The sequence below is a fragment of the Serratia sp. J2 genome (genome assembly GCF_046269175.1).
GTDB lineage: Bacteria > Pseudomonadota > Gammaproteobacteria > Enterobacterales > Enterobacteriaceae > Chania > Chania fonticola_C.
In genome coordinates this window covers 114,129-171,799 of sequence record NZ_JBKABN010000009.1, presented here as the reverse complement: position 1 = coordinate 171,799, position 57,671 = coordinate 114,129, and the positions used below count along the sequence as shown (strand labels likewise).

General features: G+C 55.0%; 53 protein-coding genes (2 of these 53 cut by a window edge). 19 read left to right on the top strand and 34 right to left on the bottom strand.

The features are described from left to right. Positions 1-688, bottom strand: partial view of a LacI family DNA-binding transcriptional regulator gene (locus ACKWMY_RS12135; RefSeq protein WP_409486351.1) — the 5' portion only. 404 nt of this gene lie to the left of the window's left edge; only the first 688 of its 1,092 coding nucleotides appear in the window; the start codon lies at positions 686-688; its stop codon lies beyond the left edge, outside the window. Positions 689-943: 255 nt separating this feature from the next. On the opposite strand from ACKWMY_RS12135, the gene ebgR reads away from it, so the two are divergent. From ebgR to ACKWMY_RS12115, 4 genes are all read left to right on the top strand, one after another. Continuing rightward, on the top strand, positions 944-1,927 hold the full coding sequence (ebgR, locus tag ACKWMY_RS12130) for a transcriptional regulator EbgR (RefSeq protein WP_024529947.1): 984 nt from the start codon (positions 944-946) through the stop codon (positions 1,925-1,927). 346 nt (positions 1,928-2,273) lie between these two features. Next, positions 2,274-5,345, top strand: a complete 3,072-nt coding sequence (gene ebgA, locus ACKWMY_RS12125; protein WP_409486350.1) for a beta-galactosidase subunit alpha — start codon at positions 2,274-2,276, stop codon at positions 5,343-5,345. 3 nt (positions 5,346-5,348) lie between these two features. Continuing rightward, entirely contained in the window at positions 5,349-5,801 is a 453-nt protein-coding gene (locus ACKWMY_RS12120; RefSeq protein WP_409486349.1) for a beta-galactosidase subunit beta, read from the top strand. Between the two features lie 90 nt (positions 5,802-5,891). Further along, the gene (locus tag ACKWMY_RS12115; protein WP_024529944.1) at positions 5,892-7,307 is read left to right on the top strand and encodes an amino acid permease; all 1,416 of its coding nucleotides are present in this window, start codon (positions 5,892-5,894) and stop codon (positions 7,305-7,307) included. Between the two features lie 42 nt (positions 7,308-7,349). Here the strand turns inward: ACKWMY_RS12115 and ACKWMY_RS12110 are convergent, their stop codons facing one another. Beyond that, positions 7,350-8,051 carry a GNAT family N-acetyltransferase gene (locus ACKWMY_RS12110; protein ID WP_074032130.1) on the bottom strand — a complete coding sequence of 234 codons (702 nt, stop codon included), beginning with the start codon at positions 8,049-8,051 and terminating at the stop codon, positions 7,350-7,352. A 373-nt stretch (positions 8,052-8,424) separates the two neighbouring features. Here ACKWMY_RS12110 and ACKWMY_RS12105 point away from each other — a divergent pair, with 373 nt between their 5' ends. From ACKWMY_RS12105 to ACKWMY_RS12095, 3 genes are read left to right on the top strand one after another with little or no spacing between them, the layout of a single operon-like run. After that, positions 8,425-9,144: a gluconate 2-dehydrogenase subunit 3 family protein gene (locus ACKWMY_RS12105; protein WP_024529942.1), complete on the top strand. Its 720-nt coding sequence runs from the start codon at positions 8,425-8,427 to the stop codon at positions 9,142-9,144. Continuing rightward, positions 9,145-10,923 carry a GMC family oxidoreductase gene (locus ACKWMY_RS12100; RefSeq protein ID WP_065685938.1) on the top strand — a complete coding sequence of 593 codons (1,779 nt, stop codon included), beginning with the start codon at positions 9,145-9,147 and terminating at the stop codon, positions 10,921-10,923. 17 nt (positions 10,924-10,940) lie between these two features. Further along, a complete protein-coding gene (locus ACKWMY_RS12095) occupies positions 10,941-12,212 on the top strand; it encodes a c-type cytochrome (protein WP_409486348.1) in 1,272 nt (423 codons plus the stop codon). A gap of 351 nt (positions 12,213-12,563) precedes the next feature. On the opposite strand, the gene ACKWMY_RS12090 is transcribed toward ACKWMY_RS12095, so the two are convergent. Further along, positions 12,564-13,694: an RNA-guided endonuclease InsQ/TnpB family protein gene (locus tag ACKWMY_RS12090; RefSeq protein WP_409486347.1), complete on the bottom strand. Its 1,131-nt coding sequence runs from the start codon at positions 13,692-13,694 to the stop codon at positions 12,564-12,566. Between the two features lie 107 nt (positions 13,695-13,801). On the opposite strand from ACKWMY_RS12090, the gene ACKWMY_RS12085 reads away from it, so the two are divergent. Next, positions 13,802-14,566, top strand: coding sequence for a GntR family transcriptional regulator (locus ACKWMY_RS12085; RefSeq protein WP_409486346.1), 765 nt, complete (start codon positions 13,802-13,804; stop codon positions 14,564-14,566). On the opposite strand, the gene ACKWMY_RS12080 is transcribed toward ACKWMY_RS12085, so the two are convergent. The 3 genes from ACKWMY_RS12080 to ACKWMY_RS12070 are packed head-to-tail and all read right to left on the bottom strand — an operon-like array spanning position 14,553 to position 17,845. After that, positions 14,553-15,527, bottom strand: coding sequence for a PfkB family carbohydrate kinase (locus ACKWMY_RS12080; protein WP_409486345.1), 975 nt, complete (start codon positions 15,525-15,527; stop codon positions 14,553-14,555). The two genes, ACKWMY_RS12085 and ACKWMY_RS12080, sit on opposite strands and share 14 nt — an antisense overlap. Beyond that, complete coding sequence (locus ACKWMY_RS12075; protein ID WP_186529305.1) at positions 15,524-16,543, bottom strand: ADP-ribosylglycohydrolase family protein; 1,020 nt, start codon at positions 16,541-16,543, stop codon at positions 15,524-15,526. The genes ACKWMY_RS12080 and ACKWMY_RS12075 overlap by 4 nt, the downstream gene beginning before the upstream one ends. Before the next feature lie 51 nt (positions 16,544-16,594). Next, positions 16,595-17,845: a nucleoside permease gene (locus ACKWMY_RS12070; protein WP_409486344.1), complete on the bottom strand. Its 1,251-nt coding sequence runs from the start codon at positions 17,843-17,845 to the stop codon at positions 16,595-16,597. A 351-nt stretch (positions 17,846-18,196) separates the two neighbouring features. On the opposite strand from ACKWMY_RS12070, the gene phoP reads away from it, so the two are divergent. The 3 genes from phoP to ACKWMY_RS12055 all read left to right on the top strand — a co-directional run bounded on the left by phoP (position 18,197) and on the right by ACKWMY_RS12055 (position 21,533). Next, complete coding sequence (phoP, locus tag ACKWMY_RS12065; RefSeq protein ID WP_021804688.1) at positions 18,197-18,868, top strand: two-component system response regulator PhoP; 672 nt, start codon at positions 18,197-18,199, stop codon at positions 18,866-18,868. 5 nt (positions 18,869-18,873) lie between these two features. Continuing rightward, positions 18,874-20,331 (top strand): two-component system sensor histidine kinase PhoQ, encoded by a 1,458-nt coding sequence (phoQ, locus tag ACKWMY_RS12060; protein ID WP_024531316.1) that lies wholly within the window; start codon positions 18,874-18,876, stop codon positions 20,329-20,331. An 80-nt stretch (positions 20,332-20,411) separates the two neighbouring features. Then, positions 20,412-21,533, top strand: a complete 1,122-nt coding sequence (locus tag ACKWMY_RS12055; protein ID WP_409486343.1) for a JmjC domain-containing protein — start codon at positions 20,412-20,414, stop codon at positions 21,531-21,533. Positions 21,534-21,835: 302 nt separating this feature from the next. Here the strand turns inward: ACKWMY_RS12055 and pepT are convergent, their stop codons facing one another. Further along, the gene (gene pepT, locus ACKWMY_RS12050) at positions 21,836-23,068 is read right to left on the bottom strand and encodes a peptidase T (RefSeq protein WP_409486342.1); all 1,233 of its coding nucleotides are present in this window, start codon (positions 23,066-23,068) and stop codon (positions 21,836-21,838) included. A 333-nt stretch (positions 23,069-23,401) separates the two neighbouring features. Between pepT and potA the strand changes: the two genes are divergently transcribed. The 4 genes from potA to potD all read left to right on the top strand — a co-directional run bounded on the left by potA (position 23,402) and on the right by potD (position 27,290). Then, positions 23,402-24,508 carry a spermidine/putrescine ABC transporter ATP-binding protein PotA gene (potA, locus tag ACKWMY_RS12045; protein ID WP_024531134.1) on the top strand — a complete coding sequence of 369 codons (1,107 nt, stop codon included), beginning with the start codon at positions 23,402-23,404 and terminating at the stop codon, positions 24,506-24,508. Continuing rightward, positions 24,492-25,352 carry a spermidine/putrescine ABC transporter permease PotB gene (gene potB / locus ACKWMY_RS12040; RefSeq protein ID WP_024531135.1) on the top strand — a complete coding sequence of 287 codons (861 nt, stop codon included), beginning with the start codon at positions 24,492-24,494 and terminating at the stop codon, positions 25,350-25,352. The genes potA and potB overlap by 17 nt, the downstream gene beginning before the upstream one ends. After that, positions 25,349-26,125 carry a spermidine/putrescine ABC transporter permease PotC gene (gene potC / locus ACKWMY_RS12035; RefSeq protein ID WP_074031335.1) on the top strand — a complete coding sequence of 259 codons (777 nt, stop codon included), beginning with the start codon at positions 25,349-25,351 and terminating at the stop codon, positions 26,123-26,125. The genes potB and potC overlap by 4 nt, the downstream gene beginning before the upstream one ends. 118 nt (positions 26,126-26,243) lie before the next feature. Continuing rightward, on the top strand, positions 26,244-27,290 hold the full coding sequence (gene potD, locus ACKWMY_RS12030) for a spermidine/putrescine ABC transporter substrate-binding protein PotD (protein ID WP_024531137.1): 1,047 nt from the start codon (positions 26,244-26,246) through the stop codon (positions 27,288-27,290). Between the two features lie 196 nt (positions 27,291-27,486). On the opposite strand, the gene cobB is transcribed toward potD, so the two are convergent. Genes cobB through lolC form a run of 5 tightly spaced genes read right to left on the bottom strand, consistent with a single transcriptional unit; the run spans position 27,487 to position 32,452 of the window. Next, positions 27,487-28,326, bottom strand: coding sequence for a Sir2 family NAD+-dependent deacetylase (gene cobB, locus ACKWMY_RS12025; protein ID WP_024485240.1), 840 nt, complete (start codon positions 28,324-28,326; stop codon positions 27,487-27,489). A 9-nt stretch (positions 28,327-28,335) separates the two neighbouring features. Next, complete coding sequence (nagK, locus tag ACKWMY_RS12020; RefSeq protein ID WP_024531138.1) at positions 28,336-29,253, bottom strand: N-acetylglucosamine kinase; 918 nt, start codon at positions 29,251-29,253, stop codon at positions 28,336-28,338. Between the two features lie 52 nt (positions 29,254-29,305). Continuing rightward, positions 29,306-30,553, bottom strand: a complete 1,248-nt coding sequence (lolE, locus tag ACKWMY_RS12015; protein ID WP_024531139.1) for a lipoprotein-releasing ABC transporter permease subunit LolE — start codon at positions 30,551-30,553, stop codon at positions 29,306-29,308. Then, positions 30,553-31,257 (bottom strand): lipoprotein-releasing ABC transporter ATP-binding protein LolD, encoded by a 705-nt coding sequence (gene lolD / locus ACKWMY_RS12010; RefSeq protein WP_024485237.1) that lies wholly within the window; start codon positions 31,255-31,257, stop codon positions 30,553-30,555. The genes lolE and lolD overlap by 1 nt, the downstream gene beginning before the upstream one ends. Then, the gene (lolC, locus tag ACKWMY_RS12005) at positions 31,250-32,452 is read right to left on the bottom strand and encodes a lipoprotein-releasing ABC transporter permease subunit LolC (protein ID WP_074031332.1); all 1,203 of its coding nucleotides are present in this window, start codon (positions 32,450-32,452) and stop codon (positions 31,250-31,252) included. Before lolC ends, lolD begins: the two co-directional genes overlap by 8 nt. A gap of 244 nt (positions 32,453-32,696) precedes the next feature. On the opposite strand from lolC, the gene ACKWMY_RS12000 reads away from it, so the two are divergent. Both ACKWMY_RS12000 and mfd read left to right on the top strand, forming a co-directional pair. After that, positions 32,697-33,677, top strand: a complete 981-nt coding sequence (locus tag ACKWMY_RS12000; RefSeq protein WP_409486341.1) for a threo-3-hydroxy-L-aspartate ammonia-lyase — start codon at positions 32,697-32,699, stop codon at positions 33,675-33,677. Between the two features lie 348 nt (positions 33,678-34,025). Next, entirely contained in the window at positions 34,026-37,502 is a 3,477-nt protein-coding gene (gene mfd / locus ACKWMY_RS11995; protein ID WP_409486340.1) for a transcription-repair coupling factor, read from the top strand. Between the two features lie 64 nt (positions 37,503-37,566). On the opposite strand, the gene ACKWMY_RS11990 is transcribed toward mfd, so the two are convergent. The 10 genes from ACKWMY_RS11990 to ACKWMY_RS11945 all read right to left on the bottom strand — a co-directional run bounded on the left by ACKWMY_RS11990 (position 37,567) and on the right by ACKWMY_RS11945 (position 45,412). Continuing rightward, a complete protein-coding gene (locus ACKWMY_RS11990; RefSeq protein WP_024531143.1) occupies positions 37,567-38,103 on the bottom strand; it encodes a glycine zipper 2TM domain-containing protein in 537 nt (178 codons plus the stop codon). A gap of 321 nt (positions 38,104-38,424) precedes the next feature. Then, a complete protein-coding gene (locus ACKWMY_RS11985; protein ID WP_409486339.1) occupies positions 38,425-39,105 on the bottom strand; it encodes a hypothetical protein in 681 nt (226 codons plus the stop codon). Between the two features lie 350 nt (positions 39,106-39,455). Then, complete coding sequence (locus ACKWMY_RS11980) at positions 39,456-40,760, bottom strand: NAD(P)/FAD-dependent oxidoreductase (RefSeq protein WP_024485958.1); 1,305 nt, start codon at positions 40,758-40,760, stop codon at positions 39,456-39,458. 332 nt (positions 40,761-41,092) lie between these two features. Beyond that, positions 41,093-41,635: an alpha/beta hydrolase YcfP gene (gene ycfP, locus ACKWMY_RS11975; RefSeq protein WP_024531145.1), complete on the bottom strand. Its 543-nt coding sequence runs from the start codon at positions 41,633-41,635 to the stop codon at positions 41,093-41,095. 76 nt (positions 41,636-41,711) lie between these two features. Then, complete coding sequence (gene nagZ / locus ACKWMY_RS11970) at positions 41,712-42,731, bottom strand: beta-N-acetylhexosaminidase (protein WP_029712059.1); 1,020 nt, start codon at positions 42,729-42,731, stop codon at positions 41,712-41,714. 37 nt (positions 42,732-42,768) lie between these two features. Continuing rightward, complete coding sequence (locus ACKWMY_RS11965) at positions 42,769-43,632, bottom strand: phosphotransferase (RefSeq protein WP_409486338.1); 864 nt, start codon at positions 43,630-43,632, stop codon at positions 42,769-42,771. Next, positions 43,613-44,194: a penicillin-binding protein activator LpoB gene (gene lpoB / locus ACKWMY_RS11960; protein WP_024531148.1), complete on the bottom strand. Its 582-nt coding sequence runs from the start codon at positions 44,192-44,194 to the stop codon at positions 43,613-43,615. The genes ACKWMY_RS11965 and lpoB overlap by 20 nt, the downstream gene beginning before the upstream one ends. 25 nt (positions 44,195-44,219) lie before the next feature. Continuing rightward, positions 44,220-44,609 carry a YcfL family protein gene (locus ACKWMY_RS11955; protein WP_024531149.1) on the bottom strand — a complete coding sequence of 130 codons (390 nt, stop codon included), beginning with the start codon at positions 44,607-44,609 and terminating at the stop codon, positions 44,220-44,222. 12 nt (positions 44,610-44,621) lie between these two features. After that, a complete protein-coding gene (hinT, locus tag ACKWMY_RS11950) occupies positions 44,622-44,972 on the bottom strand; it encodes a purine nucleoside phosphoramidase (RefSeq protein ID WP_021178295.1) in 351 nt (116 codons plus the stop codon). Between the two features lie 134 nt (positions 44,973-45,106). Beyond that, positions 45,107-45,412: a winged helix-turn-helix transcriptional regulator gene (locus ACKWMY_RS11945; RefSeq protein WP_024531150.1), complete on the bottom strand. Its 306-nt coding sequence runs from the start codon at positions 45,410-45,412 to the stop codon at positions 45,107-45,109. Positions 45,413-45,579: 167 nt separating this feature from the next. Between ACKWMY_RS11945 and ACKWMY_RS11940 the strand changes: the two genes are divergently transcribed. Beyond that, positions 45,580-46,335, top strand: a complete 756-nt coding sequence (locus tag ACKWMY_RS11940; protein ID WP_074031326.1) for an SDR family oxidoreductase — start codon at positions 45,580-45,582, stop codon at positions 46,333-46,335. Positions 46,336-46,747: 412 nt separating this feature from the next. Beyond that, complete coding sequence (locus ACKWMY_RS11935) at positions 46,748-46,900, top strand: type I toxin-antitoxin system Hok family toxin (protein ID WP_021178298.1); 153 nt, start codon at positions 46,748-46,750, stop codon at positions 46,898-46,900. Positions 46,901-47,033: 133 nt separating this feature from the next. On the opposite strand, the gene ptsG is transcribed toward ACKWMY_RS11935, so the two are convergent. From ptsG to plsX, 12 genes are all read right to left on the bottom strand, one after another. Continuing rightward, positions 47,034-48,467 (bottom strand): PTS glucose transporter subunit IIBC, encoded by a 1,434-nt coding sequence (ptsG, locus tag ACKWMY_RS11930; RefSeq protein ID WP_024528551.1) that lies wholly within the window; start codon positions 48,465-48,467, stop codon positions 47,034-47,036. 339 nt (positions 48,468-48,806) lie between these two features. Continuing rightward, positions 48,807-49,583, bottom strand: coding sequence for a metal-dependent hydrolase (locus tag ACKWMY_RS11925; protein ID WP_074031323.1), 777 nt, complete (start codon positions 49,581-49,583; stop codon positions 48,807-48,809). Between the two features lie 14 nt (positions 49,584-49,597). After that, entirely contained in the window at positions 49,598-50,605 is a 1,008-nt protein-coding gene (gene holB / locus ACKWMY_RS11920; RefSeq protein ID WP_074031322.1) for a DNA polymerase III subunit delta', read from the bottom strand. Then, positions 50,605-51,243, bottom strand: coding sequence for a dTMP kinase (gene tmk, locus ACKWMY_RS11915; protein WP_409486337.1), 639 nt, complete (start codon positions 51,241-51,243; stop codon positions 50,605-50,607). The genes holB and tmk overlap by 1 nt, the downstream gene beginning before the upstream one ends. Next, complete coding sequence (gene mltG / locus ACKWMY_RS11910) at positions 51,233-52,258, bottom strand: endolytic transglycosylase MltG (protein WP_024528547.1); 1,026 nt, start codon at positions 52,256-52,258, stop codon at positions 51,233-51,235. The genes tmk and mltG overlap by 11 nt, the downstream gene beginning before the upstream one ends. Positions 52,259-52,271: 13 nt before the next feature. After that, positions 52,272-53,069, bottom strand: coding sequence for an aminodeoxychorismate lyase (gene pabC, locus ACKWMY_RS11905; protein ID WP_409486336.1), 798 nt, complete (start codon positions 53,067-53,069; stop codon positions 52,272-52,274). A gap of 124 nt (positions 53,070-53,193) precedes the next feature. Beyond that, a complete protein-coding gene (gene fabF, locus ACKWMY_RS11900; RefSeq protein ID WP_024528545.1) occupies positions 53,194-54,435 on the bottom strand; it encodes a beta-ketoacyl-ACP synthase II in 1,242 nt (413 codons plus the stop codon). Between the two features lie 81 nt (positions 54,436-54,516). Beyond that, positions 54,517-54,753, bottom strand: coding sequence for an acyl carrier protein (acpP, locus tag ACKWMY_RS11895; RefSeq protein ID WP_004719003.1), 237 nt, complete (start codon positions 54,751-54,753; stop codon positions 54,517-54,519). A gap of 154 nt (positions 54,754-54,907) precedes the next feature. Further along, a complete protein-coding gene (gene fabG, locus ACKWMY_RS11890; RefSeq protein WP_024528544.1) occupies positions 54,908-55,642 on the bottom strand; it encodes a 3-oxoacyl-ACP reductase FabG in 735 nt (244 codons plus the stop codon). A gap of 12 nt (positions 55,643-55,654) precedes the next feature. Further along, positions 55,655-56,584: an ACP S-malonyltransferase gene (gene fabD, locus ACKWMY_RS11885; RefSeq protein WP_024528543.1), complete on the bottom strand. Its 930-nt coding sequence runs from the start codon at positions 56,582-56,584 to the stop codon at positions 55,655-55,657. Positions 56,585-56,602: 18 nt separating this feature from the next. Then, positions 56,603-57,556, bottom strand: coding sequence for a beta-ketoacyl-ACP synthase III (locus ACKWMY_RS11880; protein ID WP_024528542.1), 954 nt, complete (start codon positions 57,554-57,556; stop codon positions 56,603-56,605). 6 nt (positions 57,557-57,562) lie between these two features. Then, positions 57,563-57,671: the 3' portion of a phosphate acyltransferase PlsX gene (plsX, locus tag ACKWMY_RS11875; protein WP_409486335.1), read on the bottom strand. Its footprint extends 926 nt past the window's final position; 109 of the gene's 1,035 nt are visible here — the last part of the coding sequence; its start codon lies off the right edge, out of view; it ends in the stop codon at positions 57,563-57,565.

The following is a 57,671-nucleotide window of genomic DNA, read 5'->3' as shown; positions in this document are numbered from 1 at the left end:
GCTGATAACCGGAAGCCGCACTCCAATCGCCATGGAGCACCGAACAAGGCTTCAACTGACACTCCGTTAACGTAGTCAGCCACCCCTGATAGCGCAAACGCGCCGAAATCGAGACCAGCGGCCCGGTAATCAGTGCTATATCACGATGCCCAAGAGCAACGACATGTTCTACCCCTTGACGAGCCCCCTCATAGGGATCAAAAAGAATGCTGGAGACATCAGAATCAGGGTCGACGTCCAAAAACAGCGCAGGCACCTTGCCACAAACTTGTTCAATAGCGTGAGAATCTTCAGCGCAGAGAGAAACATTAATCAGCAATCCATCCACCCGTTGCGACAACAGCTCATTTATCGCAGTGCGACAGGCCTGAACGCTAAGATCTTCCACCATGGAAATCACCACGTTAAATCCCATCTGGTTCGCCTGCGTTTTAATTGCCGAAGCGATTTGGGAAGGTGCGTGCAGCGCTAGTTCGGTGGTCGCCAGCCCTAGCGTAAAACTCTGTTTACCTGCAAGTTGCTGTGCGACACGGTTTGGTACGTAATTCAACGCAGCCATTGCTTGCTCGACCTTCGCGCGGGTTTTACCCGAAACGTGTTCAGCACGATTTAATACCCGCGACACGGTTTGATACGACACTCCGGAATAGTCGGCGACGTCATTCAGCGTGACAGATTTAGGCTTCATACAGTTTCTCGCGTCGATTAATTCAAAGAAATCAAGCTAATGAGTGTTAATCATAGCAGCTTAAGAAGCTATTCAACCAGGCATTATTGGCGGCACGGCCTGAAGGTATTGATTTCAGGCCTTCGGGCACATAAAACGTGAACCCGTAAATCCCGCAACCCTTATTTTTTACTAAAAACTAATGAAAGTTCGCCGACATCACTTACAATGCCAGATAACGAAGTTTGCCGTTCAGGCTGTGAGATAAGGATAGATATGGCAACGCTGAAAGACATCGCGGCCGAAGCAGGAGTTTCATTGGCGACGGTCTCCCGGGTTTTGAATGACGATCCCACGCTCAACGTCAAAGAAGAGACCAAGCATCGCATTCTGGAAATTGCCGAAAAGCTGGAATACAAGACCAGCAGTGCCAAAAAGCATCTGACTAACGCGGTGGTACAGCATCACGTGCTAGCGCTGTACAGCTATAAGCAAGAGATGGAAATCAACGATCCTTACTACCTTTCCATCCGTCACGGCATCGAAACCCAGTGCGAGAGGTTGGGAATTGAACTCACCAACTGCTACAAAAACAACCAACTGCCGGATCTGAAAAAGATCACCGGTGTGCTGATCGTCAGTAAACCTGCGCCTGAGATCCTGCGTAAGGCAGCGGCGTTAACCGACAACATCTGCTTTATTGATTTTAATGAGCCCGGTTCCGAATACGACTCGGTGGATATCGACCTGACAAAAATCAGCAAAGAGATCATCGACTTCTTTATTGAGCACGGGGCCAAACGCATCGGTTTTATCGGCGGTGCCGATGAGCCGAATAAAGCGGATATCCGCGAAGCGGCCTTTGTAGAATATGGGCGGCTGAAAGGCGTAGTCCGCGAGCAAGATATCTACCGTGGCGATTTCTCTAGCGCCTCCGGCTATGAGCTGGCGAAAAAGATGCTGGCAACCAAGGATTACCCTTCCGCACTGTTTGTCGCCTCAGACTCCATTGCCATTGGGGTGTTACGCAGCATTCATGAGCTGGGGTTGAAAATCCCACAGGACATCGCCCTGATCAGCGTCAACGATATCCCGACCGCGCGTTTTACCTTCCCACCGCTTTCTACCGTGCGTATCCACTCGGAAATGATGGGGATCCAAGGGGTCAACCTGCTGCTGGAGAAATTCCGTGATGGCCGCGCCCTGCCGCTGCAGGTCTACGTACCCAGCAAGTTAAAACTGCGTGAAACCACCAAGTAACCTGACGACTCAATTCTCGCCATGTAGGGGCGCCGTATGTGCGCCCGCTAAAGCACCTATCTCGCATCCAAACGCCTAATTATTAGTAAAAAACACTAATAATTACGAGGTTTTTTACTTCGGAATCTGTCAATTTCTGCCACTATTCCTCGCCTACCACGCCAATTTGCCATTCCTTTAACCCGATCACAGATCCACCAGCGCATCGGGCATAAAGCGTGATCGAGTTAAAGTAAAACAAATCATCGGCTATATTTTAGTAAATGTTTTACTAAAATCCATTCCAAGCATTGACGCATTCCATGCCAAGACTGCGACCTACAGCATTCAGACCAGGAGAGATGACGTGAATAATTGGGAAAACTTTCAACACCTGCATGAGAACCGAATGGCCCCCCGCGCCTACTTCTTCTCATATGACTCGCTTAAGCGTGCCCAAACCTTTCAGCGCGCCCTCAGCAGCCACTTTATGGCACTCAGCGGCCAATGGAGCTTTAACTACTTCACCAACCCGCTGCTGGTGCCCGAAGACTTTTATTCACAAAGGATGACTGACTGGGGCCAGATCACGGTACCCAACATGTGGCAAATGGAAGGCCACGGCATCCTGCAATACACCGATGAAGGCTTCCCCTTCCCGATCGATGTCCCTTTCGTGCCGACAGACAACCCGACCGGTGCTTACCAGCGTAGCTTTACACTTGGTGAACAGTGGAGTGGAAAACAGACCATCATCAAATTCGATGGGGTCGAGACCTATTTTGAAGTGTACGTCAACGGCCAGTATGTCGGCTTCAGCAAGGGCAGCCGCCTGACCGCCGAATTTGATATATCCGGTTACGTGCACTCCGGGGAAAACCTGCTCGCCGTGCGCGTTATGCAGTGGGCGGACTCGACCTATATTGAAGATCAGGATATGTGGTGGACAGCTGGCATCTTTCGCGATGTCTATCTGGTGGGCAAAGAGCCGGTTCACGTGCAGGATCTGACCGTTCGCACCGATTTTGCCGATGACTACCAAAGCGCGACCCTGTCTTGCGCACTGGAGATCGAAAACCTGTCCGGCGCACCGCTAGCAGACTACGTGGTCGAGTATGCCCTGTTTGATAACGATAACCTCCTGGCACAGCAGTGCCTAGGCGCACAAACGCAGACCCATTTTGCTATCAATCTGGCCAATCCAATCCAGTGGTCAGCGGAAAACCCTTATCTCTATCAGCTGTTTATCACGCTTAAAGACCAAAGCGGTACCGTATTGGAAGTGATCCCTCAGCGCGTCGGGTTCCGCGATATCAAGGTGCGTGACGGACTGTTCTACATCAACAACCAGTATGTGATGCTGCACGGCGTCAACCGCCATGATAACGACCATTTGAAAGGCCGTGCGGTAGGCATGGATCGCGTCGAAAAAGATCTGATCCTGATGAAACAGCACAATATCAACTCGGTACGTACCGCCCATTATCCTAACGACCCGCGCTTTTATGAGCTGTGCGACATTTACGGGCTGTTCGTGATGGCCGAAACCGACGTCGAAACCCACGGTTTTGCCAACGTGGGCGATCTGAGCCGCATCACCAACGATCCGGCCTGGGAAACGGTATTCGTCGATCGCATCGTGCGCCACGTTCACGCGCAGAAGAACCATCCGTCGATCGTGATGTGGTCGCTGGGCAATGAGTCCGGTTACGGTTGCAACATCCATGCGATGTACCATGCCACCAAGGCCATCGACGATACCCGCCTGGTGCACTACGAAGAAGACCGCGACGCCGAGGTGGTGGATATCATTTCCACCATGTATACCCGTGCGCCGTTGATGAACGAGTTTGGTGAACACCCGCATGCCAAACCACGCATCATCTGTGAATACGCGCACGCCATGGGCAATGGCCCCGGCGGCCTGACGGAATATCAGAACGTGTTTTACCAGCACGATCATATTCAGGGCCACTACGTTTGGGAGTGGTGCGATCACGGCATCCTGGCGCACGATGAGCAAGGCCAGGCGTTTTACAAATACGGCGGCGACTTCGGCGACTATCCGAACAACTACAACTTCTGCATGGACGGGCTGATCTTCCCGGATCAAACCCCAGGGCCGGGCCTGAAGGAGTACAAGCAGGTTATTGCGCCGGTGAAGATCCGTGCGCTTGAGCCTCACCTTGGCACCTTCCTGGTCGAGAACAAGTTGTGGTTCACCAATCTGGATGATTACACCCTCACCGCCGAAATCCGCGCAGAAGGGGAAACGCTGGCAACGCTGCCTCTGCGGCTGAAAGATTTGGCAGCCAACTCTTCACGGGAAATCCGCCTTGAACTGCCTGAACTGGATGAGCGCGAAGCCTTTGTGAACTTCACCGTGCGCAAGAACTCCAGCACGCTGTACAGCCCGGCAAATCATGATATCGCGGTGTACCAGTTCCAGCTCAAAGAGAACACTGCGCAAACGGAAGCCTATACCAACCTCAACGCCTTGCCTCTCCGGGTAGCGGAAAGCCGCCTGGCATACTGCATCAGCGGCCAGGACTTTACGCTGACCTTCTCCAAGGTGAACGGCAAGCTAACCTCCTGGATGAGCTACGGGGAAGAAATCATCGCCTCTGCTCCGGCGTTAAGCTTCTTCAAACCGATGATCGATAACCATAAACAGGAGTATCAGGGCCTGTGGGAACCCGCTCATCTGCAAATCATGCAAGAGCACTTCCGCACATTGGACGTCGTTCAGGCCGATGGCCGCGTTGAAATCACCGTGACCAGCATCATCGCCCCGCCGGTCTTCGACTTCGGCATGCGCTGCTGCTACCGCTACCAGATCAATGCCGAAGGCCAGCTCAACGTGGAACTCAGCGGCGAGCGTTACGGCGATTACCCGTACGTGATCCCGGCCATCGGGCTGGATATCGGCATTAACGGCGGCTTTGATCGGGTGAACTACTATGGCCGCGGCCCGGAAGAAAACTATCAGGACAGCCAGCAAGCCAACCTGATCGATATTTACCAGACCACGGTGGCCGAGATGTTCGAGCACTATCCGTTCCCACAAAACAACGGTAACCGCCAGCATGTGCGCTGGGCCGCGCTCACCAATCGTCACGGTACCGGTCTGCTGGTCAAACCGCAGCAACCGATCAATTTCAGCACCTGGGAGTACACCAGCCAGAACCTGCATCAGGCGCAGCATACCAATGAGCTGCAACCAAGTGGATATATCACCCTCAACCTTGACCACCAAGTGATGGGGCTGGGTTCCAACTCATGGGGCAGCGAAGTCCTCGACTCCTACCGGGTTTACATGGCGCCATTCCGCTATGGCCTGACCCTGCTACCGCTGCAAGCCGGTGACGTCAGCGCCCAGGCGCTGGCCAACCATGACTTTGCCAATGACTTCTTCACTCCAACCACCAATGAGGCCTGATCCATGCACGTATTAGACAACCTGGAACAATTCAAAGTGGTTTACCGGGACGGCCGCAAATGGAACCGTTGTGTGGAAGCCATTGACAACATTGCCAATATCAAAGACGGCGTGATGCACTCCATCGGCGATACGCTGGTCTATATGATTGAAGACGGCGTCACCTGTAATCGCTCGACCTTTGAAGGCAACCGTCGCTATTTCACCATCCAATACTACCTCGAGGGCGGCGAAACGGTGGAGTTCGCGCAGAAATCAGCCCTCACCCCCGTTGAGGCCTACCGCGATGAAACCGACCGCGAATATCTGCAAGGCACCGGGCAAACCTGCGAATTACGTGCCGGGCAACTGGCGATTTTTGACAATCGGGAGGCCTACCGCTTCCACGGCGATAACCGGGTGAGAAAAGTGGTGCTGCGGGTCACCATTGAGGATGGCTACATGTTGAACAAGTGATCCTGCTGATTATGAAGCGAACCGGGCGGGAAATCACTCCCGCTCAATCCAGATTGAGTTCATCATTCATGTTGTTCATCGGAGGACGCTATGTCCGATTCTTTACGTGGCACGATTGGCAAGTTTGCCCTGTTGTCGATGACCTTTGCGGCGGTGTTCAACGTACGCAATATCGTCAACAACAACATTGAACTGGGCTTGAGTTCAGCCCCGGTATTTTTGTTTGCAACCCTGGTCTACTTCATTCCCTTTGTGTTTATTATCGCGGAGTTTGTGTCCGCCAATAAGAACTCGGAATCGGGGATGTACGATTGGTTAAAACAGCCTCTGGGCACCCGTGCAGCCTATATGGGGTCGTTCCTGTATTGGTTCGTCAACCTTTTCTGGTTTGTATCACTGTTGCCTAACGTGATTGCCTATGCGTCGTACGCCATTATGGGCCGCGAATACGCCTTTTCCCCGGTGATGGTATCGATCATCTCGATCGTACTGTTTGCCGCCACCACCCATATTTCCACCAAGGGTGCCAGTTGGCTGGGCAAGATTGCCGAAGTCGTCGCCTATGGGGTATTCGCCCTGTTTGCGATTTACGTGCTGGGCGCGTTGATGGCGCTGAGTGGCGATCACGTCCCGGCGCAGCCTATTACGCTGGAGGCGATGACGCCGACGGTGAACTGGGCAACGTTAGGCATCATGTGTTGGATTTTCCAGGCGGCTGGCGGTGCAGAAACGGCGGCGGCCTACCTCAATGACGTCAAAGGGGGCCAGAAGTCGTTTATCAAGGTGATTATCATTGCCGGTGCGGTGATCGGCGGGATGTATGCCGTCGGTTCCCTGCTGGTTAACGTGTTTGTTGCGCGTGAAAACCTGACCTACGCAGGCGGCATGGTGGAAATCTTCACCGGAATGGCCAAGTACTTCGGCATTTCCGAAACGCTGGTGGGCCGTCTGGTGGGCATCGTGCTGTTTATCGCCATTTTTGGTTCGATGATGATGTGGACCTCCGCGCCGGTGAAGATCCACTTCTCCGAGATCCCGAAAGGCGTTTACGGCCAGAAAACGACCGAGCTGAACAAACATGGCGTTCCGGTACGTGCTGCATGGTGGCAATTTGCCTTCGTGTTCGTGATGTTGGTGGTTAACGGCTTTGGTTCCGAATCGGTACAGCAGATGATGAACACCGCGATCAACCTGACGGCTGGTACGGCGATGCTGCCGCCGATCTTTATCATGGTGGCCTACTTCGTGTTCCGCTGGAAGCATGACGATACGCCGCGCGAGTTCCGCATGGGGTCGCGCAAGTTCGGAATGGGCGTGGTTTCGGTGCTGATCACCATCTTTGTGGTCAGCATGACGGCATCGGCATTCCCGCCGGGGGTCGATCTGATGAAAGCCTTCTTTATCAACGTCTGTATGACCGCGGTGTTCTCGGCTCTGGCCTGGTGGTGGATTTCACGCTTCGAGGCCAAGCAGGTAAGAAATAAAGCGGCGCTGAGCGAGCAGTAAGCTACATAGGGGCGAACATCCACATGTTCGCCCCCCTACATATCAAGGCATAAACGCCTGCAAACGCTGTATCTGCTGGCCGTCGGTACCAAAATTCTCGTCAGCCAGCCAACCTTCGAACGCACTACGCATCTGGGGCCAGTTTTGGTCGATCATGGCGAACCAGTCGGTATCCCGGTTGCGGCCCTTGGTGACCAATGCCTGCAAGAAGCGCCCTTCGTATTGGAACCCAAAGCGTTGCGCTGCCTGCCTCGAAGGCGCATTCAGGCTATCGCATTTCCATTCGCAGCGGCGGTAACCCAGCTCGTCAAAGGTATGGCGCAGCATCAGGTAAATCGCCTCGGTGGCGCAGGAGCGCTGCTTCATCAGCGGTGACCAGCAGACGTGGCCAATTTCCAACACGCCGCTAGCCTCTTCAATCCGCATAAAGGCCACCGTGCCGACGGGCATATCGGTGGCTAAATCGAACACCACCAGATTGACCAGCGCCGGGTTGGCCTGCAGGTTTTCCAGATGCGCACGCAGTTCCTGCGGGCTATCCGGTCGCTCCCTCATCAGGTAAGTCCAGTCACGGCCGTCTGGCGCTAGCTGGTAAGCCGCAAACAACGCGGCAAAGTCCCGCTCGGCATCCAACATCGCGAGGCGGCAAAATTTGCCCGTCAGCGTCACCGCCTGCGGCCGTGGCAAGGCATGCCATTGCGCCAAGGGTTCGCCCACCGGCTGACCATATTGATTTATCGCCATAAAAGTATTCCGTCTGGTTGCTGCAAAAGCAGGTTCTCCACAGCAGCATATACCGATGCCAGATCGCATCATACAGACCAATTCAATCCAGCGAATAGACCAATCAGCCGAAGCTCGTTAGGGGCAATAGTCAAGGCAAATTGTTAATGAAATGATCTAAATCAAAAACAATGTGAAGAAAATGTTTTGAAACAGATGCTTTATTGTTTGTTTTAGCTGCCAAGACTTAAACTTGAATCACCATACCAGTAGCTTGCTAATTTTTATTGGTCATGGGATAGCAACTCCCTCTGCCCGTTACTGCCCAAGACAGCGGCAGTGCGTACCTGATCCGCACGCGGGCATTTCTGTGAAACATATTCAAGGTGGAACTATGTCGCAACAGCACCCTTCTATACCGCCCAGGCGGAGCTTTCTTAAAAAGACTTTGGCGTTAATCCCATTGGCCGCAGCCGGAGGTACCGGCGTTCTGACGATGACGCCTCTGCCAGCCTCGGCGGCGGGTATCTCTTCTCACTATGTTCCCGCTTATTTCAATAACGAAGAATGGCGTTTTCTGCTGGCGGCCTGCGATCGACTGATCCCCAGCGATAGCAATGGCCCCGGAGCCGTCGAAGAAGGCGTGCCGATCTTTATCGATAAGCAGATGGAAACGCCTTATGGTCACGGCGGCCTGTGGTATATGCACCCGCCGTTTGTTCCCTCTGCCCCTGAATTAGGCTATCAGTCCAAACTGACTCCGCGTGATACCTATCGCATTGGCATTCGCGGCCTCAATGCGCACTGCCAGCAGCAGTACCAGAAAGCCTTTGCGGATCTGGATCATGCCCAGCAAGAGCAGATTCTGACGGCGCTGGAGAAAGGTGGGCTGGACTCCGAAACCCTGCCCGGCAAAGCCTTTTTCAGCCAACTGCTGCAAAACACCAAAGAGGGTTATCTGGCCGATCCACAGCACGGCGGTAACCAGTCGATGGCCTCATGGAAGCTGATCGGTTTCCCTGGTGCGCGGGCAGATTACACCGACTGGGTCGATCATCCCAATCAGGCTTATCCCCTTGGCCCGGTAAGTATCTCCAGCAAAAGGAATGCATAAATGAGCACGATAAAAAAGCCACCGGTAGACGTGGTCATTGTCGGATTTGGCTGGACCGGTGCCATTATGGGCATGGAACTGACCGAAACCGGCCTGAGCGTATTGGCACTGGAGCGCGGTGAGCAGCGCGATACCTACCCTGATTTTGCCTATCCACGGATTGCGGACGAATTGACCTATGGCATCCGCCTGAAACTCGAGCAGGAGATGGCACATGAAACCGTCACCGTGCGCCACACGCCAGCGGATTTTGCCGTGCCTTATCGTCAGCTTGGATCCTTTTTGCCCGGCAACGGCGTTGGCGGTGCTGGCGTCCACTGGAACGGCATGCACTGGCGCGCCCTGCCCGCCGATCTGAAAATGCGTACCACAGTGACGGAAAAGTATGGCGACAAATGGGTGCCAGAAGGCATGTTGTTGCAGGATTACCCTCTCAGTTACACCGAGCTGGAGCCTTACTTCGATAAGTTCGAGAAGGTCTGTGGCACCGCAGGCAAAGCCGGTAACCTGCAAGGCAACATCGTCAAAGGCGGCAACCCGTTCGAAGGGCCACGCACTAGCGAATATCCCACGGCCCCCCTCAAGCAGCTCTATTCTGGTTCGCTGTTTGGCAAGGCGGCCGAGTCGCTTGGCTATCACCCGTTCAGCATTCCAGCAGCCAACTGCTCGGAGCCTTACACCAATCCCTACGGTGTGCAACTCGGTCCCTGTAACTACTGCGGTTACTGTGAGCGCTTCGGCTGCTTTATGTACTCCAAGGCCTCACCGCAAACCACCATTCTGCCGGTGCTGATGAAGCGGAAAAACTTCGAATTGCGCACCCAGTCGCAGGTTATCAAGGTCAATCTGGACAGCAGCGGCAAAAAGGCCACCGGTGTCACCTATGTCGACGCCCAGGGCCAGCAGATTGAACAACCGGCGGACCTGGTGATCCTCAGCGCCTTTCAGCTGCATAACGTGCGTCTGCTGCTGCTCTCCGGCATCGGTAAACCTTATGATCCCGTCACTGGCGAAGGGGTCGTTGGCAAGAACTACGCCTATCAGATGAACAGCGGCATTTCGCTATTTTACGATAAGGACACCCACTTCAACCCGTTCATCGGAGCCGGAGCCGCAGGCACGGTGATCGACGACCTCAACTCGGAAAACTTCGACCACGGCGAGTTGGGCTTTATCGGTGGTGCCTATATTTCCGCCACCCGCACCGGTGGCCGCCCGATCCAACAGATGTCATTACCGCCAGGAACGCCCACCTGGGGCAGTGGCTGGAAGCAAGGCATCAAAGATAATTATCCGCACTCGATGAGCATTGGCTCTGAAGGCTCGGTGATGCCCTATCGCGACTGCTATCTCGATCTCGATCCCACCTATCGGGATGCCTATGGGCTACCGCTGCTGCGCATGACCTTCGACTGGAAGGCTAACGAGATCAAGATGACCCAACACATTACCAGCAAGATGGCGAACATCGCCAAGGCCATGGAGCCGAAGCAGATGGCAATTTCGGTGATGGGCAGCGGTTCGCACTATGACGTGCGCCCGTACCAATCCACCCACACTACCGGCGGGGCAATCACCGGCGACAACCCAAAAACCAGCGTGGTGAACAAGTACCTGCAATGCTGGGACGTGCCCAACGTGTTTGTCACCGGTGCCTGCGCCTTCCCGCAGAACCTGGCTTATAACCCCACCGGGATCGTCGGTGCGCTGGCCTATTATTCAGCGGAAGCGATCCGTAATCAGTATCTGAACAACCCCGGCCCGTTGGTTCAGGCCTGATACGCAAGGAGAAGACGATGAAAGGATTAACCCCCTCGCTGCTGGCCTTGCTGGTATTAAGCGCCAGCGCTCAGGCCGCCGAGGATACCCACCAGGTTGGGCAAATCGCTCATGGCGAATATCTGGCCCGCGTTGGTGACTGTGCCGCCTGCCATACCGCACCAGGTGGCATGGCGTTCGCCGGTGGGCTGAAGATGACCACCCCGGTTGGCGCGATCTATTCCACCAATATCACCCCAGACAAAACCACCGGGATCGGTGCCTACGACCTTCAAGCGTTTGCCGACGCCCTGCGTAAAGGCATTAGGCGCGATGGTACTCGGCTCTACCCGGCCATGCCCTATCCCTCTTTCGCCAAAATCAATGATGAGGATTTACGCGATCTGTATCTCTACTTCACCCAACGGGTAACGCCGGTGGTGCAGCAGAACAAGGCTAGCGATATCCCCTGGCCGCTGAATATGCGCTGGCCGTTGGCGATGTGGGACGGCATTTTCCGCGAGGATGGCGCCTATCAGCCAGACGCTAACCAAAGCGCACAATGGAACCGTGGGGCTTATCTGGTACAAGGATTGGGCCACTGCGGCAGTTGCCATACGCCACGCGGCATTGGCTTCCAGGAGAAGGCGTTGAACCAGACTGATGACGCTTATCTGAGCGGTGGGACACTAGAAGGTTGGCATGCCGCCAGCCTGCGTGGTGATGCGCTCAGCGGGCTGGGTAGTTGGAACGCGGAAGATCTGACCCGCTTCCTAAAAACCGGCCACAGCGACAGATTTGCCGCCTTTGGCTCCATGGTGGACGTGGTACAAGACAGCACTCAGCACCTGAGCGACGAGGATTTGCAGGCGATCGCCGCTTATCTGAAATCGCTACCTGCGGGGGATGAGCAAATAACGCCAACGGCCAACCAGCCGCTGGCACTCTACAGCACCGGCCAAGGCAACCCAGGCGGTCAGGCTTATCTGGACAACTGCGCCGCCTGCCACCGCAGCGATGGTCAGGGCTATCGCAATACCTTCCCACAGTTGGCCCATAATCCGGCGTTGCTGGCGGAAGATCCTGCTTCGGTGATCAGCATCATTCTGAATGGTTCACGTACGCCGATGACTATAGACGCCCCTACCGGACTCACCATGCCGGACTTTGGCTGGCGTCTGAGCGACCAGCAGGTGGCCCAGATTGCCACTTTTGTGCGCTCCAGTTGGGGGAATAACGCCGCTCCGGTCACTGCCGATCAGGTCAAAGAAATACGGGAGAACAGCGCCGCCAAACCTTCCCAGCAGTAAACACTACAACGGGCGCAGCATGCAGCGCCCCTACGTTTTGACTTGATCGTTGGTGTTACAGATTGTCTCTCATACCTGACTATAGCGCCGTACCGGCCCCCTCTCCTTTTTGGGGAGAGGGTTGGGGTGAGGGGAAACAGTGGACACCGGCTCACCATTGATTATCCAAACAGTCGCAGCATGCAGCGCTCCTACGTAGCGAGTTTGATCTCCACAGATCTTGCTCCACACGGTTGCACAGCCCGGCGAAATCACCTTAAATAAGCTATCGCATTGAGGCTACAGGATTTCGGTCGTCTTTGACTGCTCCCCGCCCTAAAGGGCGAAGACTCCCACTTCACAGAGCCGAACCTAAGCCGCGTGCTGCGATTCAGGATTTACAGGCTCTCCGTGGGCTAACACTGCCAGCCCGGCAGCTTTGATATTACGCGCCGCGTTGATATCTCGATCATGGTCAGCTCCGCACTCAGGGCAGTGCCAGTGACGAACATCAAGTGGCATTTTTTCCATGGTGAAGCCGCAACAGCTACAGCGTTTTGAGGACGGGAAAAACTGAACTATGGCAACGACAGAGCGTCCAGACCCTTTCGCCTTGTACTGTAGCTGCCGCACAAATTCACCCCATCCGGCATCGGATATCGCTTTCGATAGTTTGGGATTACGGAGCATGTTTTTCACTTTCAGGGATTCAACGCAAACAACTTGGTTCTCGTTTATCAGTTTGCGGGACAACTTATGCAGGCTGTCCATTCGGCAATCAGCAATTTTAGCGTGGAGCTTTGCGACTTTTAATCTTGCTTTAGCACGGTTCCTTGAACCTTTTTTCTTCTTGCTCAATCGGCGCTGTAACAACGCTAAACGTTTCGCGTACTTCGCCGTATGGCGGGGATTGCCGGTTTTAAATCCGCTATCGGTGACGAACAAATCTTTTAAACCCATATCAATGCCCGTCATTTTTGCGGTAACAGGCAGTGATTTTGATTCAAATTCGCACAAGCAGGACACGAAATATCGACCTGATGCGTCTTTGGAAATTGTGACGGTTGAAGGTGTCGAGGGGAGTTCACGACTCCAGCGAACAGAGAGTGGCGTTGTGTTTTTAGCCATGTACAGCTTGCCGTTACGGTATTTAAAGGCACTCGCCGTAAATTCAGCAGATTGTTTGTGGTGTTTGCTTTTGAATGTCGGGTACTTGGCACGCCCCGCAAAGAAGTTAGAAAAGGCGGCCTGTTGGTGGCGAAGAGTCTGCTGTAACGGGACGCAGGAAACATCATTCAGCCAGGTAAATTCAGGCTCTTTTTTTAGGGCGGTTAGTCGGGCATTGGCCTGAATGTAGCCGATCTTCTCCTGTCGTTCGCGGTACGCATCAGTTCGCCAGCGAAGAACTGAATTGTAGACAAAACGCACGCAGCCGAAGGTTTGAGCTAAAAACTCAATCTGATCCTGTGTTGGATAAAACCGATATTTGTAGGCGCGTTTCATATGTACAAAATTACAGGGGTTATAGTGAAAAGACAAAAAGAAGTTAGCTTGAAAACCGCCTCCTTTCCTCCCCGGTCTAAAGGCCCAGGTTTCCCGGAGGCAATCTGATGATCACGGATCCCAACCAGCGCCTGCTGGACAAACTGCAACAAGATCTGACCAGCGCTGGCGCTATGCCGCTCTACCTGCGCTTTAACGAATCGGTACGACAGGCCATTGAGCTTGGCATATTGAGCCAGGGGGATTTTCTGCCCAGTGAGCGCCATTTCACCGAGCGGCTGGGGATCTCGCGCATTACGGTACGCAAAGCCCTGGCCTGCCTGGAGCAGGACGGCATTATCGGCCGCTCGCGGGGCTATGGCACCTTCATTCAAAATACCGTGGCTCAACCTAAACTGGCCTATTCGCTGGCGGATGTGAAAGGCTTTTCACGCGAAGTGATGCTGCAAGGCCGTAAGCCGGACACCATGTGGATCAGCCGTGAGCAAATCCCGGCGGATAGCGCACTGGCCGAGAAGCTATCGCTGGCCGAGCATACGCCGGTGTACAAACTCAAACGTATTCACTTTATCGATCAGCGCCCCATGTCGGTGGCGGTGTCTTATGTGGTGGCGGAGGCGATAGCCAACGTTGATGATATTGGCGTTTCTCTGTATGACTACTTCCGTTTGAACAACGTGGAGCTGGGATCGCTACGTAGCCAGGTCAGCGCCGCCATGAGCGACGGTGAAACCCTGCAAGCGCTACAGTTGAAAGACCCCATGCCGCTGCTGATCATCAAGCAAACGCTGTTCGACAGCCGGAAAAAGCCCATCGAATACAGCGAAAGCTTCTGCCGCAGCGACATGTACGAGTTTATCAGCGAGGATTGAGCTCCTCACTGGCCAGGAGCTGAGCCAGGGTTGGCGCACAATCTCCACCAGCCTGCGATACCACGTAACCGGCGATGCTATTGGCTAACATCATGCTTTGGCGGGCGGTCAGGCCCAATGCGAGCCCGGCGAGCAAACCGGCGCTGTGGCTATCGCCAGCACCGATGCTGTCAACCACGTTGACCTGGCGAGCGGCAATCCAACCATGATCCTCCGGCCCGGCAAAGTAATAGCCGCCTTCCCCCCCGCAGCGCACAATCACCAGTTGCCCGGTGGTTGACCATAAATGCTGGCAAAAACCGGCAATATCTTCCTGCATGCCAAGGTGCTGGGCTTCTCGCTGGTTTAGCGTCAGGATCACACCAGGGCGGATTAGGCGTTGCAGCAGGCTCTGCGCCATCACGTCAATGCGCGGGCCAATATCCAGCACGACGCGAACCTGTTTGGGCAGGCGTAACAGCCAGTCCACCAGCACGTGGCCCTGCCTGGCACCCAGTTGATAACCGGAAAGATAAACCAGCCCGCTTTGTGGCGTCACGTCTGCCAACCACTCCGGCTGCCACTGGTTCTCTATGCCATCGATAGAGATAAAGGTGCGCTCTCCGTCCGGCTCGACCAGCGCCAGACACCAGCCGTTATCCTCACCCCTCACTTGCAGATCGGAATTCACGCCGCGCTGCGCCATCTCGCTACGCAAACGCTCTGCCCACACGCCTTCGCCCACCGGCAGCAGATTGTGGCTGGTAATGCCCAACTGGCGCAGGGCCACGGCAATATTCAGCGCGCAGCCCCCTAAATGCAGCCCCTGCATCTGGGCCGACACGTCGCCACCGCGCACCGGCAACGCATCGGCGCTCACCACCATATCCATCACCGCTGCGCCAATCACCGTCACCGGGCACTGCTGATGCCAGCCGCCCTGGGTCAGCGTCTGCAATAACTCGCGTCTTTCGTTACTCATTCAGCCTCCTGCCAGCGCTGGCGGAAACGGAGAAAGGCCTGCGCGTAGTGATTGATATCCAGCGGATTCACCCGCTTCAATTCTGCCAACATAGCCGCGTCGAACGCGTCGATACCGTTCAAGGCACCGCAGATCGCCGTGGCCATCGCGCCGATGGTGTCGGTATCACCGCCCAGGTTGGCGCACAGGATCGCACAGCGGGTAGGGTCGGTTTGCGCCAGTTCGACCATCGCCAACGCGGCCGGTACGGATTCTATGGTGCTGACCCCTGCGCCAACCAGTTGGTAGACCCGTTCGGAGGCCTGCTCGGTACCGCCAGCCTGTTCGACTACCTGGAAGGCCAGTTCGATACGCGCCGCTAAAGACGCGCTGAAGGTGGTGCTCTGGCGGCGCTGAGCGTAATCTGCCACCCCCGGTAACGCCAGGCGGATCTCTGCCCAACTGGCCCCTTCGACCGCCTTGGCAACCGCCCAGGCAATCACCACCGCACCGGCTACCGCGATATCGGATTTATGCGTCGGGCTGGAGGCCAGCCAGACCTGCTGGCAAAACTGCTCCAACGGCGCAGAAGGCAGCACACAACCCAACGGGGAAACCCGCATTGCCGCGCCGTTGGTCACCCCGTTGTTTTCCAAATTGCTAATCGGCGTGCCCTTCTTCTGCTCCCCCAGCGCCAGTTTGGAACTTGGGCCAAGGATGTTTTTGTTGAAGGCGTCAAAACTATCGACCCAGCGGATCACGTTGCGGGCAATCAGCTCCGGAACCACTTCACCGTCGGCCTCGATCAGCGCGTCGGCGAGTGCCAGAGCCATCGAGGTATCATCGGTATACTGCGCTGCCGTGAAATAGCAGGCGGCGCTGTTTTCCGCCGGGCCGTCGAGGAAGCGGTCGATCCAGCCAAAGTGGCGCTTAACCCGCTCACGCGGCCACAGCTCGGAAGGCATGCCAAGCGCATCTCCCAGCATTTGACCATAAAGTGCGCCCACCACGCGTTGTTCCTGGGTTAACTGCTTCATCTGTTTCTCCTGAATTTTTACCTTGCCGGGCAACAGGCCCGGCGCAACGAATTAAGACCGTGCTACGTCAATCGGGGTGATGTTGTCGCTGCGTTCACGGAAGAACAGCAGGAACAGCAGCATGACGCCCACCACCATCACCGCACCCACGCCCCACACGGCGAACCAGTCAAACGTCATACCGTCTCGCGGTTGTTCAAGGGCAAAAGTGGTCATCGCACGGCCCCCAAGCCAGTTACCGATAAAGCTGCCCAACCCTTGGCAAATCAGGGTGATCAGGCCCTGAGCGGCGGTACGCATATGCGGTGGCGCTTTTTTGTCGACGTAGATATAGCCGGTCACGAAATAGAAATCGTAGCTGACGCCATGCAGCAAAATGCCCAGGAACAGCATGCTGTAGGCCCAGACGTCGGCGGTGCCGCCGTAGATAAAGAACACATAGCGGATCGCTGCGGTCACAAAGCCCAGCAGCAGCACCTTCTTGATGCCGTACCGCTTGAGCAGCAACGGCAGCGCCAACATGGCAAAGATTTCCGAGACCTGCCCCAGTGTCATCCAGCCTGTGGCATTCGGCAGCCCAACCTGCGTCAGATAGCCATTGGCAAACTGGTAGTAAAACGCCAATGGCATACAGAACAGGAACGAGCACAGGGCGAAGGTGGCAAATGAGCGATCCTTCAGCAGGCCAAGCGCGTTCAGGCCCAGCAACGCCTTGATATCCACCGGGCCAGTGCCTTTGGCTGGCGTATTGGGCAGCACAAAGCTGTACAACCCGAGCGCGAACGAGGCCACACCGGTAATGATTAGCGGCAGGTTGCTATCGGAAATATTGCCTAAACCCAGCAGCGGCGGCAGCATAAAGCCCACCACCAGACCGGAGGCAATCCACCCCAAAGTGCCCAGTACGCGGATGCGCGGGAACTCTTTCTCGGTATCGGTAATGTTGGCAAAGGCGATGCTGTTGGTCAGCGCCACGGTCGGCATATAGGTGATGGCATAAATCACCAGCAGCGGGAAGAAGGTGGCAAAGGTGGTTTGCCAGGCGATGATGAACATCAGCACCCCGCCAGCCAGATGCAACCAGCCCAAGACTTTTTGCGCGGCGAAGTAGCGATCGGCAATGACGCCAACCAGCACCGGCGAGAGGATTGCCGCAATAGCCGTACTGCTGTACGACCAGGCAATTTCGCCCGGCGTGAAGCCGAGCTTGTTGAGGTATTGCCATAGGGGAACAAACCACGCTCCCCAGATAAACCACTCGATAAACATCATGACAGACAGCTTCAGATGAGGACGTTTCATTATTATGTATCCTTGCTGGCTACCTTCCCGGCATCGGCTCGGGAAAGCGGTGTAGGGTTCCTGGTATTAGCATCATTACGATACCTATATAATACCTTAATGATACCTTTAATCCTTTGCAGCGATCCCGCTCACACTTCAGGCAGTCAGGCTTTGTTTAAGTTTTGTTTACCTTTGACACTTCGCTGTTTATCCTGCGTTTATTAGCCATTGCCGATAATCACAGGATGACAGAATCAAACGATCAGGGAATGGTCAGCTAGTGCGCGTTTTCACAACGTGGCCAATAGCGTGTAACCTTTCAGCGCGGGTGCCTGGTGTTGCACCCGCCTAACAACAGGAGTCTGTACCATGCGAGTACTGGTTGTTGAAGACAATGGCCTATTGCGCCACCATCTTAGTGTGCAAATGCGTGAAATGGGGCATCAGGTTGATGCCGCAGAAGATGCCAAAGAAGCCGACTATTTTCTGCAGGAACACGCACCTGATATCGCCATTGTCGATCTAGGGTTGCCGGGTGAAGATGGCCTGAGCCTGATCCGCCGTTGGCGTGCCAATCAGATGAAATTGCCGATCCTGGTACTGACCGCCCGTGAAAGTTGGCAGGACAAGGTAGCGGTGCTGGAAGCCGGTGCCGATGATTACGTCACCAAGCCCTTTCATCTGGAAGAAGTGATTGCCCGCATGCAGGCCTTGATGCGCCGCAATAGCGGCCTGGCTTCACAGGTGATCGTACTGCCACCATTCCAGATCGACCTCTCACGCCGTGAGTTGAGCGTCAACGAACAGCAAATCAAACTGACGGCCTTTGAGTACACCATTATCGAAACGTTGATCCGTAACGCGGGTAAAGTGGTCAGCAAAGATTCATTGATGTTGCAACTCTACCCGGATGCCGAACTGCGCGAAAGCCACACCATCGACGTATTAATGGGCCGCCTGCGTAAAAAGCTACAGGCCGAATACCCGCAGGAAGTGATCACCACCGTGCGTGGCCAGGGCTACCGTTTCGATGCCAAGTGAGCATAATGTTCAACAGAGATAAAAAACCTTTCTCACTGCGCGCCCGCTTTCTGATGGCCACCGCCGGGGTGATCCTGGCGCTGTCGCTGTCCTATGGGCTGGTTGCCGTTGTCGGCTATATCGTCAGCTTTGATAAAACCGCTTTCCGCCTGCTGCGCGGTGAGAGCAACCTGTTCTTTAGCCTCGCGCAGTGGAAAGACCAGAAGCTGACCATTGCCATCCCGCCCGATCTCGATATCAACTCCCCAACGCTGGTGTTTATCTACGACGATAAAGGCAACCTGCTGTGGAGCCAGCGCTCGGTCCCGGAACTGGAAAAACGGATCCAGAAAGAGTGGCTGCAAGAGTCCGGTTTCTATGAGATAGACACCGACACCCGCATCAGTAGCGAAGTGCTGGGCGACAACCCCAAGGCTCAGAATCAGCTGAAAGACTATGACGATACCGACCATGAGGCGTTAACCCACTCGGTGGCCGTCAATACCTATGCCGCCACCCCACGCCTGCCTGCCTTGAGCATTGTGGTGGTCGACAGCATTCCGCAAGAACTGCAACGCTCGGATGTGGTGTGGGAATGGTTCAGCTACGTACTGCTGGCCAATCTACTACTGGTCGTGCCTCTGCTGTGGCTAGCCGCGTATTGGAGTTTGCGGCCGATCAAGGCGCTGATAACCCAGGTCGGTGAATTGGAAAATGGCGAGCGCGAGCAACTGGATGAAAATCCCCCCAGTGAACTACGTGGCTTGGTGCGAAACCTGAATATCCTGGTGCGCAACGAGCGTCAGCGCTACACCAAATACCGCACTACGCTGTCCGACCTCACCCACAGCCTGAAAACCCCGCTAGCGGTATTGCAGACCACCCTGCGTTCGCTGCGTTCCAGCAAGCAGACCACCATCGAAGAGGTCGAGCCGATCATGCTCGAGCAGATTAGCCGTATCTCGCAGCAGATTGGTTATTACCTGCATCGAGCCAGCATCAACTCTGGTCAAACCGTGCTGACCCGCGAGATCCATTCGGTATCGGCCTTGCTCGACAGCCTGAGCGTGGCGCTGAACAAGGTCTATCAGCGCAAAGGGGTAGTCATTACCCTCGATATCTCACCAGAAGTCACTTTTATGGGCGAGAAAAACGACTTTATGGAAGTAATGGGCAACCTGCTGGAGAATGCCTGTAAATATTGCCTGGAGTTTGTGGAGATCTCCTCGCTGCACTCGGACAAATATCTGACGATCGTCATTGATGACGACGGCCCCGGCATCCCGGAAAGCAAGCGTGAGCTGATCTTCCAACGTGGCCAACGCGTCGATACTCTGCGCCCCGGCCAGGGGATTGGCCTGTCGGTCGCCGCCGAGATCATCGAGCAATATGACGGGCAAATTACCATCAGCGACAGCCCGCTGGGTGGAGCACGGATGGAGGTCACCTTCTCTCGCCAGCACGACTCCCACCATCACGATTAAATTCTGTCGCTCAGGCCCCGATCCACGGGGCCTAACTTCCGTTATAATCCCTGCAGGCTCACTCTATCCTGGAATAGAACATGGATTACCAATTAGATCTCGACTGGAACGACTTTTTGCAACGCTATTGGCAAAAGCGCCCGGTAATTATCAAGCGTGGTTTTAACAACTTTATCGACCCGATTTCCCCGGATGAGCTGGCCGGGTTGGCCATGGAAAACGAGGTGGACAGCCGCCTGGTGAGCCATCAGGAAAGTCGCTGGCAGGTTGGCCACGGCCCGTTCGAAAGCTTCGATCATCTGGGCGAGAACAACTGGTCATTGCTGGTGCAGGCCGTTGATCATTGGCATCAGCCTTCCAGTGCCCTGATGCAACCGTTCCGTAAGCTGCCGGACTGGCGCATGGACGATCTGATGATTTCGTTCTCAGTGCCGGGTGGCGGCGTTGGCCCGCATCTCGATCAATATGACGTGTTCATCATCCAGGGCACTGGCCGCCGCCGTTGGCGCGTGGGCGAAAAAGTACCGATGAAGCAGCACTGCCCGCACCCTGACCTATTACAGGTAGAGCCGTTTGACGCCATCATTGATGAAGAGATGGAGCCTGGTGATATTCTGTATATCCCACCGGGATTCCCGCATGAAGGCTACTCACTGGAAAACTCGCTCAACTATTCCGTCGGCTTCCGCGCGCCGAATGGCCGCGAGATGGTGAGTGGCTATGCCGACTACGTGCTAGCGCGCGAGTTGGGCAGCAAGCGTTACACCGATCCGGATATCGCGCTGCGCGATCACCCGGCGATGGTTCTCCCCCATGAGGTTGATGCACTGCGCGGGATGATCCTGGAGCTGGTGCAGCAGCCGGAGCACTTCCAGAACTGGTTTGGCGAGTTTATTTCGCAATCGCGCCACGAGCTGGACATCGCGCCGCCAGAGCCGCCTTATCAGGCCGGTGAAATCTATGAGTTGCTGCAACAGGGTGAGCCATTACAACGTTTGGGTGGGTTACGCGTGCTGCGCGTTGGCGACCAATGCTTTGTCAACGGTGAGCTAATCGACACCGAACATCTGCAAGCCGCCGATGCGCTGTGCCAGCACGCCAGCGTTGATGCCGCCTTGCTGGGCGACGCGGTGGACGATCCGTCGTTCCTGGCCCTGCTGACGGCGTTAATCAACAGCGGTTACTGGTATTTTAACGACTAGGACGCCCCTCACCCCAACCCTCTCCCGCAGGGAGAGGGAGCTGGTATGGCGTTGTCGTCTGACACAGTAATTAATCTGTAGCGCCGTTGAGGTCTAGGCTGAGTACCAAAGCCAAGTGGTAGCACATTCGGTCCCCTCGCCCTTTGGGAGAGGGAGCTGGTTTGGCGTTGTAGTCTGACACAGTAATTAATCTGTAGCGCCGTTGAGGTCTAGGCTGAGTGCCAAAGCCAAGTGGTAGCACATTCGGTCCCCTCGCCCTTTGGGAGAGGGTTAGGGTGAGGGGCCTTTGTTAAAGCAAAAAACTACCGTTTAGCGCGCTCGGCGCTCAGAGTAGCAATGCGCATAATCACCGCTACCGCCTGCTCCATCCCTTCCAGCGTAATAAACTCATGCTTGCCATGGAAGTTATAGCCGCCGGTAAACAGGTTTGGACAAGGCAGCCCCTTGAAGGACAGCTGTGCACCATCGGTGCCACCGCGGATCGGCTTCATCACCGGCTCAATATCGCAGTCCCGCATCGCCTGCTGTGCCAGTTCGATCACATGAGGATGCTCGGCCACCGGCTCCCGCATGTTGTAGTAATTATCCTCAATCGCCACCTCAATGTAGCAATCCCGTGGTAACCCACGGCCAACTTTTTGTGCAACTTCAATCATCTTGCGCTTGCGTGCCTCAAAACCTTCACGCTCAAAATCCCGCAGGATGTAGTGCATCTCGGCACGTTCAACGTTCCCCTTGATGCTGTTGAGATGGTAAAAGCCCTGATACCCCTCAGTATGCTCCGGTGTTTCCTCGGCGGGTAACGCCTGTTGGAAACGGGTTGCCAACGACAACGCATTCACCATCACCCCTTTGGCACTGCCGGGATGTACGTTATTACCGACGATTTTCACCGTCACCGCTGCCGCATTGAAGTTTTCACACTCCAGCTCACCAACTCCACCACCATCGACGGTGTAAGCCCATGCGGCATCAAACGCGGCAACGTCAAAGAAATGCGCTCCCTTGCCCACTTCTTCATCCGGCGTGAACGCCACGCGGATATCGCCGTGAGGTATTTTTTGCTGCTTTAGCCGCACCATCGCGGTCAAGATCTCGGCAATCCCGGCTTTATCGTCGGCCCCCAACAGCGTTTTGCCGTCGGTAGTGATCAGCGTTTGCCCCAGCATCTGATGCAAGATCGGGAACATCACCGGCGATAACACTTCATCACCAATGCCCAAGGCAATGTCACCACCGCGATAGTTTTCCACTATCTGCGGTGTCACATGCTTACCCGAAAAATCGGGTGAAGTATCAAGGTGAGAAATAAAGCCAATGGCTGGCACTGGCCAGCTCACATTGCCAGGCAGCGTACCCATCACGCAGCCATGTTCGCTTAGCGATACCCGTTCAAACCCCAGCCCAATCATTTCCTGTTGCAACGCACGCGCCAGCTTCAGTTGCCCTTCGGTACTAGGCACATGTTTGACGTTCGCTTTAGCCTGTGTGTCAAATGAGACGTAGTTAAAAAAGCGATCTAGTAGTTTATCCATGGTTCCGCCCTCAGAATTTCGCGTTTCATTATGCGGAACCGATCCGGATCAAATATTGAGACAGGTCATTAATAATCAGATTTAACACAAATCATTAAAGCAAGTGATGGTTTAATAGGGTAACTACCGACGCAAAAATCGGCCAATTGGCATGACTTATGGGCTGTTTGGCTTTCAATTACCTGATTCAGCGTCTATCATGCGCGCTCTTAAATTTTTGATCGGCGCCGCTGGCTTTGAGCTTCAGTACCTGACGGGTCACTCCCGTAAGCTCGCGCAGTCTTTTCCAGCGGCGGTTCTATCTGCACCACCGTACGGGATAGAGACACTAAAATGACTGAACGATCCTCTCTGGTTACACTGAACGCCCTGAGTAAAAGTTTTGACGGCAAAGAGATCATCCGCGATCTCAACCTTGAGATTAACGATGGTGAATTCCTCACCCTGCTTGGCCCTTCCGGCTGCGGGAAAACCACCGTGCTGCGGCTGATTGCCGGGTTGGAAAATGCCGACCACGGGCAGATTGTGCTCGACGGGCAAGACATCACCGCCATCCCGGCCGAGCATCGGCACGTTAACACCGTGTTTCAAAGCTATGCCCTATTCCCCCATATGACCGTGTTTGAAAATGTCGCCTTTGGCCTGCGCATGCAGAAAACCCCAGAGGCGGAGTTAACGCCGCGCGTGGAGGAAGCCCTGCGCATGGTGCAATTGGACGAGTTCGCTCAGCGCCGCCCGCATCAACTGTCTGGTGGGCAACAGCAACGGGTCGCGATTGCCCGGGCCGTGGTGAATAAACCTAAACTGTTGCTGCTCGACGAGTCGCTTTCGGCACTGGACTACAAGCTGCGCAAGCAGATGCAGAACGAGTTGAAAGCGCTACAGCGCCAGTTGGGCATCACCTTTGTGTTCGTCACGCACGATCAGGAAGAGGCGCTGACCATGTCCGATCGGATTGTGGTGATGCGCGACGGGCGAATAGAACAAGACGGTACCCCACGGGAAATCTACGAAGAGCCCAAGAACCTGTTTGTCGCCAGCTTTATCGGTGAGATAAATATCTTTGATGCGGTAGTGCTACATCGTATCGATCCGCAGCGGGTGCGCGCTCGTGTAGAAGGCCGTGAGTGTGATATCTACGCCGATCTCCCGGTCGAGCCTGGGCAATCCCTGAAAGTTCTGCTGCGCCCGGAAGATCTGCGCGTCGAAGAGGTGAACGACAGCGAGCAGATAGATGGCCTGATCGGCTACGTGCGCGAACGCAACTATAAAGGCATGACGCTAGAGTCGGTAGTTGAACTGGAAAACGGTAAAATGGTGATGGTCAGCGAGTTCTTCAATGAAGACGATCCTGACTTTGACCACTCGTTAAACCAAAAGATGGCGATAACCTGGGTTGCAAGCTGGGAGGTAGTGCTGGCCGATGAAGAAATCGCGTAATTTGCTGCAAAACCTGGTGATCAGCGGCACCGTTGGCTGGCTGGTGCTGTTTGTTTTTCTGCCGAATCTGATGATTATCGGTACCAGTTTCCTCACCCGTGACGACGCCAATCTGGTGCAGATGGTGTTCACTCTGGATAATTACACCCGGCTGTTTGATCCCCTGTATGCCCAGGTGATGCTGCACTCGCTGAACATGGCGGCGATCGCCACCTTGTGCTGCCTGCTGCTGGGTTATCCCTTCGCTTTTATTCTGGCCCGCCTGCCGCAAAGGGTGCGCCCGCTGCTGCTGTTCCTGCTGATTGTGCCCTTCTGGACCAACTCGCTGATCCGTATCTATGGCCTGAAGCTGTTTCTCAGCACTCGCGGCTATCTGAATGAGTTCTTGCTGTGGGCCGGGATCATCGATACTCCGTTACGCATTATGTATACCTCTGGCGCAGTGGTGTTAGGGCTAGTCTATATCTTGCTGCCATTTATGGTGATGCCGCTCTACTCCAGCCTGGAGAAGCTGGATAAATCCTGCCTGGAAGCGGCCCGCGATCTCGGGGCCAGCAAGCTGCAAACCTTTATCCGCATCATCATTCCGCTGACTATGCCAGGCATTATCGCCGGTTGCCTGTTGGTGCTGCTGCCCGCTATGGGGCTGTTCTACGTGGCCGACTTGATGGGCGGAGCCAAAAACCTGCTGATCGGTAACGTCATCAAGAGCCAGTTCCTGAATATCCGTGACTGGCCGTTTGGTGCCGCCACCAGCATTTGCCTGACGCTGGTGATGGGGCTGATGCTGTGGATCTATTACCGGGCCGCCAAGCTGCTGAACAAAAAAGGGGAACTGGAATGATCGGACGCCTGTTGCGCGGTGGCTTTATGAGCCTGATTTACGCTTATCTCTATATTCCCATCGTGATCCTGATCGTTAACTCGTTCAACACCTCGCGCTTTGGCATCAACTGGCAGGGTTTCACCACCCACTGGTACAGCATGTTGATGAACAACGACAGCCTGTTGCAGGCCGCGGGGCATTCACTGACCATGGCGGTACTTTCCGCCAGCTTTGCGACCATGATCGGCTCTTTGGCGGCGGTGGCATTGTATCGCTATCGTTTTCGCGGGAAACCCTTCGTCGGTGGCATGCTGTTTGTGGTGATGATGTCGCCAGATATCGTGATGGCCATCTCGCTGCTGGTGCTGTTTATGCTGCTGGGGGTCTCGTTGGGCTTCTGGTCGCTGCTGTTTTCGCATATCACCTTCTGCCTGCCCTTTGTGGTCGTCACCGTCTATGCGCGCCTGAAGGGCTTTGACGTCAAGATGCTGGAGGCTGCACGCGATCTGGGTGCCAGCGAAATGGTGATCCTGCGCAAAATCATCCTGCCGCTGGCGATGCCTGCCGTTGCCGCCAGTTGGCTGCTAAGCTTCACGCTGTCGATGGATGATGTCGTGGTCTCTTCGTTCGTGACCGGGCCAAGCTACGAGATTTTGCCCTTGAAGATCTATTCGATGGTGAAGGTCGGCGTTTCGCCTGAGGTGAACGCCCTGGCGACCATTCTGCTGGTGTTATCGCTAGCGCTGGTACTGACCAGCCAACTGCTGTTGCGCGATCGGCAAAAACACTGATTTGCCAATGGGATAAGCGCCTTTACCCCACTGGGTACGCCACCTATAATGGCCGCTCTCTGGGGTATGGCGCATCACGCTATACTGTAAAAACACGCACTGCTAAAGGATCCGTACCATGAAAAAGTGGTCACATCTGCTCGCAGCCGGGATGATGGCACTGAGCCTTGGCTCGGCAAACGCCGCGGACGACGGCAAAACGCTCTATTTCTACAACTGGACCGAGTATGTCCCGCCGGGGCTGCTGGAACAGTTCACCAAAGAAACCGGTATCAAGGTGATTTACTCCACCTATGAATCCAACGAAAGCATGTACGCCAAGTTGAAAACCTACCGGGACGGCGCGTACGATCTGGTAGTCCCTTCTACCTATTTCATCGCCAAGATGAGCAAGGAAGGGATGCTGCAAAAGATCGACAAAAGCAAACTCAGCCACTTTAACGATCTCGATCCCAACCTGTTGCACAAGCCGTTCGATCCCAACAACGATTACTCCATTCCCTATATCTGGGGCGCAACCGCCATTGGTGTCAATACGGATGCCATTGATGCCAATACCGTAACCGCTTGGGCCGATCTGTGGAAGCCGGAATACAAAGGCCGCGTGTTGCTCACCGATGATGCACGTGAAGTGTTCCAGGTCGCGCTGCGCAAGTTGGGTTATTCGGGCAATACCACCGATCCTGAACAGATCGAGGCTGCCTATAACGAGCTCAAGAAGCTGATGCCAAACGTACTGGCGTTTAACTCTGATAACCCCGGCAATCCGTATATGGAAGGCGAAGTCGATCTGGGCATGGTGTGGAACGGTTCGGCCTATGTCGCACGCCAGGCTGGTACCCCACTGGAGATCGTCTGGCCGAAAGAAGGCGGTATTTTCTGGATGGATAGCCTGGCTATTCCGGCGAATGCCAAGAACGTCGAGGGAGCGTTGAAGCTGATCGACTTCCTGCTACGCCCGGAGATCGCAGTACAGGTGGCGGAAACCATCGGTTACCCTACCCCCAATCTGGCCGCGAGAAAGCTGTTGCCGAAGGAGATCGCCAACGACAAATCGCTGTATCCAGATAATGCGGTGATTGAGAACGGTGAATGGCAAAACGATGTGGGCGATACCAGTACGCTGTATGAGACCTACTTCCAGCAGCTAAAAGCCGGTCGCTGATCCCCTCACCAGTTCCCTCTCCCACAGGGAGAGGGAACTGGTACAGTGCCATGGCCAGATCTCGCGTTTAATCTGTGTCCCCCATGTCCAGGTCAGTTTCTACAACTGATAGCGTACTCGATCGGTCCTCTCTCCCTGTGGAAGAGGGTTAGGGTTAGAGTGAGGGGCAAGCATCAATCTCCCCCCCAACCTCCTGCTACGGCTTATCCGCCCGCTCGACCTTGCCCATCAGGAACTTGTGCACAAAGCGTGGCACCACTTCGCTGGCCGGGCCGTAATGCTTCTCTTCGAACTGGCTTTCCACCAGGCTCGGCTCCAGGTTCAGCTCCATAGTATAAGCCCCACCCAACCGTGCCTCGTGAACAAAACCTGCCGCCGGGTAAACATTGCCAGAGGTGCCAATCGCGATAAAGAAATCGGCCTTGGCCAACGCGGCGTAAATCTCATCCATGCCCAACGGCATTTCACCAAACCACACCACGTGGGGCCGCAGAGGCGCAGGGAACTGGCAGCAGTGGCAACGTTCATCCACACTCAGATCGCCCAACCATTCCACCACCTGCCCGGAGCTGGTGCAGCGTACTTTCAGCAGCTCACCATGCATATGCAACACCTGCTTGCTACCGGCTCGCTCGTGCAAGTTGTCGATATTCTGCGTGACCAGCAGGAAGTTCTCCTCCCCCAGCCACTCTTCCAAATCAGCCAGCGCACGGTGGGCCGCATTAGGGCCGATATCTGACTGCTGCAGTTGACGACGGCGCGCATTATAAAACTCCTGCACCAAGGCAGGATCGCGCTGAAAACCGTCCAGGGTGGCGACATCTTCCACCTTGTGCTCTTCCCACAGCCCATCGGCAGCGCGGAAAGTACGGATGCCAGACTCGGCAGAGATCCCAGCCCCCGTCAGCACCACGACAAACGGCTTTTTCAGCTCTGCCGCCGCCATGGTATCGCGTTGGAATATCCGCGAGCGAAAACGCTGATGCCGCACATGCTTACTCTTGCGAAACTGACACAACCGATGGCGAGTGTGCATGAACTCTCCTTATTTATGACTTTCCACCAAATTGAGGAACGCTGCCCCACGAACACCGCCAGCATCGCCATAGCGTGCCTTCTCGATGCGTGGCAGTTTGGCTACCCGTAACAAATGGGCGGGCAAACGCTGGGGCAACGCCTGATAAATTGCGGCAAAATTCGATAAGCCGCCGCCAATCACCACCAGGTGGGGGTCGATGATGGTCAGCAGGTTGCCCAGGCAAATGGCCAGGACATCCAGAAAACGTTCTACGTGCGCTACAGCCTGTGGTTCACCGGCCTGATAATGCGCAATGATTTGCTGCGCTGGCAACCGTTGTTGATAAAAATGCGCGTACATCCACTCAAATCCGCGGCCAGAGATGTAATTCTCGATGCAACCGTCATGGCCGCAGCCACAGGGAACGCGAGGAATATCACGCCCGAGCACCTCCAGCGCATCCACAGGCAAGCGGAAATGGCCAAACTCTCCGGTGATAAAGTTACGCCCAGAGACCACTTTACCATTAACGATCAAACCACCACCAACGCCGGTACCCAGGATGATGCCCAGAACCGTCGGGTAATGGCGAAACTCTTCGTCCCAAGCTTCCGAGAGCGTGAAGCAGTTGGCGTCGTTATCGACCTTGACCTCACGGCCAATCAGCGCGCTCAGATCGCGAGGCAGCGGCTGCCCCATCGCGGCCGGGACGTTGGCGGTAAACAAGGTGCCATCTTCATTTGGCAGGCCGGGAATACCTATGCCCACCAGCCCTTGCGTACCACAGACGGCATCGGCCTCATGGGTGAGATCGCGTAATACCGCCAGCAGTTGCCGGTAGTCGTCACGCGGCGTCGGCACCCGCTTTTGCCAGATACGTTGCAGATTGGCGTCGAACACCCCAAGTTCAATCTTGGTGCCGCCCATGTCGAAACCGTAGTACATAACTCGCCCTCAGGGTAAAAAAATGGGGCCCGCTACTGGCCCCAGGTTTTTATTACTGCCCGCTCAATACGCGGGCCGGATCGATGCGGCTGGCACGTCTGGCCGGATACCAACTGGCCAGCAGGCTAAGCACGATTGCCGTACCCAGTACGATCGCCACGTCAAGCCAGTGCAGTTCGGACGGCAGGAAATCGATAAAGTAGATGTCGCCAGACAGGAAAGAATGGCCCATCAGCTTTTCTATACCTTTCATGATATTGGTCAGTTGTAGCGAGGCAATCACTCCAACCACTACCCCACTAAGGCTACCTACCAGCCCAGCCAACAGGCCATACCAGACAAAGATGGCGCGAATAAAGCCGTCTTTGGCCCCCAGCGTACGCAGCACGGCAATGTCGCCGCTCTTGTCCTTCACCGCCATAACCAGAGTGGAAACGATGTTGAAACAGGCCACGCCTATCACCAGCACCATCGCCAGATACATGATGGCGCGGATCATCTGAATATCGCGATACATAAAACCGTAGGTGCCAATCCAGCTCTTGATATAGACGGTAGCATCGGCAACTTCCCCGGCGTCACGCACCAGCTTGTTAGCGGCGAAGACGTCGTTGACCTTGATGGCGATGCCGGTGACACTGTCACCCATATCCAGATATTGCTGTGCATCCGCCAACGGCACCATGGCCAGACTGTGATCGAGCTGGCCGCTAAGTTGCAGGATACCGGTGACATGCAGGCGAATACGCTTCGGCTGCAACAGTTTCATCTCAGGATCGCTATTGGGGATCATCACCGTGACGTAAGAGCCCTGCTTCACACCCAGAGCGTCAGCCACCCCTTTGCCCAGGATCACCTGCTGCTCACCGCTTTTGAAGTTAGCCCAGGCATCGCCCTGCACATAACTTGGCAGCGCGCTGAGCTGTTTTTCCTGCGCAGGATCGACCCCTTTAACTTGCACGGCGCGTAGCTGAGCACCATTTTCCATCAGCCCGGTAAAGTTGATATAGGGTGCCGCAGCCAAAATGCCCGGTACCTTTTCGACCCGTTGCAGGATCTCCGGCCAGCCGGTAAACGGCTGCTTGACCGGTTCGATCTCGCCGTGCGGCACCACCGCCAGAATACGGTTCTGCAGTTCACGTTCGAAGCCGTTCATCGCGCTCAGCCCCACGATCAGCACCGCCACGCCGAGCGCGATGCCGATGGTGGAGATCACCGAGATCAACGAAACCATGCCGCCGCGCCGCCGGCCACGGCTAAAGCGCAGCGCCATCAGCAATGAAAGTGGCGAAGCGCTCATTACTCGGCCCCCATCAGGGTCAGTTGTGCCTGTAGATGGCCGTCTGCCATTTCCAACTGGCGGCTCAGGCGTTTAGCGAGTTGCAGATCGTGGGTGACCACCAAAAATGCGGTACCCTGGCGTACGTTCAATTCGCCCAGCAAATCGAAGATGCTGTCTGCGGTGCGTTTATCCAGGTTGCCGGTAGGCTCATCCGCCAATACCAGCGAAGGGTTATTCACCAACGCACGGGCAATCGCCACGCGCTGACGTTCGCCGCCGGAGAGCTCGGACGGGCGATGTTTGCTACGTTTTTCCAGGCCCACGGCCGCCAGCATCTCCAGCGCCTTTTCCTTCGCCAGCGCCGGTTTCATGCCGCCGATCAGCAGCGGCATCGCGGCGTTCTCCAACGCGGTGAAATCCGGCAGCAGATGATGAAACTGATAGATAAAGCCGAGCTGACGATTGCGCAGTTCAGCTTTGGCAGTGGAAGAAAGCTTGTTCAACGACTGCCCTTTGTAGATCACCTCACCCGAGGTGGGTGAATCCAGCCCCCCCAGCAGGTGCAGCAAAGTACTTTTACCGGAACCCGAGCTGCCGACGATCGCCATCATCTCGCCCGGTTGCATGGCAAAACTGACATTGCGCAGCACGTCGGTATGCAGGTTGCCTTCCTGATAGGTTTTACACAGGCGCTCACACTGCAATAAAGGATGGTTACTCATAACGTAAAGCCTCAGCGGGTTGTACGGCGGCAGCGCGCCATGAAGGGTAAAGCGTGGATAACAGCGAGACCGCCATCGCCACTACGGCAATGATCGTCACCTGGATAGGGTCAACCGCCACCGGCAGAGAAGCCCCGTCGATCAACGCGCCAAGGATCGGCATCAGGTTGTTCAGATTGGTGGCAAGCAGAACGCCTAACAGCGTTCCCAGGAGCGAGCCGATAATCCCGGCGCTGGCCCCCTGCACCATAAAGACCGACATGATCTGCCGCCGCGTCAGGCCCAGGGTTTGCAGAATGGCCACTTCGCCTTGCTTCTCCATCACCAACAGGCCCAGCGAGGTAATAATATTGAATGCCGCCACCGCCACGATCAGGCTGAGCAACAGCCCCATCATGTTTTTCTCCATGCGCACCGCCTGGAACAACTCACCCTTGCGCTCACGCCAGTCTTTCCACTGGGTACCTTCCGGCAGCGTTTGCTGGCTAAGGGTGTCCACCGTCAACGGCTGTTGCAGGAACAAGCGCCAACCGGTGATATTGCCCGCCGGGTAGCGCATCAGGCGTGAAGCATCTTGCTGGTTCGCCAGCAGCTGATAACCGTCCACTTCGCTATTGGCGTGGAAGGTGCCAATCACGGTGAATAAACGTTGGCTCGGGATGCGGCCCATCGGGGTGAACTGGCTGGCGCTAGGCACCATCAGACGCAGTTGATCGCCACGCTTGACCCCTAACTGCCCGGCAAGCTGTTCACCGATAATCAGGTTGTACTCACCCGGTTGCAGCTGTTGCTGTTGAACGTTGACCAGATAAGGCGTCAGCGGATCGGGCTGCTGCGGGTCAACCCCCAACATGACGCCAACGGCCACGCTGCGAGCACTTTGCAGCACCACATCGCCGGTAGTCAACGGAGTGACTCGGGTGACACCATGCAGGTTTTGCACGGCAGAGGCTGGCAGCTGTTCAGGGTTGATGGAGCCCTGTTTACTGGTGATCAGCGCCTGCGGCATGAGCCCCAGGATGTTGTTTTCGAGATCTTTCTCGAAGCCATTCATCACTGAAAGCACCGTCACCAGCGCCATCACCCCCAGCGTAATGCCAATGGTGGATAGCCAGGAAACAAACCGCCCAAAGCGGTCTGAGGCTCGCCCGCGCATATAACGCAGGCCAATAAATAACGCGACAGGTTGATACATGAAATCCGTTTTGTTGCCGTAGCTTAAGCAAAGTGATCAAGGATAATAAAGGCTCTACCGGGTTTATGGAACCACCCGGCCGGTTTTATTCATCATGTTTGCACGGGTTTACAGAAAATGCCTGATTTTGAACATCCTGAAGACACGGTTGTTTCCGCTGACAGCCGTTTAACCGTTTGACAATCCGTTTACAACGGGCAAATTAATAGACTGAACGAATCAATGCCAACCACATGAGGTAGCCATGACCGTTAAGCCCCACTGCATCACCGCCGCCGATATTGCCAAAGCGGCCGAAATCCTGCAAAACCACGCGATCCGCACACCGGTAATGACTTCCCGCCAGGCGGATGAGATCGCCGGTGCCCAGCTCTTTTTCAAGTGCGAGAATTTCCAGCGCATTGGGGCCTTTAAATTCCGTGGTGCCTATAACGCCATCAGCCAATTGGCTCCGGCCCAGCGCCAGGCCGGAGTGATAGCCTTCTCATCCGGTAATCATGCGCAGGCCATGGCGTTGGCGGCTCGTGAGCTTGGGGTGAACGTCACCATTGTGATGCCACATGACGCCCCCGCCGCCAAGCTGGCGGCAACCCGCGGCTACGGAGCTAACGTGGTGATCTATCAGCGGCAAACCGAAGACCGGGAAGCGATCACCCAACGGTTAGCGGCGGAACAGGGCTTAACGGTGATCCCACCTTACGATTATCCGCAGGTGATGGCAGGCCAAGGCACCGCAGCTAAAGAGCTGATCGAAGAAGTTGGCCCGTTGGATATTCTGCTGGTTTGTACCGGTGGCGGCGGATTGCTCTCTGGATGCGCCGTTGCGGCACATCACTGGTCGCCCGGTTGCCGGGTATTTGGTGTCGAACCCGAAGCGGGCAACGATGTGCAACAGGCGTTCCGCAGCGGTGAAAAAGTGTGGATCCCGGTACCAAAAACCATTGCCGACGGCGCGCAAACCCAGCAAGTGGGCAATCTCACCTTCCCGATCATTCAACACTATGTGGAAGATATCCTGACGGTGACCGACCAACAGCTATGCCAGCAAATGCGTTTCTTTATGGAGCGGATGAAGATGGTAGTCGAACCGACCGGTTGCCTGGCTGCCGCTGCGGCGATGAATCAGGTCATCGATCTGCAGGGCAAAAAAGTCGGGGTGATCGTCAGCGGTGGCAACGTGGACGTCGATAAAATCGGCCAGTATCTCGCCATGGCACAGAATTGATTAAATTACCGCCAACAGGAAGCTTGCTCGCGCTTTTACCAGTGTCAGTTTATAAGCTGCTAGGCTAGTATAACCAAGGTAAAAGGTGATGGGCTTGAACCACTTGATGGTCCCCTCACCCTAACCCTCTCCCAGAAGGAGAGGGTACCGAATGTGCCACAGCCATACTCCGTTCCTAATCGCAACACCGTTCCAGCTCCCTCTCCTTGGGGAGAGGGTTAGGGTGAGGGGGAACGGGTTAGCTTTGGCCAAACGCCAGGTAAACAGGATTTTGTGGTATTCACACGTCAAGCGCCACGGTGAACACCACAAAAACTGTTATTCAATTCATTGATTAAAGATAACTGAATGAGCATTTCTGATAAAAGCCGCAGCTCCGCATCGTCCTACCGTTACTCTCTTCCTGACCGTGCGGGCGATTTACGCCAGCTAGGGCAACTCACCGGCTCTGCCTGTGCCGTTGAATGTGCGGAAATCGCCGAACGCCATCCAGGCCCGGTGATGCTCATCGCCCCGGATATGCAAAATGCGTTGCGGTTGCGTGACGAAATCCAGCAGTTTACCGATCAGATGGTGACCACCCTTTCCGACTGGGAAACGCTGCCATACGACAGCTTCTCGCCCCATCAGGAAATCATCTCGGCGCGGCTTTCCAGCCTGTATCATCTGCCGACCATGGCACGCGGCATCATCATTTTGCCGGTGAATACGTTGATGCAACGCGTCTGCCCGCATGAGTTCCTGCATGGCCATGCGTTGGTGATGAAAAAGGGCCAACGGCTGTCGCGGGATCTGCTGCGGGCACAGTTGGAACAGGCCGGTTACCGCAGCGTCGATCAGGTGATGGAACATGGCGAATTTGCTACGCGCGGTGCGTTGCTGGATTTGTATCCCATGGGCAGCGAAGAGCCTTATCGCATCGACTTTTTCGACGACGAGATCGACAGCCTGCGCACCTTTGATGTGGATAACCAACGCACGTTGAGCGAAGTGGAAGCCATCAACCTACTGCCAGCGCACGAGTTCCCGACCGATAAGGCCGCCATTGAGCTGTTCCGCAGCCAGTGGCGTGAACAGTTTGAAGTGCGTCGCGACGCCGAACATATTTATCAGCAAGTGAGTAAAGGCACCTGGCCTGCTGGTATCGAATACTGGCAACCGCTGTTCTTCAGCCAGCCGCTGCCTTCCTTGTTCAGCTATCTGCCAGCCAATACGCTGCTCGTCAACACCGGCAACCTGGAAGGCGCCGCCGAGCGTTTCTGGCTTGATGTCAATCAACGCTATGAGAACCGGCGGATCGATCCGATGCGGCCGCTGCTGGCCCCGGATACCCTTTGGCTGCGGGTCGATGCGCTATTTGCCGAGCTGAAAGCCTGGCCGCGAATGGCGTTGAAAACCGAGGAACTGCCCGCCAAAGCCGGTTGCACCAACCTTGGCTATCAAACCCTGCCGGATCTCGCCGTCCAGGCCCAGCAGAAGGCCCCACTGGATAATCTGCGACGCTTTATTGAAAGCTTCACCGGGGGCGTGGTCTTCTCAGTAGAGAGTGAAGGCCGCCGCGAAACCCTGCAAGATCTGCTTGGCCGCATCAAGCTGAGTACCAGCCTGATCCATCATCTGGATGAGGTCGAAGCATCGGGCCGCTACATGATGGTCGGCGCCTCCGAGCGTGGCTTCCTGGATACGCTGCGTGACCGGGCGTTGATTTGTGAAAGCGATCTGCTCGGTGAGCGCGTCAGCCGCCGTCGGCAGGATAATCGCCGCACCATCAATACCGATACCCTGATCCGCAACCTGGCAGAGCTGCACCCAGGGCAGCCGGTGGTGCATCTGGAACACGGCGTTGGCCGCTACGTTGGCCTGACGACGCTGGAAGCCGGGGGCATCAAAGCGGAATACCTGATCCTCTCCTACGCCGGTGAGGACAAACTGTACGTGCCGGTCTCTTCCCTGCACCTGATCAGCCGCTATGCCGGTGGAGCCGACGAAAACGCCCCACTGCACCGGCTCGGCGGGGATGTCTGGTCTCGAGCCAGGCAGAAAGCCGCCGAACGCGTGCGTGACGTGGCCGCCGAGCTGTTGGACATTTACGCCCAACGTGCCGCCAAGAGCGGTTTTGCGTTCAAGCATAATCGTGACCAGTATCAACTGTTTTGCCAGACCTTCCCGTTTGAGACCACGCCAGATCAGGAACAGGCCATCAACGCGGTGCTGAGCGATATGTGCCAGCCATTGGCGATGGATCGTCTGGTGTGCGGCGACGTCGGCTTTGGTAAAACTGAAGTGGCGATGCGTGCCGCCTTCCTGGCCGTCGAGAACGGTAAGCAGGTCGCGGTCCTGGTGCCGACGACCCTGTTAGCGCAGCAGCACTTCGACAACTTCCGCGATCGCTTTGCCACCTGGCCAATCCGCATCGAAATGATGTCGCGTTTTCGCAGTGCCAAAGAGCAGCAACAGATCCTGGAAGAGGCGGCCGAAGGCAAAGTCGATATCCTCATTGGTACCCATAAGCTATTGCAGAGCGATCTGCGCTGGAAAGATCTGGGGCTGTTGGTTGTCGATGAAGAACACCGCTTTGGCGTACGCCACAAAGAGCGCATCAAGGCAATGCGGGCCGACGTTGATATCCTGACGCTGACCGCCACGCCAATCCCGCGCACCCTGAATATGGCCATGAGCGGCATGCGCGATCTGTCGATCATTGCTACCCCACCGGCCCGCCGTCTGGCAGTGAAAACCTTTGTCCGCGAGTACGACAGCCTGGTGGTGCGCGAGGCCATCCTGCGTGAGGTACTGCGCGGCGGCCAGGTGTATTACCTGTACAACGACGTCGAGAATATCGATAAAGCCGCCGAACGCTTGGCGGAGCTGGTGCCGGAAGCGCGGATTGCCATTGGCCACGGCCAGATGCGGGAACGCGATCTGGAACGGGTGATGAATGATTTCCACCACCAGCGCTTCAACGTGCTGGTCTGTACCACCATTATCGAAACCGGCATCGATATCCCCAGCGCCAATACCATCATTATCGAACGGGCCGACCGCTTTGGCTTGGCGCAGTTGCATCAACTGCGTGGCCGCGTCGGGCGTTCTCACCATCAGGCCTATGCTTATCTGTTAACGCCAAACCCGAAGGTCATGAGCACCGACGCACACAAGCGGTTGGAGGCGATTGCCACGCTGGAAGATTTGGGGGCCGGATTCGCGCTCGCTACCCACGATTTGGAAATCCGTGGTGCAGGGGAACTGCTGGGAGAGGACCAAAGCGGCCAGATGACCACCGTGGGCTTCTCGCTGTATATGGAGCTGTTGGAAAGCGCCGTCGACGCCCTGAAGAACGGGCGTGAGCCTTCGCTGGAAGATCTCACCAGCAATCAGACGGAAGTGGAGCTGCGCATGCCAGCGCTGCTGCCCGACGACTTTATCCCGGACGTGAATACTCGTTTGTCCTTCTATAAACGCATTGCCAGCGCTAAAAATGAGGGTGAACTGGAGGAACTGAAGGTTGAGCTGATCGACCGCTTTGGCCTGCTGCCGGATGCAGCACGTAATCTGCTGCAAAGCGCGGCAATGCGTCAACAGGCGCAGTTACTGGGGATCAAGCGTATCGAAGGCAACGAGCGCGGGGGCTTTATCGAGTTTGGTGAGAAGAACCGGGTCGATCCGGGTTATCTGATTGGCTTGCTGCAAAGCAAACCGCAGGTTTACCGCCTGGATGGGCCAACCAAGCTGAAGTTTATGTTGGATCTTAGCGACCGGGCCGAACGCTTGAAGTTTATCGGCGAACTGCTGGCAGCGTTCAGAGAGCATACTTTGCCAGCTTGATGACCAATGTCCCCTCACCCTCTCCCTTTGGGAGAGGGTTGTTGTTAGGAGTAAACGGCGAAGATCAGACCTTGGTCAGTATCAACTGACCGCTTTTATCCAGCGGGATCTGGGTGCCTGGATCGTGATCCATGCGGATTTTACCCTGTTGGTTGCCAATTTTGTAAGTCACGTCATAGCCCAGCATTTTCTGCGATTTGTCATACACCGTTTTACAGCGCTGCTGCGTGCTGGTGGTGGTATCGTTATCCTGCATGGCACCCTGCACCTGGTGACCAGCATACCCACCACCCAGCGCACCCACCACGGTCGCAACATCACGGCCCCGGCCACCGCCAAACTGGTGACCAATAACCCCCCCGGCCACCGCCCCCAGCACTGAGCCAGCGATGCGGTTTTCATCCTGAACTGGCGCACGATGGGTCACCGTGACATTCCGGCACTCCTGGCGAGGGGTCTTGATGGTTTCTTTGATCGGTGTTGCGGCGAGAACCTGCGCATATTGTGGGCCGGGAGTAAATACGTCCAGACCGGCCACGGCAGCAATTCCCAGAGCGGCTGCAATACCAATCCCAACACCGGCTAACATTGATTTGTTCACAGGAAATCCTCCTGAATGTGTTACCACGCATTATGCACCGGGCAAGCTCGCATCAATCATAGGCAATCCCCCCGGTTTACGGCGTGCGTGACGCGCCGTCTGTAAACGCCCTAAAGTCTGCACAAGGAAGTTCAGCCTCGCAATAAGACTCCGTGAGCAAAATGCGATGAAAGCGGGCCAAAACCAATGAATTAAGAAGAATCTTAACCATATCCGTTGTTCACGAATCGAAAACCGTGAGGCATGGGTGCGGAATCAAACCGCTGTGTTGGAAAAATCGGCAGTGTATCCGGTGAACATGGGTAAAGACGTGTCGATTCCTTACCGAAATTTTGCTGCTTCGATACCGTCATAAAGCTGATCGATAAAGCGGACAAACGCTTTAAATCCATCATTAATGAGTGATGTAAAATACTGACATTCATCCTCAGTGAAAATTAGCCGGTTTATGATTTCATCATCGGCTCCCATTGTGTGTCCTGATTCATGGCTTGCATGCAGGGAACCACAAAATTCCAGTTTTAAACTGGTTCCACTAGTGATCTCATTCAGAGTTGTGAACATGATGTTTCCCGTTGCCTCCATCACTTCAATAATGACCAATCTTGATTTGGCATCTTTACCCGCTATTAACTCTATGAGGTCGTAAGTCAGTTTTCGGCTTGCCGAAAGCTCCTCAGACCAGAGGTATTGTAGTGTTTCGGTGAAGGGACGACTTTTGTTCATGTCTAGCTGTTGCAGGTCAGTTATGTACCAAGGCCAATGATTCGAGTCCTCCTTCGCATGTTTATTGATCGCGTCTTCAAGTTCATTCTTAGGGGAAGCAAAAGGTAGCACATATTTATTTATGTCTCCGAAACTCATAATAAAATGTGACATGCCAGGTAGAAAAGAAAGTCGTTCCTCAAGCGGAAGTGTTGCATTGCGGATATGAGTGAAAAACTTGTGTTTGGAAAAAGCGTCTTTTTGAATTTCAATCGCGAGTGACACTTTATTCATCATCTTAACACCTGTTTTATAAGTGACATTTTATGGCTCAAAAACAGCAACCATGTTTTGTGAACTATGAAGTTAATCGTGGGCTTTAAAGAGTATGTCAACGGCGATACTTTCTCTGTAGGGCCACAGTTACTATAGCCCAATATTTGATTAGTCAATTCTTAACAAGGTGGTGACTCGCTCCCCGATGCCATTGAACAATGTATTAAAATGTCAGTGAATTGAGTGCGGTGAAAGTCGCACACTCCGTTCTTAGGGGCGCAGTCTTGCAACCTACTGATCTCACGGCAATAAAAAACCCACGCGGCAAGCCTACGTGGGTTTTCATCAACCGAACGAATGGGTTTAAAAAATTAGTGCATCTTCAAGCGCGGTCGGATCACGCGGTTGATACCACCCACCAGCATCATCAGGCCGGTTTTGGTATAGCCGTGCAGCGCTACCTGGTGCATACGGTACAGCGAAATATACACCACGCGGGCGATACGCCCTTCGACCATCATTGAACCGCGCATCAGGTTGCCCATCAGGCTACCTACGGTACTGAAGCGGGAAAGCGAGACCAGTGAACCGTGATCCTTATAAACGTAAGGCTTCATCGGCTGATCGTGCATCATCGCCAGGATGTTGCTATAGCAACGTGATGCCATCTGGTGAGCAGACTGTGCCCGAGGTGGCACAAAGCCGCCGCCTTCACGTGGGCAGGAAGCGCAGTCACCGATGGCAAAGATGTTGGCATCACGGGTGGTTTGCAGCGTTGGCTCAACTACCAGCTGATTGATGCGGTTGGTTTCCAGCCCAGCAATCTCTTTCATAAAGTCTGGTGCCTTGATGCCCGCCGCCCACACCATCAGATCGGCATTGATAAATTCGCCGCCTTTAGTGTTCAGGCCATGCTCATCGGCACTGGTCACCATGGTATTGGTTAATACGCGTACGCCAAGCTTGTTCAGTTCCTGGTGCGCCGCTGCGGAAATACGCGGCGGCAGAGCTGGCAGAATGCGCTCACCGGCTTCAACCAGGGTAACCTTCAAGGCGCTGTTATCCAGCCCTTCAAAGCCGTAGCTGTGCAGCTGTTTGACCGCATTATGCAGTTCTGCCGACAGCTCAACGCCGGTAGCCCCACCGCCCACGATGGCAATATTCACGCTCTCCTTCTCTTCCGGATTGGCAGAGAACTTGAGGAACAGGTTCAACATCTCGTTATGGAAACGGTGCGCCTGATTCGGGTTATCCAGGAAGATGCAGTTATCTCTTACCCCTGGGGTGCCAAAGTCGTTCGAGGTGCTGCCGAGCGCCATCACCAGGATGTCGTAGCTTAACTCGCGGGCGGGAACCAGCTGGCAGCCTTGCTCATCGCAGATCTGCGTTAACTGCAGCGTTTTCTTTTCACGGTCAATGTTGACCAGTGAACCCAGTTGGAAGTTGAAGAAGTGATTACGCGCATGCGCCAGGTAGTTCAACGCATCCACACCGTCATCCAGGGAGCCGGTAGCCACTTCATGCAGCAATGGCTTCCACAGATGGCTGTGGTTGCGATCCACCAGCGTGATCTCCGCTTTGTGCTTACGACCCAGTTTATGGCCCAGGCTGGTTGCCAGCTCCAGACCACCGGCACCACCGCCGACAATAACGATTTTTTTCTTTGGCGTTGTCAAAATGACCCCCTGAATGTGAACCAATTGCTGCCTAAGGGTAAATAAATAATATCCTTAGAATACATAGGGTTCGCTTAAGTTAAACCTGCAATCTGGGGCCAGAATAGCACGAGAGGTTATTTGGTCATACCAAAATTGATGTACGTCAAAGTTTTTTGGTTAAAGGCTGGACGAAGGGATTTTTTGAGGATTGTGATTCAAATAGTTAGCGTGAGATCACAGTTTTACATTTTGCTGCCCACTGGCGAAAACGAGCACGATAAAAACAAAAAAGCCGCAATTGCTGCCCTTGGGGAACAGCGTTCACGGCTCAATAATGCGTTATAAAACTGTTACGTCAATGTCTTGAACGCTTTGATGCGTTGCAAGTGCGGCGAGATGTTTTTAAACTTGTGACTCTGCTGTTCATCCCAGACGATTTCATAATACTTGTGCAGCAACTCGGCACTACGCTGGCTGTCCAACACTTCGTCCTGGCGAGAAAGCACCACCAGGCAGCGATCGCGGTTCTTCTCACGGAAATCTTCCACGCATTTGGTGGCGATATCACGATACTCTTCCGGCCGGTCGATCTTGCCGTGCATATGTTCTTCCGGGTACAGGTTCGGGTTGAAGATCACCTGACGGATGCCGCACAAAAAACCGATACGTTCAGCCCAAAAGCCCCCAAGACCCACACCGCAGATCAATGGATGGGCATCCCCTTCCTGCTGAACCGCCTTGTCCACCTCTTTCAATAAATGCTGCATATCATGGCGCGGATGCAAAGTGCTGTAGCTGATAAAGCGCACGTCCGGATCGATGAACTGTAACTGCATAATCTTTTCATGATTGCCGGGACTGGTGGAATCGAAGCCATGCAAATAGATAATCATGTGGTTCCTCGCAACAAGCTGGGGGCCGCTGGCAGCCCCCATTATTAACGCCGCCTTCTTGCGGCGCCCTGGCCGTTCACCCCGCTGAGCGTTGCTTATGCTCTTCCCAGCGTTCATGCAATTGACTCAGCGCATGATGCGCCTTTTGCCAACGGTCGGAATCGCGCAGTTCCTGACGGGTGAACTGACCGCGATGATATAACCGCTGCAATTTCTCTACTTTGACCGGGGACAGGTTATCTAACACGCTGACCGCCCCTGCCCGATTATTACAAACCAGGATCATATCGCAACCAGCATCGAGCGCCGCCTGGCCACGTTCGGCATAGCTGCCCATGATCGCCGCCCCTTCCATCGACAGATCGTCAGAGAAGATCACGCCCTCAAAGCCTAGCTCCTGACGCAAAATTTGCTGCAGCCAGTAAGGCGAGCCGCTGGCCGGGCGCGGGTCTGCTTCAGTATAGATAACGTGGGCTGGCATGATGGCATCCAGCAATCCGCGTTGGATCAGCTCACGGAAGATAGTCATATCATGTTCGCGGATTTGAGCCAATGGCCGTGGATCGCGCGGAGTTTCTTTATGCGAGTCCGCCGTAACCGCGCCATGCCCAGGGAAATGCTTGCCGGTGGTTTTCATCCCGGCGCTGTGCATTCCCTGGATAAAGCGTTCGGCCATCACTAACGCCTGCTGCGGATCGCTATGGAAAGAACGCTCGCCAATCGCCGCGCTGGCGTGGCCGATGTCCAATACCGGGGCAAAGCTGATATCGATATCCTGGGCAATCATTTCCGAGGCCATCAGCCACCCGGCTTCCTGAGCCAGACGCCCGCCTTCCTGAGCATCGTTGAGCGCCGCAAAGGACTGCGCCGCCGGTAAGCGGGTAAAACCTTCGCGAAAGCGCTGTACGCGCCCGCCTTCCTGATCCACCGCCACCACCAGCCGCGAATGCGAGGCCGCGCGGATTTGGCGAACCAGCTCACGCAACTGCTGCGGATCGGCAAAGTTGCGGGTAAACAGGATCAAGCCCCCTACCAGCGGGTGTTTTAAAATCTCGCGTTCTTCTGCGTCCAGCTCATAGCCGACGACATCTAGCATTACTGGGCCCACGGCCACCTCACATCAGTATTCATGATTAATTTGACGATGATAAACAAAAACGCCGGTATAACGCTGCGCCCCAACGCAAAAATTCCGCATCCCGACACTGCTGCCAGCGCACTTCGCACCACATCAGCATCAGGTAATCCACCCATGGCAACCAACGCTGAACCTGTGAGGCCAGCTGCGGCAAATCGGCATAGCCGTGGGGTTGGTATTGCTCTAAAAAGCGTTGTTGCACAGCCGGGGAAAATTGATTGAAGCGAAACATCGCCGCCAGCTCAAGGGCGATATCGCCATCGGCGGCATACTCCCAGTCGATCAGCCTGAGCTGCCCGGCCTGTCGCAGCAGATTACCGGCATGAATATCCATGTGCAGCGTTGCCAGCTGCAACGGTCGCGGCATGGTGCCAGTGATGAAATAGCGCTGCCAACGCAGCCAGGCAGGCGTGATCCGCCGGCGATCAATTTGCTGCCAATAGCGGGTAAATTGCTGTTGCAGATCCAGCCGGTAACCACTCAACCCACGGTTATGCAACCGTGCTGTCAGCTCTGCCAGTTCCCCGTTGGCCGTTAAGGAAACAAACGCCGTTTCGTCAACGCTCTCACCGCCAAGCCATTCGACGATCAACCACTCAGGGCTCTGTAACCATACCTTTGGCCCCATGCCTAATCCAGCGCGCTTGAGCACTTGCCCCTCACGCCGACGGTTAACGCCGAGCATGCGTTTTTCTGGCGTCTGCGGACGGGCCAGCAGTTGCACATCGCCACCGTCGATCCGCCAGCTCTCGCCGCTCAACCCTTGTACCTGGCTAAAATGACAACCGGCGGTATTTACCGCCGGCAGCCTGTTACTCAAGAGTCGCCGCAGCTGGGATTCAGTATTTGACGTCGCCATTGCCTGACCAGACGATCTCACCGGTTTGTACCAGCATCAGTTGCATTTCCATCGCCGGTGACTTCACATCGCCACTGACGTCGCTATACAACACGTATTGCGCATTGACGATGCGCGCCAGGCCAATCGCCTTGCTGCGCGATCCGAGGCTGTCTTCCGCCGACAGGCCCAGCGTCTGTTTGGCGCTCGCCAACTGCGCTTCCGGCACGACGGCAAAGGTGTTGTTGGATGCCAAAGCCTGATGCAGCGCCGAGGTGGCGTTGCCGATGCTCAATGAGCCATTGGTATTGTTTTTCACGCTGTCCAACAGCAATACGCTGCCAGGCGTGACGCCATCAGCCTTCAGCATCTGATTGACCAACGGCTGTACGCTACCCAGCCAATCAAGCTGCTGGATCTTCGGCGGCTGTGGCACCGGTTCGGTGGTTGGTGGCAACGGTTCAGGCTGAGGCTCTGGTTGCGGCTGTGGCTCGACAGTCACCGGTGCCGTAGGCTCTGGTGGGCGTGATGGACAACCGGTTAACACCAACGCGGCCAGCGCCACCCATAGGAACTTTTTCATTACCTTCTCCAACGTAACCCAAAACTTATAAGTATAAATACAGACGTACACGCTTGGCATCAAGGTTGCCATTCAACGAATAAATCTCGGTGTCTGAATTGGCGGCAACGGTGACCGTGCGCGGCTTTTCAAAAGGCAGGATATCCAGCCCCTGTTTGTCATACCAGTAGAAACGATAGTGGAGGGTCACCGGCGTCGTCTGGGTGTTGCTGAGCACCGAACTGGCCCGCAGGCGGCCAGATGCATCGGCAATAGACGGGTTATCCGCCAGAATACCCGCCGTCAGTACCGGTGAATCCATCACTACCGTTTGCCGTTCATTGACCGAGATGCCCTTCGGGCTGCTACACCCCATCAGCATCGCGGCGGGGAGCACCAGCGCCATCAAGTAACGCGTCGTGTGGATATAGCGCATGGTCTTCCTCGGTTAACGTGACAATAACGGGCCCAGAGCGCGGCCACCGACTAAATGCATATGAATATGATAGACCTCCTGCCCGCCATGACGATTGCAATTAATGAGCAAGCGGTAACCGTCTTCGGCAATCCCTTCCTGCTCGGCAATTTTGGCCGCCACGGTGATCATACGGCCTAATGCGGCCTCGTGCTCCACGGTCACGTCGTTCACCGTTGGGATCAGTACGTTCGGCACGATCAGGATGTGGGTCGGTGCCTGTGGGGAAATATCACGAAATGCGGTGACCAGTTCGTCCTGGTAGACCACATCGGCAGGGATTTCACGGCGAATAATTTTACTGAAAATCGTTTCTTCGGCCATCTGGAACTCCTTGTTCAGCGAAAATATTGGTTTACGCAGTATGCGTGACAAATTCTACTGCTATCAACCCGATTGCGCACTTTCCGTATCGAGTGATGGAGAATCACTCAACCTTACGAGTTTACTGGCGATGATTAACTACCGATCAGCTGCGGCGCATGGCCACGCATCCAGTCAGCCAACGAGTCTAACGTGGGGCGCAATGTTTTACCCAGAGGCGTTATCTGGTACTCCACCCGTGGTGGCACCTGTGGAAACACCTGCCGAGTGACAAGACCGCATTGTTCAAACTGGCGGAGCTGACGCGTCAGCTCTTTTTGCGCGATGGGTGCCACTGCGCGCTGTAATTCGCTAAAGCGTATCGGGCCGTCGATCACCATCAGGCGATACAGGATCGGGATCGCCCATTTGCCTGAAATCAAATTGACGAAGCTCACCATCGGGCACGGTTCTCCCGCAGGCGGTAACGGGAAATTTTTTTCGACCTGCCCTTTCACTATTGACGCCATTGCATCCCACCTTGTCTTTTAGTATCCAAACGGTACCTACTATGCAAAAGGTACTAACAAACCAATAATGGCGTAACTGGCCAACGAGAGGAAGGGTTATGTCACGATTAACAGGTAAATACGCGTTGATTACCGGGGGAACCAGCGGCATCGGACTGGAGACGGCCCGGCAGTTTATTGCCGAAGGAGCCACTGTGGCGATCACCGGGCGCAGCGCTAGCGGGTTAACAGCGGCTGGCGAAACGCTAGGGGATGTCGTGCTATTGCACAATGACGCCGGGGTTATCGGCCAACAGAGGATTTTGGCAGCGCAGTTGGCTAAAAGCTGGCCCCGGCTGGATATCCTGTATATCAACGCCGGTGATGTCACCCACCTGCCGTTACAGGAATGGGATCAACAGCGCTATGACCAACTGATGAACACCAATCTCAAAGGCCCACTGTTTTTGATCCAGGCCCTGTTACCGTTGCTGGGCAATCCCGCCTCGGTGATCCTGTGTGGTTCTGTCAGCGCGCATATTGGCCTGGCGCAAAGCAGCGTCTATGCCGCCAGTAAAGCCGGGATTTTATCTTTGGCGCGTTCACTTTCTGCCGAGCTGCACCCGCGCGGTATTCGCGTCAACGGCCTTAGCCCTGGCCCAACGGCAACTCCGGCGCTGGGCAAGCTGGGTTTACCGGCACAGGCTGAACAGACATTGCGCGAAGAGATCCACGCGCTGGTGCCGATTGGCCGCATGGGGACCGCGCTGGAATTGGCAAAAGCCGCCGTATTCCTCGCATCTGACGAATCCAGCTACATGGTGGGCAGTGAACTGCTGATCGACGGTGGCGTGGGGAATTTAGCACGGAGTTGAAAGGCTGTTATAGGGGCGCTGCATGCTGCGCCCAATGAGATCATGCCACTGTTTGCTCCACGAGTTTAGCGCTTCAGCAAAACTTCCAGCCTGGCTTTCACCTCACGCCATTCATCACCGCTATGGACTGCGGTCAGCATCGCAAACAACGAGCAAAAAGCCCAAAATACGCAGGAATTATACTGGGCTGGTTCAGCTTAATTGTTCTATGTAACAAAGCGCTGATTTATTACCAGGCGGGATTACTGTTAACATTCGCGTGGGTGCTCTGGATCTTTTTGTCCTGAGCATTAGCAAGGGATAGAAAGAGAAAAGCCCCGAATCGATGCAAATCAACCCGAGGCCACTCTTATGCTCCAACAACATAAAGGTAGCCTCTTACCCGCTGAAAGGCAAGGACAAGGAGGCTATCATGCCGCAAAAGTTAGTCGTAATGGCCCTGGTTATTCTCTGTATCACCGTACTGGTGTTCACCTGGATGACCAGGAAAAGACTCTGTGAGATCCGCATTCGTAGCGGAGAAACGGAGGTTGCGGCCATGATGGCTTACGAATCCGCAAGGTAAGGCAACCCAACGGCGGGGCTTGCCCCGCCTGTTGGTTGTTTGAGCTGAGATCCATGAGCACCCCTCCCCATGTTGTTAATCAACCCATAAAAAAAGGGAGGCCTAAGCCTCCCCATTAACTCCCCTACCTGAATCAGTGATTACGGATGTATTCATCCATATCGGTTTTCAGGTTGTCGGATTTGGTACCAAAGATCGCCTGAACGCCTGAGCCAGCCACAACCACACCGGCAGCACCCAGTTTCTTCAGACCAGCCTGGTCAACCTTGGATACGTCGGCCACGCTGACGCGCAGACGTGTAATACAGGCATCCAGGTTGGTGATATTTTCTTTACCGCCGAATGCCTGAACCAATGCAGCAGACATTTCAGAGCCACCCTGAGCTACCTGTTCGGAAGAGTTGTCTTCACGGCCAGGAGTTTTCAGATCCAGCTTGGCAATCAGCACGCGGAAGATGGTGTAGTACACCAGACCGTAGATGACACCAACGATTGGGAACAGCCAAATTTTGCTGCTGTTGCCACTCAGGACGATGAAGTCGATCAGACCGTGTGAGAAGCTGGTACCGTCACGCATACCCAACAGAATACAGATTGGGAACGCCAGACCGGCCAGGATCGCATGGATGACGTACAGGATCGGCGCAACGAACATGAAGGCGAACTCGATCGGCTCGGTAATACCGGTCAGGAACGAGGTCAGCGCAGCGGAGATCATGATACCGCCGACTTTGGCACGGTTTTCCGGCTTGGCAGAGTGCCAGATCGCAATCGCTGCAGCAGGCAGACCATACATTTTAAACAGGAAGCCACCAGACAGCATACCTGCTGTTGGGTCACCCGCCATGTAACGCGGAATGTCGCCGTGGAACACTTGACCAGCGGCATTGGTGTATTCGCCGATCTGCATCTGGAAAGGTACGTTCCAAATGTGGTGCAGACCAAACGGTACCAGAGCACGCTCAACAAAACCGTAGATACCAAACGCGACCACTGGGTTCTGATAAGCCGCCCATTGTGAGAAGGTCTGGATAGCCGTACCGATTGGCGGCCAGATGAAGGAGAGGATCACACCCAGAATGATAGCGGCCAGACCAGAGATGATCGGCACAAAACGCTTACCGGCAAAGAAGCCCAGGTATTCTGGCAACTGAATGCGGAAGAAACGGTTAAACATGTAGGCAGCAATGGCACCGGAGATAATCCCCCCGAGCACACCGGTATCCGCCAGGTGTTTCGCCGCAATCTCTTCGGCTGGCAAATGCAGCACCAGCGGTGCAACCACGGCCATGGTTTTCACCATGATGCCATAAGCCACTACCGCAGCCAGTGCAGAAACGCCGTCGTTGTTAGTGAAGCCCAGGGCAACACCGATAGCGAAGATCAACGGCATATTGGCGAATACGGAACCGCCGGCTTCCGCCATCACGTGAGAGACTACCAGCGGTAGCCAGCTAAAGTTGGCGGAACCGACGCCCAGCAGGATACCTGCGATAGGCAATACGGAAACCGGCAGCATCAGCGATTTACCTACTTTTTGCAGGTTGGCAAATGCGTTCTTGAACATAGTTGAGTGTGCTCCTGAGTAATAGTGCTTTGCTACTTCTCGCGAATTTTCGCGTTGCAGAGGGGGGAGAGAAAACCCCTGCATTTTCAGGGTGTCTGAGCACCCCTTTAATTTTTACGCAGAGTAAAATAAATACCCTGAACAATGTTTGATGGCAGTCACGTTTCGATGAATCTGACCGGCCATTTTTCAAAAATCGTCTACTTTTTGTGAAGAAAGATGAAAATTCGCCCGGCAGCTCCCCTGAAACGGGTGGGAACATTACCCGTTTCGAGGATTAATTACGAGCTTAAAAAGAATTAGATTATCGCCAGCGGTTCGCTAAGCCTAGACGAAGGATCAGAGTTCGATGTGAAACAAACGTGAAAAGTTGCTGGTGGTCGCTTGCGCCAGGTTTTCCAGGCTAACGCCCTTCAATACGGCCAGGTATTCTGCGACGTCACGCACATAGGCAGGTTGGTTTTCTTTACCACGATGGGGAACTGGCGCCAGGTATGGCGAGTCGGTTTCCACCAGCATGCGATCCAATGGCACATAGCGGGCCACCTCGCGCAGCGGCTCGGCGTTACGGAAAGTGACAATGCCGGAGAACGAGATATAGAAACCCAGATCGAGCAAGGCTTTCGCCGTTGGCAAATCTTCGGTAAAACAATGCAGCACGCCGCCGCAATCCTGTGCGTTTTCTTCACGCAGAATGGCCAACGTATCGTCACGCGCATCACGCGTATGCACAATCACCGGCTTGTTGAGATCCCGGCCAATACGAATATGTTGGCGGAACGACTCTTGCTGCAACGGGATATTGTCTTGCTGATAGAAGTAATCCAGCCCGGTCTCCCCCAGGGCAACCACCTGTTCAGCCGCTGCCAGACTGCGCAGTTCGGCATAATCGTAGCCCCCCTCCAGATTCAACGGATGAACGCCACAGGAGAACGCGACATCGTTACGTTGACCGATCAGTTGAGTCATCGCCTGGTAACCCGGCAACGTGGTGGCAACCGCCAGCACAAAACCCACATCCTGCGCTTTGGCTTTGACCAGAGCATCGTCCACGCTGTGGTGCAAGGTGGCAAAATCCAGGCTGTCGAGATGGCAGTGAGAATCTACTAATAACATGATAATTAACTCTTTTACAACGAATGAGGGGATGAGTAACCGGTAGCGCCGAGCATCTGCTCCCAACCTAGTAACTGTTCTGTCAGCAACAGCTCGCGATTAACGCCAACCACGCTGAGTAACTGATGGCGGCAGTTAAGCCACTGCTGCATGATTTTCTGGAGCGAAACGCTGCTCAAACGGCTGGCCAACTGCTGGACCAACGGCAGTTGATCCTGATTCAGAGCATAGCTCGCGGCACCCTGCTGGTATTTCATCGCATCCATCAGCAACGCGCATAGCCAGTGTAGCCGGTCCGCCACGTCGTCATGGTTCAGTGCCGGCAACAGGGCCAACATATCGCACTGCGGCAGAGCAGCGCTCAAGGCGTTGCACAGTGCGGCCCGCTGTTGCCAGCGATTCGGTTGCAGCAACTGTTCGGCAGCGAGTGGAGCACCGTCATGCAAGCGTAATGCGGTCAGGCGATCGATCGGATTACCCGCGCCCTGGCGGTTCAGCCATTGCAGGCTAAGCTGCTCATCCGGGCTGGCCAGATGCCAGTAGAAACAGCGGCTACGCAGCGTCGCCAGCAGGCTTGAGGGCTCACGGCAACCTAGCAGGAAGTAGGTATTGGCCGGAGGCTCTTCCAGGGTTTTCAGCAAGGCGTTGGCGGCGGCCTCGGTCAACAGCTCTGCCTGCGACAGCCACACTACCTTAGCTCCCCCTTGCTGAGCATGGGAATAGAGGATCTCAATCACTTGGCGGATTGGTTCGATACCCAGGCTGCTTTTGCCCTTTTCCGGGGCCAGTACGTGGTAGTCTGGGTGGTTGCCTGCCAGCATCAACCGGCAGCTGTGACACTCACCGCAGCTCTTTTCACCATTGCGCTTTTGGCAGATCAGCCAACGGCTAAGGGCATAGAGTAGCTCAGCATCGCCGTTGCCCACCGCCGCATGCAGCAGTAATGCGTGATGGCCACGCCCAGCCGCATACTGCCCCACCAAATGACGATAGGGAGCGTTAAGCCACGGGTACCAGTTCATTACGCCACATCCTGCTGTTGCAGCCACTGTAAGACCACCTGGCGAATATCGGCGGTGACCTGTTCCAGCGTTTGTGCCGCATCTATGGTAACGATGCTCGCATCCTGCGCCGCCAGTTCAAGATAGCGCGCACGGGTACGTTCAAAGAACGGCAGCGCTTCTTGCTCTATACGATCCAACTCTCCGCGCGCGCGCGCTCTTTGCAGGCCCACCGACGGCGGTAAGTCGAGATACAGGGTCAGGTCGGGCCGGAAGTCACCCAATACCGTATCACGCAGCGAACTCATCAAATGTGGATCGATTCCCCGGCCCCCGCCCTGATAGGCTTGCGCGGAAAGGTCGTGACGATCGCCAACCACCCAGGTCCCCCGCGCCAACGCTGGCTGGATCACGGTTTCCACCAGTTGTACCCGCGCGGCATAAATCATCAGCAGTTCCGCCTTGATGGTTGGCAAATCGCCCTCTGCGCCGCATTTAAACAGCTCGCGCAACTTCTCCGCCAATGGCGTACCGCCCGGTTCACGGGTAAATACAATGTCGTTAATACCCTGCTCGTTAAGCACGCTGACCACGGTATTGCGCGCGGTAGTTTTGCCCGCGCCTTCCAACCCTTCAATCACTATAAAGTTACTTTTCATTCTTTTCCTTTTGTACCTGCCGATAGGCACGTACAGCCGCATTATGGCTGGCCAGGTTGGTGGTGAACGTATGGCCACCCTTACCGTCGGCAACAAAGTACAAATAATCGGTTTTAGCCGGATTGGCAGCAGCTTCCAGTGAAGCACGGCTTGGCATGGCGATCGGCGTTGGCGGCAGGCCACTGATCACATAGGTGTTATAGGGCGTTGCCGTCTCCAGATCCTTACGGGTGATGTTACCGGTATAACTGTCACCCATGCCGTAGATCACCGTAGGATCGGTTTGCAAACGCATACCCAGACGCAGGCGATTGATAAACACTGAAGCGACCTTGGTTCGCTCTTCCGCTACCGCAGTCTCTTTCTCAATGATTGAAGCCATCGTCAGCAACTCTTCCGGCGTTTTGTAGGGCAAGCTGGTGTCTCGCGCATGCCAGACGTCCTGCAATGCCTTATACATCCGCAGCTGCGAACGCTTTAACAATGCCTGATCGGTGGTTCCTGCCGTATAGAGATAGGTATCTGGATACAAACGGCCTTCCAGCACGCCCCCCTCCGGCAGCCCCAGCGCCTTGGCGATTTCCGCCTCGCTTTTACCTGTCAGGGTATGTTTGACATATTTAGACTCTTGCAGCACCTGCAGCCAATCTTTCAGACGCGAACCTTCGATAAAGCGCGCGCTGAACTGGGCCTCTTTGCCGCTCGCCAACAGTTTCAGCATCTGGCGTACCGTCATCCCCGGGGTTAAACGGTAGGTGCCAGCCTTGAATTCGGCCAATTCCGGCTCCAGGCGCAGTAACCACGGGAACCAGCGGCCATTGTGGATCAACTTGTCGCGCACCAGCAGCCCTTCCAGTGCCACACGGCCAGTGCCTACAGGCAGTTTGAAGTAGGTTTCCTGCCCAATCGCCAGCGGAGTATCGGCAAAGCGTTCAATCCGCTGATGCCCCCAATACAGCGAAGCCAACACCAGGAGTAGCAGCAGTACAACAATCTTGAGCTTTTTTCTCTTCATCAATCAGCCATCATTAACAGTGTGGTCGCAAAAAATCATACAGTTGGCGCGAAGGGTAGCGCCATGATTGTGCCCTATTCACCGGCAGCAACGGCATCAGCGCGTTGCATATCAGCACTTCCTCCGCATCGGCCAGCGTCTCTAGCGGTTCACTGACGTAATGCAGTAGATACTCGCTGCCCGCCAGAAGTTCAATCACGCGGCGGCGCATCACACCAGCGACACCCGCCTGATCCAGATTTGGCGTAAAGACGCTTTTTCCTTTGCGCCAGAACAAATTAGCCGCACAGCATTCCACCAGCATACCCGCAGTGTCAAGCACCAGCGCCTCATGGGCATCGGCCTGGTCAAGATGTGCGCGGATCAACACCTGCTCCAGGCGGTTAAGGTGTTTCAAGCCAGCCAGCAGTGGATTACGTGCCAGCGCAACTGGGCTGAGCGCCAGGCTGATCCCTTCTTCACGCCATGACAGGTAATGCGTGGGATAGGTGCTGCGTGAAACGATCCGTGTAGATGCAGCGCAGCCGTGCGGGCTGTAACCTCGTCCACCACTGCCTCTGGTCAGTATCGCTTTGACCACGCCATGGGGGAGAGTGCTAGCCGCATGGCGCATCTCAAGTTCCAATGCAGCCCAGTCAACAGCAGGCAGTAGCAACCTCTGCGCCGCCTGCTGCATGCGTTCAAGATGCCAGGGGAAGAGATCGATGTTGCCATCCACCACCCTGGAGGTGGTAAAGCAGCCATCGCCAAACTGCAAACCGCGATCGCTGGCTGCCAGGGCGTCATGTTGTTGTCCATTTATCCAGTACATGCGTTTCCTCACTGTGGTTTCACTACGACAGCATATCAGGCACATACTACGATAGACGGCCTGGCACCATAAAAAAAGCCCGGTCAGAGTGCACCGGGCCTTTATCAGCTTGAGTTGGCTAGAACTATACTCGACGGAAAATCAGCGAGCCGTTGGTGCCACCGAAGCCGAAGGAGTTACACAGCGTGAACTCCATATCTTTAGTCTGACGCGCTTCGTGTGGTACGAAGTCCAGATCGCAACCTTCATCCGGATTATCCAGATTGATGGTAGGTGGAACCGCCTGATCGCGCAGAGCCAACACGGTAAAGATCGACTCAATCGCCCCAGCGGCACCCAGCAGGTGACCGGTCATCGATTTAGTGGAGCTGACCATTACCCGGTTGGCATCGCTACCAAATACGGATTTCACCGCTTGGGTTTCGGCTTTATCACCGGCCGGCGTCGAGGTGCCATGCGCGTTGATATAGCCAATCTGTGACGTTGTCACACCTGCATCACGCAGCGCGTTTTCCATCGCCAAGGCGGCACCAGCACCGTTTTCCGGTGGCGATGTCATGTGGTAGGCATCGCTGCTCATACCAAACCCGACAATTTCGGCGTAAATTTTCGCACCGCGAAGTTTGGCATGTTCGTACTCTTCCAACACCATCATCCCCGCACCATCGCCCAGCACAAAACCATCACGGTCTTTATCCCAGGGGCGGCTTGCGGCCTGTGGGTTGTCATTACGGGTTGAGAGCGCACGAGCTGCCCCAAAGCCGCCGACACCCAGAGGAGTACTGGCTTTTTCTGCACCACCGGCCAGCATCACATCGGCATCATTGTAAGCAATGATACGTGCGGCATGGCCAATGTTATGGACACCTGAGGTACAGGCAGTAGCGATGGAAATACTTGGGCCACGCATGCCATACATAATGGTCAGGTGACCGGCAATCATGTTCACAATGGTCGAAGGCACAAAGAACGGACTGATTTTCCGTGGGCCACCGTTAACCAGTGAGCTATGGTTTTCTTCAATCAACCCCAGGCCGCCGATACCGGAGCCGATAGCGGCACCAATACGATTGGCGTTCGCCTCGTTGATATCCAGCCCCGCATCCTGCATGGCTTGCATGCCGGCGACGATGCCGTATTGAATGAAGGCATCCATCTTGCGCGCATCTTTGCGCGAGATGAAATCTTCACAGTTAAAATTCTTTACCAAGCCAGCAAAGCGCGTTGCATAGGCAGTAGTATCGAAATGGTCGATCAGGCTGATGCCACTCTGACCGGCAAGAAGAGCATTCCATGTGGACTCTACCGTATTGCCGACAGGAGACAACATGCCCAGTCCGGTCACAACTACTCGACGCTTAGACACGTTTGTCCTCCAAGGAGGGAAAATATGACGCTAGGGATAGAAAAAACTTAGGCGGTCGAGTGACCGCCTAGATATGTTCGCTTACTGCTGGCTAGCGTTGATGAAATCAATAGCTGCTTGCACAGTAGTGATTTTCTCAGCTTCTTCGTCTGGAATTTCGGTGTCGAATTCTTCTTCCAGAGCCATTACCAGCTCAACGGTGTCAAGAGAATCAGCGCCCAGGTCTTCAACGAAAGAAGCGTTGTTCAATACTTCTTCCTGCTTAACACCCAGTTGCTCAACAATGATTTTCTTAACGCGTTCTTCGATAGTGCTCATACTCTTAAATTTCCTATCAAAACTCGCTTTCGCGATGGTTTTCGTAGTGTATAAAATGTTGAAAAAGATGCAACTAAATCCCGGCTGGTCAAACCACGATTTTACGCTATTTTGCGGTTTTTACCTCAAATAACGCAAATAGTTTTCGCATTTTTTAAATCATATACATGCCGCCATTGACATGTAACGTTTCACCGGTGATGTAGCTGGCCTCGTCAGAGGCTAAAAATGCAACAGCGCTGGCGATTTCTTTAGCTTCCCCAAGCCGGCTAGCCGGAACCTGAGTCAAAATGCCTGCGCGTTGATCTTCTGTCAACGCCCGTGTCATGTCCGTCTCAATAAAGCCAGGAGCCACGACGTTGACCGTAATGCCACGTGAAGCGATCTCACGTGCCAAAGACTTACTAAAACCAATCAGACCGGCTTTAGCCGCCGCGTAGTTAGCCTGCCCTGCATTCCCCATGGTGCCAACAACGGAACCGATAGAGATGATACGGCCAAACCGCTTTTTCATCATAGCTCGCATTACCGCTTTTGACAGACGGAATACGGAAGTCAGATTAGTGTCCAGGATATCCTGCCACTCATCATCCTTCATTCGCATCAGCAGGTTATCACGCGTAATCCCGGCATTATTCACTAAAATGTCGATTTCGCCAAATTCTGCGCGAATCGAGGTCAAAACGTTGTCGATAGATTGAGCATCAACCACGTTCAGCATATAGCCTTTGCCGTTCTCACCCAGATAGCTGCTGATGGCTTCAGCACCGCTCTCGCTGGTAGCAGTGCCGATAACCTTGGCGCCACGTGCAACAAACAACTCTGCAATAGCCCGGCCAATACCGCGGCTTGCGCCGGTGACCAGGACAATTTTCCCTTCGAAGCTCATGGTTATCCTCTTTTACTGTTCCAACGCCGCAGACAGGCTGGCAGTATCGTTAACCGCTGCCGCCGTCAAAGTGTCGACAATGCGTTTGGTCAGGCCGGTCAGCACTTTGCCTGGGCCCACTTCCAACAGCAGAGTCACACCCTCTGCCGCCATAAATTCTACGCTTTCCGTCCAGCGCACCGGGCTGTACAGTTGGCGAACCAACGCACTGCGGATGGCTTCTGGCGCGGTTTCTGCGCGTACATCAACGTTATTGACTACCGGTACTAACGGCGCATTGAAGGTGATGTCTTGCAGCGCTACAGCCAGCTTATCGGCAGCCGGCTTCATCAGTGCGCAGTGCGAAGGCACGCTCACCGGCAACGGCAGTGCACGTTTGGCTCCCGCCGCCTTGCAAGCTGCACCTGCACGCTCAACCGCTTCTTTGTTGCCCGCGATAACGACCTGCCCCGGAGAGTTGAAGTTCACCGGTGAAACTACCTGGCCTTGAGCTGACTCCTCACAGGCTTTGGCAATCGAGTCATTATCCAGACCGATGATGGCGTACATGGCACCGGTACCTTCCGGTACCGCTTCCTGCATCAGTTTGCCACGCAGCTCTACCAAACGGATAGCCGCAGCAAAATCCAGCACACCGGCACACACCAGCGCCGAGTATTCACCCAGGCTGTGGCCGGCCATCATCACAGGCATGTTACCGCCCTGCTGTTGCCAGACACGGAAGATGGCAACGGAGGCCGCCAACAACGCTGGCTGTGTCTGCCAGGTTTTATTCAGCTCTTCTGCCGGGCCGGTCTGTACCAACTGCCACAGATCGTAACCCAAAGCCGCAGAAGCGTCGCTAAAAGTTTGTTCCACAATGGGAAACTGTGCGGCCAAATCGGCCAACATGCCAACGGTTTGTGACCCCTGGCCTGGAAAAACAAAAGCAGTTTGCGTCATTTTTTTATTCCTGTTGAATCAAAAACGAACCAGCGCCGAGCCCCAGGTAAAGCCACCGCCGAATGCTTCTAGCAACACCAGCTGACCACGCTGGATGCGCCCGTCGCGTACGGCTTCGTCGAGCGCCGCAGGTACCGAGGCGGCAGAGGTGTTACCGTGACGATCGAGCGTCACCACCACTTTATCCATCCCCATACCCAGTTTTTTTGCCGTTGCGCTGATGATGCGCAGGTTGGCCTGATGCGGAACCAGCCAATCCAGTTCGCTGCGGTCAAGATCGTTGGCCTTCAGCGTTTCATCAACGATATGTGCCAGTTCGGTGACTGCCACTTTAAAGACTTCGTTACCCGCCATGGTGACATAAGCAGGTTGATCCGGGTTCTGACGATCTTTATTCGGCAGCGCCAGCAGATTGCCGTAGCGACCATCGGCATGCAGATGGGTAGAGATAATGCCCGGCTCCTCAGAAGCTCCCAGCACTACCGCGCCCGCACCATCACCAAACAGGATGATGGTGCCGCGATCCTCTGGATCGAGCGTGCGTGACAACACATCGGAGCCGATCACCAGCGCATGTTTTACCGCGCCGTTCTTCACGTACTGATCGGCAACGCTCAAGGCATAGGTAAAGCCAGCACAGGCCGCCGCGATATCAAACGCCGCGCAGTCCTGAATACCCAGCATCTGCTGCACCTGGCAGGCAGAACTTGGGAACGCATGGCTCGAGGTGGTGGTCGCCACCACGATCAGGCCGATATCTTCTTTAGCCACACCCGCCATTTCCAGCGCGTGAGACGCAGCATGGAAGCTCATGGTTGCCACGGTTTCATCCGGGGCAGCGATACGACGTTCACGAATACCGGTGCGAGTCACGATCCACTCGTCAGACGTATCCACCATTTTTTCTAAGTCAGCGTTGGTGCGCACTTGTGCGGGTAAGTAACTCCCCGTACCGAGAATCTTTGTATACATGAACGATCAGTCACTCTTGGGTAATACAGCTTCAAGGCGCGCAGCAATCCGGTCCGGAACTTGCCGCTGCACCGCCTGTACAGCCTGTTCGATTGCCACCGCAAACGCGTTTTGG

Coding starts and splice junctions, on each gene's coding strand:
- ebgR (WP_024529947.1), top strand. CDS start 944: ATGGCAACGCTGAAAGACATCGCGGCCGAAGCAGGAGTTTCATTGGCG.
- ACKWMY_RS12120 (WP_409486349.1), top strand. CDS start 5,349: ATGCACGTATTAGACAACCTGGAACAATTCAAAGTGGTTTACCGGGAC.
- ACKWMY_RS12115 (WP_024529944.1), top strand. CDS start 5,892: ATGTCCGATTCTTTACGTGGCACGATTGGCAAGTTTGCCCTGTTGTCG.
- ACKWMY_RS12110 (WP_074032130.1), bottom strand. CDS start 8,051: ATGGCGATAAATCAATATGGTCAGCCGGTGGGCGAACCCTTGGCGCAA.
- ACKWMY_RS12105 (WP_024529942.1), top strand. CDS start 8,425: ATGTCGCAACAGCACCCTTCTATACCGCCCAGGCGGAGCTTTCTTAAA.
- ACKWMY_RS12100 (WP_065685938.1), top strand. CDS start 9,145: ATGAGCACGATAAAAAAGCCACCGGTAGACGTGGTCATTGTCGGATTT.
- ACKWMY_RS12095 (WP_409486348.1), top strand. CDS start 10,941: ATGAAAGGATTAACCCCCTCGCTGCTGGCCTTGCTGGTATTAAGCGCC.
- ACKWMY_RS12090 (WP_409486347.1), bottom strand. CDS start 13,694: ATGAAACGCGCCTACAAATATCGGTTTTATCCAACACAGGATCAGATT.
- ACKWMY_RS12085 (WP_409486346.1), top strand. CDS start 13,802: ATGATCACGGATCCCAACCAGCGCCTGCTGGACAAACTGCAACAAGAT.
- ACKWMY_RS12080 (WP_409486345.1), bottom strand. CDS start 15,527: ATGAGTAACGAAAGACGCGAGTTATTGCAGACGCTGACCCAGGGCGGC.
- ACKWMY_RS12075 (WP_186529305.1), bottom strand. CDS start 16,543: ATGAAGCAGTTAACCCAGGAACAACGCGTGGTGGGCGCACTTTATGGT.
- ACKWMY_RS12070 (WP_409486344.1), bottom strand. CDS start 17,845: ATGAAACGTCCTCATCTGAAGCTGTCTGTCATGATGTTTATCGAGTGG.
- phoP (WP_021804688.1), top strand. CDS start 18,197: ATGCGAGTACTGGTTGTTGAAGACAATGGCCTATTGCGCCACCATCTT.
- phoQ (WP_024531316.1), top strand. CDS start 18,874: ATGTTCAACAGAGATAAAAAACCTTTCTCACTGCGCGCCCGCTTTCTG.
- ACKWMY_RS12055 (WP_409486343.1), top strand. CDS start 20,412: ATGGATTACCAATTAGATCTCGACTGGAACGACTTTTTGCAACGCTAT.
- pepT (WP_409486342.1), bottom strand. CDS start 23,068: ATGGATAAACTACTAGATCGCTTTTTTAACTACGTCTCATTTGACACA.
- potA (WP_024531134.1), top strand. CDS start 23,402: ATGACTGAACGATCCTCTCTGGTTACACTGAACGCCCTGAGTAAAAGT.
- potB (WP_024531135.1), top strand. CDS start 24,492: ATGAAGAAATCGCGTAATTTGCTGCAAAACCTGGTGATCAGCGGCACC.
- potC (WP_074031335.1), top strand. CDS start 25,349: ATGATCGGACGCCTGTTGCGCGGTGGCTTTATGAGCCTGATTTACGCT.
- potD (WP_024531137.1), top strand. CDS start 26,244: ATGAAAAAGTGGTCACATCTGCTCGCAGCCGGGATGATGGCACTGAGC.
- cobB (WP_024485240.1), bottom strand. CDS start 28,326: ATGCACACTCGCCATCGGTTGTGTCAGTTTCGCAAGAGTAAGCATGTG.
- nagK (WP_024531138.1), bottom strand. CDS start 29,253: ATGTACTACGGTTTCGACATGGGCGGCACCAAGATTGAACTTGGGGTG.
- lolE (WP_024531139.1), bottom strand. CDS start 30,553: ATGAGCGCTTCGCCACTTTCATTGCTGATGGCGCTGCGCTTTAGCCGT.
- lolD (WP_024485237.1), bottom strand. CDS start 31,257: ATGAGTAACCATCCTTTATTGCAGTGTGAGCGCCTGTGTAAAACCTAT.
- lolC (WP_074031332.1), bottom strand. CDS start 32,452: ATGTATCAACCTGTCGCGTTATTTATTGGCCTGCGTTATATGCGCGGG.
- ACKWMY_RS12000 (WP_409486341.1), top strand. CDS start 32,697: ATGACCGTTAAGCCCCACTGCATCACCGCCGCCGATATTGCCAAAGCG.
- mfd (WP_409486340.1), top strand. CDS start 34,026: ATGAGCATTTCTGATAAAAGCCGCAGCTCCGCATCGTCCTACCGTTAC.
- ACKWMY_RS11985 (WP_409486339.1), bottom strand. CDS start 39,105: ATGATGAATAAAGTGTCACTCGCGATTGAAATTCAAAAAGACGCTTTT.
- ycfP (WP_024531145.1), bottom strand. CDS start 41,635: ATGATTATCTATTTGCATGGCTTCGATTCCACCAGTCCCGGCAATCAT.
- nagZ (WP_029712059.1), bottom strand. CDS start 42,731: ATGCTAGATGTCGTCGGCTATGAGCTGGACGCAGAAGAACGCGAGATT.
- ACKWMY_RS11965 (WP_409486338.1), bottom strand. CDS start 43,632: ATGGCGACGTCAAATACTGAATCCCAGCTGCGGCGACTCTTGAGTAAC.
- lpoB (WP_024531148.1), bottom strand. CDS start 44,194: ATGAAAAAGTTCCTATGGGTGGCGCTGGCCGCGTTGGTGTTAACCGGT.
- ACKWMY_RS11955 (WP_024531149.1), bottom strand. CDS start 44,609: ATGCGCTATATCCACACGACGCGTTACTTGATGGCGCTGGTGCTCCCC.
- hinT (WP_021178295.1), bottom strand. CDS start 44,972: ATGGCCGAAGAAACGATTTTCAGTAAAATTATTCGCCGTGAAATCCCT.
- ACKWMY_RS11945 (WP_024531150.1), bottom strand. CDS start 45,412: ATGGTGAGCTTCGTCAATTTGATTTCAGGCAAATGGGCGATCCCGATC.
- ACKWMY_RS11940 (WP_074031326.1), top strand. CDS start 45,580: ATGTCACGATTAACAGGTAAATACGCGTTGATTACCGGGGGAACCAGC.
- ACKWMY_RS11935 (WP_021178298.1), top strand. CDS start 46,748: ATGCCGCAAAAGTTAGTCGTAATGGCCCTGGTTATTCTCTGTATCACC.
- ptsG (WP_024528551.1), bottom strand. CDS start 48,467: ATGTTCAAGAACGCATTTGCCAACCTGCAAAAAGTAGGTAAATCGCTG.
- ACKWMY_RS11925 (WP_074031323.1), bottom strand. CDS start 49,583: ATGTTATTAGTAGATTCTCACTGCCATCTCGACAGCCTGGATTTTGCC.
- holB (WP_074031322.1), bottom strand. CDS start 50,605: ATGAACTGGTACCCGTGGCTTAACGCTCCCTATCGTCATTTGGTGGGG.
- tmk (WP_409486337.1), bottom strand. CDS start 51,243: ATGAAAAGTAACTTTATAGTGATTGAAGGGTTGGAAGGCGCGGGCAAA.
- mltG (WP_024528547.1), bottom strand. CDS start 52,258: ATGAAGAGAAAAAAGCTCAAGATTGTTGTACTGCTGCTACTCCTGGTG.
- pabC (WP_409486336.1), bottom strand. CDS start 53,069: ATGTACTGGATAAATGGACAACAACATGACGCCCTGGCAGCCAGCGAT.
- acpP (WP_004719003.1), bottom strand. CDS start 54,753: ATGAGCACTATCGAAGAACGCGTTAAGAAAATCATTGTTGAGCAACTG.
- fabG (WP_024528544.1), bottom strand. CDS start 55,642: ATGAGCTTCGAAGGGAAAATTGTCCTGGTCACCGGCGCAAGCCGCGGT.
- fabD (WP_024528543.1), bottom strand. CDS start 56,584: ATGACGCAAACTGCTTTTGTTTTTCCAGGCCAGGGGTCACAAACCGTT.
- ACKWMY_RS11880 (WP_024528542.1), bottom strand. CDS start 57,556: ATGTATACAAAGATTCTCGGTACGGGGAGTTACTTACCCGCACAAGTG.